The following is a 54670-nucleotide window of genomic DNA, read 5'->3' on the forward strand; positions in this document are numbered from 1 at the left end:
TATTTTCCCCGGGCGCGGGTCTATCATTTTCCGCTTCGCGGGCGGGGGGCCGGGGTTGGTTTGGTATTTTTACAGCGCCCCCCCCGCTACCGGGCGCGCGGGGGGCGGGGGCCCCCGCCCGCGGCCGCGCCTCACATGCTCGCGATCAACCGCTCCACCCGCTCGTCGTACGCCCGGAACGGGTCCTTGCACAGCACGGTCCGCTGCGCCTGGTCGTTCAGCTTCAGGTGCACCCAGTCGACCGTGAAGTCCCGCCGCTTCTCCTGCGCGTGCCGGATGAACTCGCCCCGCAGCCGCGCCCGGGTGGTCTGCGGCGGGGTCTCCTTCGCCTCGAAGATCTCCGGGTCGGTCGCCACCCGGTCCACCTCGCCGCGCCGCTCCAGCAGCCCGTACAGGCCCCGACCGCGCCGCAGGTCGTGGTACGCCAGATCCATCTGCGCCACCCGCGGATGCGACAGCGGCAGGTCGTGCTTGCGCTGGTACCGCTCGATCAGGCGCAGCTTCGTCACCCAGTCGATCTCCCGGGCCACCGGGTCCAGGTCACCGGTCTCCACCGACCGCAGCACCCGGGCCCACAGGTCCACCACTCGCTTCGCGGTCTGGTCCCCGCCCCGGCGCTCCACGAACTCCGTCGCCTTCGCCAGATATTCCTGCTGGATCTCCAGCGCGGAGATCTCCTTGCCGGAGGCCAGCCGCACCTTGCGCCGGCCGGTGATGTCGTGCGACACCTCGCGGATCGCCCGGATCGGGTTCTCCAGCGTCAGGTCCCGCATCACCACCCCGGCCTCGATCAGCCGCAGCACGATGTCGGCCGTACCGACCTTCAGCAGCGTGGTGACCTCGTTCATGTTCGAGTCGCCGACGATCACGTGCAGCCGGCGGTACCGCTCCGCGTCGGCATGCGGCTCGTCGCGGGTGTTGATGATCGGCCGGCTCCGGGTGGTCGCCGATGAGACGCCCTCCCAGATGTGCTCCGCCCGCTGGGACAGGCAGTAGACCGCGCCGCGCGGCGTCTGCAGCACCTTCCCGGCGCCGCAGATCAGCTGCCGGGTCACCAGGAACGGGATCAGCACGTCGGCGAGGCGGCCGAACTCCCCGTGCCGGGACACCAGGTAGTTCTCGTGGCAACCGTACGAGTTGCCGGCCGAGTCGGTGTTGTTCTTGAACAGGTAGATCTCGCCCGCGATGCCCTCGTCGTGCAGCCGCTTCTCCGCGTCGACGAGCAGCCCCTCCAGGATCCGCTCCCCGGCCCGGTCGTGCGCCACCAGGTCGGTCACCGAGTCACACTCGGGCGTCGCGTACTCCGGGTGCGAGCCCACATCCAGATAGAGGCGGGCCCCGTTGCGCAGAAACACATTGCTCGACCGGCCCCACGACACCACCCGCCGGAACAGGTACCGCGCGACCTCGTCGGGGGACAGCCGGCGCTGCCCGCGATAAGTGCAGGTGACGCCGTACTCGGTTTCGAGGCCGAAGATTCGCCGCTCCATGAAATGACATTAGCCGTCCGGGGCCCCAAATGGGCAGCGCTCAACCCAGCCATCTCCGTGGCGTCCGCGCACAGTCGTCCCGGCATCCCGCCGCGAGCAGATCCCGACCCCGGTACCTTCCGACCCGTGAGAATCCTGGTCACCGGCGGCGCCGGCTTCATCGGATCGGCGTACGTCCGGCGGCTGCTCTCCGGCGCCGAGCCGACCCTCGACGTGGACGCCGTCACCGTGCTCGACGCCTACACCTACGCCGCCACCGACGCCGCCCTCGACCCGGTACGCGCCGACCCCCGGCTACGGATCGTCCACGGCGACGTCCGCGACGCCGTCCTCGTCGGCGCCACCGTCCCCGGCCACGACATCGTCGTGCACCTCGCCGCAGAATCCCACGTCGACCGCTCCATCGCCGACGCCGCCGCCTTCGTCACCACCAACGTGGTCGGCACCCAGATCCTGCTCGACGCGGCGCTGCGGCACGGCGTACGGCGGTTCGTGCAGGTCTCCACCGACGAGGTCTACGGCTCCATCGCCACCGGTTCCTGGACCGAAGAGGCGCCACTGGACCCCAGTTCCCCGTACTCGGCCAGCAAGGCCGCCGCCGACCTGCTCGCCCTCGCCTACCACCGCACCCACGGCCTCGACGTCGTCGTCACCCGCGGCGCCAACACCTACGGCCCGTACCAGTACCCCGAGAAGATCGTGCCGCTGTTCGTCACCAACCTGCTCGACGGGCACGACGTACCCCTCTACGGCGACGGCGGCAACGTCCGGGATTGGCTGCACGTCGACGACCACTGCCACGGCATCGCGCTCGCCCAGACCCGCGGCCGGTCCGGCGACGTCTACCACCTGGGCGGCAACGCCGAACTGACCAACCGCGAGCTGACCGGCCGGCTGCTGGCCGCCTGCGCCGCCGGCTGGGACCGGGTCCGACCGGTCGCCGACCGCCAGGGCCACGACCGGCGGTACTCGCTGGACTGCACCACCAGCCGTCGCCAGCTGGGCTGGGTCCCCGCCGTCGACCTGGACCGGGGACTCACCGCCACCGTCGACTGGTACCGCGAGCACCGCGACTGGTGGCGGCCGCTCAAGCCGCACCGCTGACCCGGGCGTGGCCCGGCAAGCAACGGCAGCGACGACGGTAGGGCCGGCACCGGCCCCTACCGTCACTCCCCGGGCTGCTCCTCCTGCTGCTGACCCTCCAGATCCGCGGAGCCGGCCGACGAGATCGGCTTCTTCGCCTCCTCGGTGGGCACCGTCGGGGTCTGCGCCCGACCCGGCGCCGGCGCACTGCCCGCGCTCGCGTCCCCTTCCAGCAGCGCGGTCAACGCCGCCCCGGTCACCCGCCGGAACGTACGCCCGACCCGGCGCCGGTCCAGGATCGCCACCTCCAGCTGGTTGGCGGCGATGGTACGGGCCGCCCCGCCCTCCCCGCCGACACTGCTCAGCGCCTTGACCGCCGCTTGGACCGCCTCCGACAGCGACATGTCCGGCCGGTGCTCGTTCTTCAGCACCCCGGTGATCGACTCGGCCTGACCACCCATCGCCATCCGGCCCGGCTCGTCGTTGACCGAGCCGTCGTACGTCACCCGGAAGAGCGAGTCGTCCTCCGGCGTCGCCCCCACCTCCGCCACGCAGATCTCCACCTCGAACGGCTTCGACTGCTCGGTGAAGATGGCGCCCAGCGTCTGCGCGTACGCGTTGGCCAGGGCCAGGCCGGTCACGTCCCGCCGGTCGTAGCTCAGCCCGTTCAGGTCGGCCATCCGCACCCCGGCGCGGCGCAGGTTCTCGAACTCGTTGTAGCGGCCCACCGCGGCGAAGCCGATCCGGTCGTAGATCTCGCTGACCTTGTGCAGGGTGCTGGACAGGTTCTCCGCGACGAAGAGCACCCCGCCCTCGTAGCTCAGGACCAACGCGCTGCGGCCCCGGGCGATGCCCTTGCGGGCCAGCTCGGAGCGGTCGCGCATGATCTGCTCGGGCGAGGCGTAGAACTGCATGGCCACGGCGGCGGTTCTCCTTCGGGCGCTGTGCTGCGGGGACTGCTGACTCAGGTGGGGGTGAGGGCGGGATCAGCCGCCCGGGTTCTCCATCCGACCGGCCACGACGCTCTCCGCGATCGCCGCCGTCTCGGCGTCGGTGAGCCGGTGGGTGCCCTCCGCCGTCGCGGTCATCACCACCGGGTAGATCCGTCGGGTGAGATCCGGGCCACCGGTGGCGGTGTCGTCGTCGGCCGCGTCGTAGAGCGCCTCGACGGCGAGCCGCGCCGCGTCGTCGGTCGACAGGCCCACCCGGAACCGCTTCTTCAGCGCCGACTTGGCGAACAGCGAACCGGAACCGATCGCGTCGTAGCCGGTCTCCTCGTACGGGCCGCCGGTGACATCGAAGCTGAAGATCCGGCCGGCCCGAGCCGGGTCGCCGGCCGCCAGGTCGAAGCCGGCGAAGAGCGGGATCACCGCCAGCCCCTGCATGGCCGCGCCCAGGTTGCCCCGGATCATCGACGCCAGCCGGTTGGCCTTGCCGTCGAGCGAGAGCATGGCGCCCTCGATCTTCTCGTAGTGTTCGAGCTCCACCTGGAACAGTCGCATCAGCTCGATGCCGATGCCCGCCGTGCCCGCGATGCCGACCAGCGAGTACGCGTCGGCCGGGTGCACCTTCTCGATGTCCCGCTGGGCGATCAGGTTGCCCATCGTGGCGCGCCGATCGCCGGCCATCACCACGCCACCGACGGCCGAGATGGCCACGATGGTCGTCGCGTGCGGCGCCATGTCGGCGGCCATGCCGGGCGGCAGCGGCCGACGTCCGGGCAGCATCTCGGGGGCCACCTTGCTCAGGAACGCTGTGAAGGAGGACGTCCCCGCGTTGGTGAACACATCTGGTAGACGCCCGGATGGATCAAAACCCGCTGCCACGTGGTTCCTCTCAGGTACGTGATCGCCCCGGCCAGCCTCACCGGACTGTCCCGGAACTGACCAAGACCGCCATTGCAGTTGAAGCAGAGTATCCCGCGCACCCACCCGGTGCGATGATCGTGGTCCACATGTTCCGGATCGGGGTCGCCGCAGACCGCGCAGACACCGCCCTGCTCGGCGAGGAGCTCCTCGAACTCCTTCTCCCCCGATCCCGTACCGCCGGCGTGACGGGCAGCTGCCCGCTCACGTTGGGGGCGTCACTTGTCCGACCCGCTAGGCGAATCGGACATTTACGCCTACTCCCCCCCTTTCTGTACGTATCCTCGCACGAACTCTTCTGCGTTTTCTTCGAGGACGGAGTCGATCTCGTCGAGCAGGTCGTCGACGTCCTCGGTGATCTCGGCGTGCCGCTCGGCAACCTCGGGGTTGGCCTGCGCGGTGGCCTCCTCGACCTCCTCGTGCGACTTGCCGTGCTGGGTCTGGCCGCCTTCTTGGGTCGCCATCGTTGCCTCCTCCACGATCGCCTGCGATGAACTTACCTCGGGAGAGCGACGAAAAGCCCGCCGCGCGCCGGGTTCCGACGCGGTACGGGCTCTCCGACGGGTACGTTCTCAGCCCCCGGTCAGCGTCTCCAGCAGGTCCTTGGCGCTCTCACACCGGTCGAACAGCTCACCGACGTGCTTACGGGTGCCCCGCTCCGGTTCCATCATCGGCACCCGGACCAGCGACTCCCGGCCCACGTCGAAGATGACCGAGTCCCAGCTGGCGGCGACCACCTCGGAGGCGTACTGGGCCAGGCAGCGACCACGGAAGTAGGCCCGGGTGTCCTCCGGCGGCTCGGTCATCGCGGTCTGCGTCCGCTCGTCGTCCAGCAGGGTCTTCATCGCACCGCGGGAGACCAGCCGGTGGTAGAGGCCCTTCTCCGGCCGGACGTCGGAGTACTGCAGGTCGACCAGCTGGAGCTTGTGCGCGCCCCAACCGAGCTGCTCCCGCTCCCGGTAGCCCTCCAGCAGCCGCAGCTTGGCCACCCAGTCCAGCTCGTCGGCGCAGAGGAACGCGTCACGGCCGAGCCGGTCCAACACGTTCTCCCAGCGGTCGAGCACGTCGACGGTCTGCGCGTCGACGTCGTCGCCGTACCGGTCGTCCACGAAGGACCGGGCCCGTTCCAGGTACGCCCACTGCACGTCCAGGGCGGTCAGCCTCCGGCCGTCGCGCAGCCGCATCCGGTGCTTGAGCGACGGGTCGTGGCTGACCGCGCGCAGCTCGCTGACCGGGTCCGCGATGCCGAGGTCGGGGCCGAGCGCCTTCTCCTCGATCATGGTGAGGATCAGCGCGGTGGTGCCGAGCTTGAGGTACGTGGAGATCTCCGACAGGTTGGCGTCCCCGATGATGACGTGCAGCCGGCGGTACTTGTCGGCGTCCGCGTGCGGCTCGTCCCGGGTGTTGATGATGGGCCGCTTCAGGGTGGTCTCCAGCCCCACCTCGACCTCGAAGAAGTCCGCCCGCTGGGAGATCTGGAAGCCGTTCTGGCCGCCGTCCTGGCCGATGCCGACCCGGCCGGCGCCGCACACCACCTGGCGGGTGACGAAGAACGGCGTCAGGTACGCCACGATGTCGGCGAACGGGGTCTGGCGGCGCATCAGGTAGTTCTCGTGGGCGCCGTAGCTGGCACCCTTGTTGTCGGTGTTGTTCTTGTACAGGTGGATGGGATGGGTGCCCGGGATGGTGGCCGCGCGCCGGGCCGCCTCGGCCATCACCCGCTCGCCCGCCTTGTCCCAGCGCACCAGGTCGAGGGGGTTGGTCACCTCGGGGGTGGAGTACTCCGGGTGGGCGTGGTCGACATAGAGCCGGGCGCCGTTGGTGAGTATGACGTTGGCCAGCCCCAGGTCCTCGTCGGCGAGCGCCTCAGCCGGGTCGTACGCGGCCCCGGAGTAGGTGAAACCGCGGGCGTCGCGCAGCGGCGACTCCTCCTCGTAGTCCCAGCGGGCCCGGCCACCGCGGTTGAGCTCCGGGCGCGCTCCGTAGGCGTTGACCACCTGCGAGGAGGTGACCATCGGGTTGGCCCCGGCCTGGCCGGGCACGGAGATGCCGTACTCGACCTCGGTGCCCATGATCCGTCTGACGCTCATCGACCTGCCGCTCCGCTCGCCGTTCCGGTCCCCCGTCACGTCGAGCGTAGTCGCCGTCACACCGAAAAGGGCGTGGCCGCCCCGGGGCGTCCGGTGTGGCGGGGCCACGGCGGCCCGAAGCGGGGACGCGCGGAGGCCCGCGACGCGGTGCGTCGCGGGCCTCCGTCGTGCCGTCGGGTTTACAGGTACTGGCCGGTGTTGCTGGCCGTTTCTATCGACCTGCCGGCCTCCGCGCCCTTGCCGCCGGAGACGAGCGTGCGGATGTAGACAATCCGCTCGCCCTTCTTGCCGGAGATGCGCGCCCAGTCGTCGGGGTTGGTGGTGTTGGGCAGGTCCTCGTTCTCGCGGAACTCGTCGACGCAGGCGTCGAGGAGGTGCTGCAGCCGCAGCCCCTTGCGCCCGGAGGTGAGGAACTCCTTGATGGCCATCTTCTTGCCCCGGTCGACGATGTTCTGGATCATCGCGCCGGAGTTGAAGTCCTTGAAGTAGAGGACTTCCTTGTCGCCGTTGGCGTAGGTGACCTCGAGGAAGCGGTTCTCCTCGGTCTCCGAGTACATCCTTAGCACGACCGCGTCGATCATCGCCGCGACGGTGGCCTGCGGGTCGGCACCGTGCTCGGCGAGGTCGTCCGCGTGCAGCGGCAGGCCGGCGAGGATGTACTTGGAGAAGATGTCCTTGGCCGCCTCGGCGTCCGGCCGCTCGATCTTGATTTTGACGTCGAGCCGGCCGGGGCGCAGGATCGCCGGGTCGATCATGTCCTCCCGGTTGGAGGCGCCGATGACGATGACGTTCTCCAGGCCCTCGACGCCGTCGATCTCGCTGAGCAGCTGCGGGACGATGGTGTTCTCCACGTCCGAGGAGACGCCGGAACCGCGGGTACGGAAGACGGAGTCCATCTCGTCGAAGAACACGATCACCGGGGTGCCCTCGCCGGCCTTCTCCCGCGCCCGCTGGAAGATCAACCGGATGTGCCGCTCGGTCTCGCCGACGTACTTGTTGAGCAGCTCGGGGCCCTTGATGTTGAGGAAGAAGCTGGTGTGCTTCTCCTCGCCGCGCCGCTCGGCGATCTTCTTGGCCAGCGAGTTGGCCACCGCCTTGGCGATCAGCGTCTTGCCGCAGCCGGGCGGTCCGTAGAGCAAAATGCCCTTCGGCGGCCGGAGGTGGTGCTCGCGGAACAGGTCGGCGTGCAGGAACGGCAGTTCCACCGCGTCGCGGATCTGCTCGATCTGCGCCTGGAGGCCGCCGATGTCCTCGTAGCCGACGTCGGGCACCTCCTCCAGCACGAGCTCCTCGACCTCGCTCTTCGGGATCCGCTCGTACGCGTACGCCGAACGGGGTTCGATCATGAGCGAGTCGCCGGCCCTTATCGGGGCGCCGATCAGGGTCTCGGCGAGGTGCACGATCCGCTCCTCGTCCGAGTGCGAGACCACCAGCGCCCGGTCGCCCGGTGTGTCGCCGGGTCCGGCGAGCACCTCCTTGAGCATCACGACCTCGCCGACCCGCTCGTAGCCGAACGCGTCGACGATGTTGAGCGCGTCGTTGAGCAGCACCTCCTGGCCACGCCGCAGCTCGTCGACGTCGAGCGAGGGCGAGACGGCCACCCGGAGCTTGCGCCCGCCGGTGAACACGTCGACCGTGCCGTCGTCGTGCTTGGCGAGGAAGACGCCGTAGCCACTCGGCGGCTGGGCGAGGCGGTCGATCTCCTCCTTGAGCGTCACGATCTGCGCGCGAGCCTCCTTGAGGGTGCTCACGAGCCGTTCGTTGTTCTCGGTCAGCCGCGCCAACTGGGCCTGGGTGGCCGCCAGCCGCTCTTCGAGCTGCCGGACGTGTCGGGGGCTTTCGGTCAACTTGCGCCGCACCAGGGCGAGTTCCTCTTGCAGGAACGCGACCTGCGTGGAGAGATCGTGGGCCTCCTTCTCCCACCGTGCGGCGCGCGAGTCCGCGTCGTCGCTGCGTGCCACGTCCCACCTCCCCGGGGGGCTTGAACGTTCTGAGCTAACACTAGCCGCTGTGAGCTCGATTCGGTCCTACGCAACGCCCTCGTCACCGAAGCTTGATCGCCACGGGCTGGTCGTCGGGCGGGTACGGGCGTTCGGGTACCGTCGCGGGGTGGGACGGGAGAACATGGGGGGTGCACCGATGGCGGAGGTCGCGACGGACCAGCTTCAGGTCTGGGTGGATCAGGATCTCTGCACGGGCGACGGGCTGTGTGTCCAGTACGCGCCCGAGGTCTTCGAGTTCGACGTCGACGGCCTGGCGTACGTCAAGGGCCCGGACGGCGAGCTGCGGCTCGCCCCGGGTGCCCGGGTCGACGTGCCGGAGCACCTGCGGCTCGAGGTGATCGACTCGGCGAAGGAGTGCCCGGGCGAGTGCATCCACGTGGTGCGCGGCAGCGACGGCACCGAGGTGGCCGGGCCCGACGCCGAGGACTGACACCGACGGACGGACGGCGCGGGTCGGGGGACGGGCGTCCCCCGGCCCGCGCGGCGTCTCACAGCAGCGGACGGCCGACGACCGAGGCGACCAGCCGGGCGAACTCCTCCAGCCGGGCGATCTGCCCGGCGCCGCCGTCGTCGAGGGTCTTGCCGAAGCGCAGCGCGTCGTGCCGGGGCGCGCCGACCATCTCGTCGCTGGGCGGCGCCTCGTCCAGCGACGAGAGCAGCAGGTACACGTCGATGCTGTCGACCCGGATCTCGCCGGTCTCCGAGCGGGTGAGCCGCCGCCGGCAGCCGACCTCGGTGACCGTGGAGACCGGCACCACCCGCAGCGACGAGGTCATCGAGCCGGCCGGCCCCTCCCCCGGCGGGACGTCCTCGCCGTGCCAGAGGACCAGCCGGCTGCCGTCGCAGACGACGATCTCCTGCCAGACCCCGTTGACCTCGTTGACGAAGCGCTCCAGCGTGAAGCCGAGCACCGAGGCGCCGCGCAGCACCCCGCCGAGGGCGTCCAGGGCGATGTCCGGGTCGCGCAGGTACGCCCGGGCGGCCGACTCCAGGTCGGCGTAGGGCGACCAGTCCGGGAAGACGGCGGGCAGGTCGCCGTTGCCGTAGCCCGGGTTGCTCATGCCGCCGCCTCCCTCCGGTCGGCGACGACATGAGGCTCGACCGCGCTGAGCCCGATGGTTCCCTCGCTACGCTCGCTCACCCGCCGCCTCCCTCCGCGACCTGAAGCCGTCCCCCACTCATACCCGTCCGTGCCGCCGGGTCACGAATGGTCCGACTCCGGCCCGGTCGGGTCGGCGTCGGCTGCCGCCTGCCGGGCCGCCTCCGCCTCGCGCAGCGCCTGGCGGCGCTGGACGTACGCCTCGGTGCCCTTGCTGGGCTTGCGACGGCGCGGCGGGGCGGTGACCCCCGGGGCGAGCTTGCGCGCGGAGACCAGGAACGCGGTGTGCGCGATCATGCGGTGGTCGGGGCGCACCGCCAGTCCCTCGGCGTGCCAGTCCCGGACCAGCGACTCCCAGGCCCGCGGCTCGGTCCAGCCGCCCCGCTCGCGCAGCGCCTCGACCAGCTCGGACAGCTGCGGGGTGGTGGCCACGTACCCGATCAGGACGCCGCCGGGGACGAGCGCCCGCTCGACCATGTCGAGCATCTCCCAGGGGGTGAGCATGTCCAGGATGATCCGGTCGAATCCGGTCTCCCGGCAGTCGGCGACGTCGCCGACGTGCAGCCGCCAGGCCGGGTGCGGCGCGTTGAAGAACGCCTCGACGTTGCGCCTGGCGATCTGGGCGAAGTCCTCGCGCAGCTCGTACGAGTGCAGCTCGCCCTCGACGCCGACGGCGCGCAGCAGCGAGCAGGAGAGCGCGCCGGAGCCCGCGCCGGCCTCCAGGACCTTCGCACCCGGGAAGATGTCGCCCATGGCGACGATCTGCGCCGAGTCCTTCGGGTAGATCACCTGGGCGCCGCGCGGCATGGAGAGCACGTAGTCCGACAGCAGCGGCCGCAGGGCCAGGAACGCGGTGCCGCCGCCGGCGGTGGTGACCACACTGCCGTCGGGCAGGCCGATCAGTGTGTCGTGTTTGAGGATCCCCCGGTGGGTGTGGAACTCCTTGCCGGGCTCCAGCGTCACGGTGTGCATCCGGCCCTTCGGGTCGGTCAGCTGCACCCGGTCGCCGGGGCGGAACGGCCCCCTACGATGACTCAAGCTCAGCGCGTCTGACGCCGCGCCGTGACCTGGAGCCATCGGAACCGGAGGCAGCGCCGGGGCGGCGGGGTCGGCCGGGACGGCGGAGGAATGTGCGGTCACGTGTTCGTCTTCCGTTTGGGTTCCAGGAGCTGGGCCAGATCCGCGATGTGCAGAACGCCGACGACATCTTCGCCTGCGGTCACCACGTACTGTGCGGCCGGGTGGGTGCGGACGGCCTCCAGCACCCGTTCGCCGTCGGCGCCGACCGGCAGCGCGGGCAGGGTGTCCAGGTCGTGGGAGACCGCGTCCACCGCGAGCCACGGCCGTCGTTGCGGGGGTACGGCGTCGGCCCGGGCCGGGTCGACCAGGGCGACCGGCCGGCCGGCGGTGTCGACGACGGCGAGCGCGGCGGCGGGGACGGCGGCCTCGGCGCGGCGGCGCTGCGCCTCCGCGAGCGGGGTGCCGGTGGGTACGGGGAACACCGGGCGGGCGAGCCGGGCCAGGTCGACCAGCGGAAGGCGACGGCCGATCCGGGCCATCCGGATGGACTGGCCGGCACCCCGCCAGAGGGTGACGGCGACCAGCAGCACCAGCGGCAGAATCACCGGGGCGACCGCCTGGCGCACGGTGAGCAGGACGACCACGGCCAGGGTGCCGACGGCCACCGCCCGGCCCACCCAGCCGGCCACCTCGGTGCCGCGGTGCCGGTCCCGGGTGAGCGCCCAGACGGCGGCGCGCAGCGCCCGACCGCCGTCGAGCGGCAGCCCGGGCAGGCTGTTGAAGACAGCGACCACGATGTTGCTCACCGCGAGCTGAAAGGCGAACTGGTGGGCGAGGGTGCCGTCGGGCAGGGCCAGGGTGGCGGCGACGGCGGCGACGCCGAGCACCGCGGACACTGCCGGTCCGGCGAGGGAGACGAGCAGGTCGACGCGCGGGCTGGGGGCGTCCCGGTCCATCTCGGTGTAGCCGCCGAGCAGTTCCAGGGTGATGCCGCGCACACCGATGCCGTGGCGGCGGGCGGTCAGGGCGTGGCCCAGCTCGTGCAGCAGCACCGAGCCGAGCAGGGAGACCACGAAGCCGAGGCCGACCAGGTAGCCGCCGAGGTGGCCGAGGTCGAGCTGACGACGGGCGAGGGCGGCGTACAGGGCGGCGACGACCAGCGCGAGCAGCAGCATCGAGGCGTCGACGCGCAGCGGCACCCCGAACACCCGGCCGACGGTCAGTCCGGGCCGGCGCGGTGGTCGGGACCTCTGCTCCACCGGGTCGATGCTACGCGGCGCGGATCATGCCCCGGTGCGGCGGCGGCGGCCCTGTCGCACCGGTGCCCTAACCTTCCGGACATGACGGCGGAACCGGTGATCGACGGGCAGGACTCCCCCACGGCGGAGACGGCGCCGCCCACGGTGCGGGGGTCGCTGTCGCCGTCCCGGGCTGCGGATTTCAAGACCTGCCCGCTGCTCTACCGGTTCCGCAGCATCGACCGGCTGCCCGAACGCCCCACCGTGGAGCAGGCCCGGGGCACGCTGGTGCACGCGGTGCTGGAGCGGCTGTTCGACCTGCCGGCGGCGGCGCGTACCCTGCGGTCGGCCGGCGACCTGGTCGCCCCGCAGTGGGACCGGCTGGTCACCGAGCAGCCGGAGCTGGCGACGCTCTTCGCCGAGGACGACGCCACCGGGCCGGCCGAGTTCCTCCGCTCGGCCACCGCGCTGCTCGACGGCTATTTCGCGGTGGAGGACCCGCGCCGGCTGGAGCCGGCCGAGCGGGAGGCGTTGGTCTCGGCGGTGGTCGACGAGGAGCTGCTGATCCGGGGCTACCTGGACCGGCTCGACGTGGCCCCGGACGGCGCGCTGCGGGTGGTCGACTACAAGACCGGCGGCGCGCCCCGCGAGGCGTTCGAGGCCCGGGCGCTGTTCCAACTGAAGTTCTACGCGCTAGTGCTGTGGCGCACCCGCGGAGTGGTGCCGCGGGTGCTCCGCCTGCTCTACCTCAAGGACGCCGAGGTGTGCGACTACACCCCCGACGCGGAGGAACTGCTGCGCTTCGAGCGCACGGTGGTGGCACTCTGGCAGGCCATCGAGCAGGCCACCGAGCGACAGGATTTCCGCCCCCGGCCGAGCCGCCTCTGCGACTGGTGCGCCCATCAGGCACTCTGCCCGAGCTTCGGCGGCACCCCGCCCCCGTTCCCGGCGGCCGGCGCCGGTGATCCGCTGACCGACGCCCGGTCCCGGCCGGCCACCCCAGGGGCGGACGAGTAGCCCTCGTCCTCGGGGAGGAGATCGGGTTCGGCTTCGGCGACGAGGGGCCGGGACTGACGGCGGCTACCGTCGGGGCATGACCAACCGGGTGCGGGCCTGGGTACGCGGTCGGCCGCTGGCCGCCGACGCGTCCGTGGCGGCTGCCCTGGTCCTGCTGGACGCGGCGTTCCTGCTGCTCACCCCGCAGGAGTTGCGCCCCGCGCAGCTGTGGTCGGCGCTGGGCTGGGCTGGGCCGTGCTGTGCGCCGCCCCGGCGGCGGTGCGCCGGGTCGCGCCGTGGCCGGCGGTGGGGGCAGCGGTGGCCACCCTCGCCGTGCCGGTGCTGCTCGGGCAGGCGCCCACCTCGCAGGGGCTGACCTTCGTCGTGCTCACCTACACGATGGCGGCGCATCAGCGGCCGCGGCCCGCGGCGCTTGCCGCGTCGCTGATCTGGGTGCCGGTGGTGCTGGCCAACCTGGTCGTGCCGGCCGACGGTGTGCTCGACGTCGGTCCGGCGTACCTGGTGCTCAACAATCTGCTCGCCGCGTCCGGGGCGTACGCGGTGGGGCGGGCGGTACGGGCACGCCAGCAGTCCACGCGGATGCTGCGCGAGCGGGCCCGGGTCGCCGAGGCGACACAGCGCTCCCTCGCCGAACAGGCGGTCACCGACGAACGGCGCCGGATCGCCCGGGAACTGCACGACGTGGTCGCCCACCAGGTCAGCGTGATGGGAGTGCTGGCCACCGGGGCCCGCCGGGTGCTGCGTCGAGACCCCGACGCCGCCGACGCGGCGATGGCCACCGTCGAGGAGACCGGCCGGGCCACCCTGCGCGAGCTGCGCCGGCTGCTGGACGTGCTGCGTACCGACGCGGAGCCGGCCGCCGAGCTGGCCCCGCAGCCGGGGCTGACCGGCATCGAGGCCCTCGTCGAACAGGTCCGGGAGGCGGGGCTGCCGGTGACGCTGCGCGTCGACGGCAGGTTCGGGCCACTGGAGGAGGGCGTGGCACTCACCGTCTACCGGATCGTGCAGGAGGCGCTGACGAACGCCCTCAAACACGCCGGGGCGGCCACCGCGCTGGTGCGGCTCACCATCACCGACGACTTCCTGGCCGTGGAGGTGACCGACACCGGCCGCGGCCCGGCGCCGCTGCCCGACCGGATCGGGCACGGCCTGGTCGGCATGCGGGAGCGGGTCGCCCTCTACGGTGGGATCCTACGGACCGGTCCGCGCACCGGCGGCGGCTTCCGGGTGTACGCGCGGATCCCGCTCGAGTCCGCCGGGGCGGTCGCGGCGTGACAGTTCCCGGCCCGGCCAGCATGACGAGGGATGACGGATGACCGACAGCACGGCGGGTCCACGACCGGTGCGGATCCTGCTCGCGGACGACCAACCGCTGCTGCGTACCGGCTTCCGGATGGTGCTCGGCACCGAGGACGACCTGGACATCGTCGCCGAGGCGGGGGACGGCCTGGAGGCGGTGGAGCTGTCCCGGCGGCTGCTGCCGGACGTGGTGCTGATGGACATCCGGATGCCACGGATGGACGGGGTGGCGGCGACCCGGGCGATCGTGGACGCCCGACTGCCGGTGCGGGTGCTCATCCTCACCACCTTCGACCTGGACGAGTACGTGGTGGGCGCGCTGCGGGCGGGGGCGAGCGGCTTCCTGGCCAAGGATGTGCCGGCCGAGGACCTGGTCACCGCGATCCGTACGGTGGCCGCCGGAGAGGCGGTGGTGGCGCCGCGGATCCTGCGCCGGCTGCTGGACCGCTTCGCCGACATACTGCCCGATCCCGCGGCGACCCCGCCGAAGGCGCTGAGCGCGCTGACCGAGCGGGAGCGGGAGGTGCTGGTGCAGGTGGCGCGCGGTCTGTCCAACGCCGAGATCGCGCGGGCGCTGTCGGTCAGCGAGACCACCATCAAGACACACGTCGGGCACGTGCTGACCAAGCTGGGGCTGCGCGACCGGGTGCAGGCGGTCGTGCTGGCGTACGAGACGGGGCTGGTGCGCCCGGGAGCCTGACGGGGGTGGCAACGGTCACCTACCGTGACCATCGGTGGTGCGGCAGGGTTGACCATGACGCAACGTGACGTCCTAGCGTCGGCACCGCCGCACGGCGGCGGGTCAGGGGGGACCCTGAGCCGGCCTCGGGGTCGACCCCCACCGTGATTTCCGGCGGTGGCTCCGCCCGGGGTCGGACGGATCCCCGACCGACGGCACCGAGGATGGAAACTGCCGCACCGGCCAGCGGGGGCGGTGCGGATCAGGCAGGCAGACGGAAGAGGTAGATGACGTGACCGCGACGATAGGCCAGCAGGCGCAGGCCGCGGCCCGGGCGAACGACGTGTGGAAGGTGTACGGCAGCGGTGAGGCTCAGGTCACCGCGCTGCGGGGGGTGAGCGCCGAGTTCGAACGCGGCCGGTTCACCGCGATCATGGGCCCGTCCGGCTCGGGCAAGTCGACGCTGATGCACTGCCTGGCCGGCCTGGACACGGTGACCCGGGGCACCGTCATGATCGGCGACACCACGGTGACCGGGCTCGGCGACGCCGGGCTGACGAAGCTGCGCCGGGACAAGGTGGGCTTCATCTTCCAGCAGTTCAACCTGCTGCCCACGCTCACCGCCCAGGAGAACATCCTGCTGCCGATGTCGATCGCCGGCCGCAAACCGGATCCGGCCTGGTACGACACGGTGATCAACACGGTGGGCCTGCGGGACCGGCTGGGGCACCGGCCGGCGCAGCTCTCCGGTGGCCAGCAGCAGCGGGTGGCATGCGCGCGCGCCCTGGTCGCCCGTCCCGAGGTGATCTTCGCGGACGAGCCGACCGGCAACCTGGACTCCCGCTCCGGCGCGGAGGTGCTCAACTTCCTGCGCAACTCGGTCCGCGAGCACGGCCAGACCATCGTGATGGTGACCCACGACCCGACCGCCGCCGCGTACGCCGACCGGGTGGTCTTCCTCGCCGACGGGCAGATCGTCTCCGAGCTGATCGAGCCGACCGCCGACACGGTGCTGGACACCATGAAGAAGCTGGACACCCCGGCCGAGGTGGCGAACTGATGTTCCGGGCAACCCTGAAGAGCCTGCTGGCACGAAAGGTACGCCTCGTCCTGTCGGGTCTGGCGGTCGTGCTGGGCGTCATGTTCGTCTCCGGCGCGTTCGTGCTCACCGACACCCTCGGCCGCACCTTCGACGCGATCTTCGCCGACGCGTACCAGGGGGTGGACGTCAACGTCGCGGCCAAGCCGAAGATCGCCGTGTCGGAGATGGAGGGCGAACAGACGGCGCCGCCGGTCCCGGCGGCGACGGTGGACAAGGTCCGCGCGGTGCCCGGGGTGGCCTCGGCCACCGGCGTGGTCGCCGCCGACGGGGCCCGGCTGATCGGCAGCAACGGCAAGGCGGTCGCCTCGTTCGGCCCGCCGCAGCTCGGCGAGAACTGGACCGGCGAGTCCGATCAACTGCAGCTGCGCGACGGGCACGAGCCGCGGGCCGACGACGAGATCGTCATCAACCAGGGGCTCGCCACCGCCGGCAAAGTGAAGCTCGGCGACCGGGTCGGAGTCCTCTCGATCATGGAGCCGAAGCAGGAGTTCACCATCGTCGGGATCTTCAGCTACGACGGTGGCCGCGACTCGATCGGCGGCAGCAACGAGATCATGTTCACCACCCCGACGGCGCAGCGGCTGATGCTGGGCGAGCCGGACAGCTTCACCAATGTGAAGGTCGAGGCCGCCGGCGGCGTCACCGACGAGTCGCTGCGCGACGCGGTTGCCGACGCCTTGGGTGACGGATACGTGGTCAAGACCGGCGAGCAGCTCTCCACCGAGGCCGCGCAGGGCTTCAAGGAGGCGCTGTCCTTCTTCAACCGGATCCTGCTCGGCTTCGCGGCGGTGGCGCTGCTGGTCGGCACGTTCCTGATCCTCAACACCTTCTCGATCGTCGTCGCGCAGCGGACCCGAGAGCTGGCCCTGATGCGGGCCGTCGGCGCGAGCCGCCGGCAGATCATCGGCTCGGTGGTGCTGGAGGCCATCGCGGTGGGCCTGATCGCCTCGGTGTTCGGCCTGGCCGCCGGCATCGGCATCGGCGCGCTGCTGGCGTGGGCGTTCGGCAACCTCGCCGGTGGCCTCAGCCTGGCCGGGATCGGCGTACCGGCGGCGGCGGTGATCGGCGCGTTCGGGGTCGGCCTGGTGATCACCGTGGTGGCGGCGCTGCTGCCGGCGCTGCGCGCGTCCCGGATCCCGCCGATCGCGGCGATGCAGGACGTGGCCAACCCCGACCGGCCGCTGACCCGGATCACCGTGGCCGGCACGCTGGTCACCGCGGTCGGCGCCGCGCTGCTCTTCCTCGGGCTCAGCGGCAACGCCGGGGACAACACCCTGTCCACCATCCTGGGTGGCGTGCTGTTCGCCTTCATCGGCGTGGCGCTGCTGACCCCGTTGATCAGCCGCCCGGTGGTCTCCCTGCTGGGGGCGATCTTCGCCTGGTCGGTACCGGGCAAGCTGGGGCGGCTCAACTCCGGACGCAACCCCCGCCGTACGGCGATCACCGCCGCCGCGCTGATGGTCGGTATCGCCCTGGTCACCGGCGTGACGGTGATCCTGGACTCGGCGAAGGGGAGCATCACCGCGTTGGCGAAGGACACCATCAAGGCCGAGCTGGTGATCGCCGGATCGCAGAACGGCCCGCGTCCGCCGAGCTTCGACCCGGCGGTGTTGGAGAAGGCCGCCGCGTTGCCCGGCGTGCAGCTGGTCGACGGCGAGTACGGCGACATGGCCCTGGTCAACGGGGAACGGACCTGGGTGGCGGCGTCCAGCAACGTCGCCTCGCTGGAGCGGATCTTCGGAGCGAAGGCCAGCTCCGGTGACATCAGCCGGCTCACCCCGGAACAGATGCTGGTCAGCTCGGACACGGCGAAGTCACGGAACCTGTCCGTCGGCTCCCAGGTGACCGTGCAGCTGTCCCGCGGCGAGGCACACACCTACACGGTCAGCGGCATCTACCAGAGTTCGCAGCTGACCAACCCGATGATGCTGCCCCCGGAGGCGGCCCGCGACTTCGCCATCCCGCAGCCGATCCAGGGCTTCGTGCAGCTCACCCCGGGTGCCCGGGTGGCGGACGTCCAGCCGCAGGTGGAGCGGCTGCTCGCGGATTCCCCCGAGGTGTCGGTGGCCGACCGGGACGCGTTCATCAAGCAGCAGGCCGGCTCGCTCGACGGGCTGCTCACGATGATCCAGATCCTGCTGGCGCTGGCCATCGTGATCGCGGTGCTCGGCATCGTGAACACCCTGGCGCTGTCGGTGCTGGAACGCACCCGGGAACTGGGCCTGCTGCGGGCGATCGGGCTGCGCCGGGCGCAGACCATGCGCATGATCACCGTCGAGGCGGTGGTGATCTCGGTGTTCGGCGCGCTGCTCGGCGTCGCCGTCGGCAGCGGCCTCGGCGCCGCCGTGGTCCGGGCACTGAAGGACGACGGGATCAACGACCTGATCCTGCCCTGGGGCCAGATGGGGGTCATGCTCGGCCTGGCCGCGATCGTCGGGGTGGTCGCCGCGGTCCTGCCGGCGATCCGGGCCGCGCGGATCAACGTGCTGGGCGCCATCGCCCACGAGTGAGGTGAAAGGAAGGGCACCTTGTCAACATTCTTCTGTTGACAAGGTGCCCTTCCTTTTCAGACCGGCGGGTCGCCGAGCAGCGCCGCGAGCAGCTCCAGGTCCGCCCCGGTCAGGCTCTCCAACTGGTGTACGCCGTCGGTCGGCGGCAGCGGCACCTCGGCCGGTACGGCCAGCACGGCCGCCCCGGCCGCCAGGGCACTGGCCACCCCGGTCGGCGAGTCCTCAATCGCCACGCACCGCTCGATCGGCACGTCGAGCAGCCGGGCAGCGGTCAGGTACGGCTCCGGGTGCGGCTTGGCCGCGTCCACCTCGTCCCCGCACACCACCGCGTCGAAGCTGTCCCGACCGAGGGTGTCGAGGGCGACCTCGACCAGCGGCCGACCGCTCGAGGTGACCAGGGCGGTCGGAATGCCGGCCGCGCGGACCGCCCGCAGCAGGGTCAACGCGCCCGGCCGCCAACGCAGCCCGGTACGGAACAGCTCCAGGATCCGCGCACTGATCCACTCGGCGCTGGCCTGCGGATCCCGTTCCGGTTGGCCGAGATCGTCGTGCAGGATCCGCATCGAGGCGGCCATGCTGGTACCGATGACCGCCTTGCGGGCGGCCTCCGACAGGTCGCCGCCGTAGACCGCGGCCAGTTCCTGCAACGCCACGTCCCACAGCTTCTCGCTGTCGACCAGGGTGCCGTCCATGTCGAAGAGCACGGCGGCGGGATGCTTGCTGATCAGCGGGGCCTCCTTCACGCGCTGGGCGTACCCACCGATCCTTTCAGCCGGGCCGGGACCGGCGCCCGGCCCACCCGGCTCGGGTGACCTACGGCATCGGCCCAACCCGCAGGCGTCCAGCGGTCGGACCGGGCGCGGCCCCTCCCGGAACTCGTCCAGTCCACCATCGGCAGGCCGCCGAGCCGCCCCGGTCGCGAGGTCACCAGTTGCCGAGCTGGTCCCGGTGGACCGTGTGGTCCTGGGCGGCGTGCCGCTGCCCCTCGTACCGCTGGTGGCGCGCCTCGGCGTCGTGGGAAGCCGTCCGGTCCTCGTCCCCGACGGACCGCGACCGGTCCCGCCAGGACACGAACCCGAACGCCGCCACGGCCACGGCGACCCCCGCCACCACCACCAGAATCGTCGTCATGCCGCCCACGATAGGACCGTGGCGCACCCGCCGGCCGCGACCACGGCGCTCGGACCGCCGGCCTCCCTAGGCTGGTGTCCGGGGCGGCCGCCCGGCTCCGACGTCCCGGATGAGCGGCGCGACCGGCGCCGGCCGAGAGGAGAGACCGTGAAATATCTGATCATGCTCTACGGCAGCCAGCAGGACTACGACGCCATCGCCGGCCAGCCGGGCGGACGGCCACCGATGAGCCCCGAGCAGATCGCGGCGATGCACGCGCACATGGAATTGGTCCACCAGGAGCTGGCCGAGTCCGGTGAGCTGGTGGACGCGCAGGGCCTGGCCGCCCCGGTACACGCCCGCCGGGTCCGCCGGCGCGGCGGCGCGCCCGTGGTCACCGACGGTCCGTACGCCGAGACGCAGGAGGTGCTCGCCGGCTACACCATGATCGAGTGCGCCAGCTTCGACCGGGCCACCGAGATCGCCGCCCGGTTCGTCAACCCGGACAGCGAGGGCGAGTACGTCGACGTGCGCCCGGTCCTGGGCGGCTTCGAGGAACTCCAGGACTGACCGGTGGCCGACGGCGTCGAGGACCTGCTACGCGCTCTGGCGCCGCAGGTCCTCGGCGCGCTCGTGCGCCGGTACGGGCACTTCGACACCGCCGAGGACGCCACCCAGGAGGCGCTGCTCGCCGCCGCCCGCGGATGGCCCGACACCGGGCTACCCGACGATCCGAAGGCGTGGCTGATCACCGTGGCGTCGCGCCGGTTGACCGACCTGCTCCGTGCCGAACAGGCCCGGCGGCGCCGGGAGGACGCCGTCGCCCGCCAACTCCCGCCGGACCGGTGGCTGGCTCCGCCGGCCGACCACGGGCCGGACGACGCCGACGACACGCTCATCCTGCTGTTCCTCTGCTGCCACCCGTCGCTGCCCCCGGCCGGGCAGATCGCGCTCACCCTGCGCGCGATCGGCGGGCTGAGCACCGCCGAGGTGGCCCGGGCGTTCCTGGTGCCCGAGGCCACCATGACCCGGCGGATCACCCGGGCCAAGCAGCGCATCCGCGACAGCGGACTGCCGTTCGCCCTGCCCGCCGGCGCGGACCGGGCCGCCCGGATCGACGCCGTGCTGCACATCCTGTACCTGGTCTTCAACGAGGGGTACGCGAGCACGGCCGGCGAGCGACTGCACCGCACCGACCTGCGCGCCGAGGCGATCCGGCTGGCCCGGCTGCTGCACCGGCTCACCGACGACCCGGAGGCGACCGGGCTGCTGGCGTTGATGCTGCTCACCGACGCGCGTACCCCGGCCCGAACCGGACCGGACGGATCCCTGGTGCCAATGGCCGAACAGGACCGGCGTCGCTGGCGGGGTGAGCAGATCGCCGAGGGAATCCGGCTCGTCGACGCCGCCCTGGCCCGGGGCGCGGTGGGCCCGTACCAACTCCAGGCGGCCATCGCCGCCCTGCACGACGAGGCGCCCAGCGTCGAGGCCACCGACTGGCCGCAGATCGTCGCCCTGTACGAGATGCTGCTGGCCGACTCCGACAACCCGGTGGTACGCCTCAACCACGCGGTGGCGGTGGCCATGGCCCGCGGTCCCCGGGCTGGACTGCGACTGCTCGACGCGCTCGGCGCCGACCGCCGGGTCGCCGAGGACCCCCGCCGGTACGCCGCCCGCGCGCACCTGCTGGAACTCGCCGGCGAGGTCGAGGCGGCGCGGCAGGCGTACCTGGCGGCGGCCCGCCGGTCGAAGAACCTGGCCCAGCAGCGCTACCTGCACGCCCGCGCCGCCCGGCTGGGCTGACGGTGAGCGTGCGCCGGCCCGGAAGGCGGCTCTCCCTCAGCGGCACAACGATCGCCGCGAATACGCCTCCCCAGAGGGATGGCGGGATTCCCGCCAACCATGGGCGCGGCCCGAACTCAGTCGAGGCCGCGCATGATGTGCGGCTCCTCGTCGTCCTCGCCGAAACAGCGGTGCAGCACCTGTGCCTGGGCCCACAGGTCGAGGCTGCTCGGCGGTTCCTCGGGAGGGTCGGCCGGCACGCCGACGATCGTGGGCGTAGCCCGCCGCGCGTTGACTGGCGTGTCGTCGGCCATCGTCGTCCCCTTCCCTCATCACCTTAACCTCGCCGGCGCCTCTCGACGCCCGCATTCTCCGCGCTGTTCAGGTCGGCCCACACCCCGCAATTACCCCCGGCCGGCCGCCCGACACCAGGACAGCGGACCCGCCACGCACGCCACCGTGGGCGCTGGAGGCAACCGGAGGTGCGGTCGACGCGGAACCGCCCCCGACCCTGACGGCTACGGCCGCAGCGTCGCCGAACAGCTCTTTCCCGACCTGTTGCCCTACCGGACCGGCTCGCCGGCGAACTACCGCTTCGCCCTCCGCAATGGGCCGAACCTGGTCGACAACGTCCCCGAGGTCATGTTCTCCCTCGTGCTCAACACCGGGATCACACCCGAGGTCACCAAGAACGCCCGCGCCGACACCTTCCCGTACGTCGTACCGGCCTGACCGCCCTGGTGATGTGCGGGTCGTAGCCCACACCGCACGGTCATGGCGGACGTTACACCGCGACGGAAGCCGTCCCAGTTCGCGCCGTTCACGGCTTGCCCCCGCTTATTTGGCGTTGTATTTATCAAAGGCGAGGGCATAGTCGATCAACACGGACAAGATGCCGCCTGAGCTGCCAGTTCATTGGTGGTCGATGGTCAACGTTCGTTGCTCTTGGTCCACCTCTGACGGCCTGGATACGGCCTGATCTTGGGGCTTCCCTCGGTGGTACGCCAGGACGCCCGATCGTCACCCAGGGGTCTCCGCGGCGGCGGCTACCTGCTGGATACTGCCTTGATGCCCCAGAAGACAGAGTCCTTCCCCTCGCGGCATTTCTCGCAGAGCAATCCTGAAGGGCCGGGCCAGGACGACGTTCCGGCCCTACTGCGTCGGGTCGCCGACTCGATCGAGGCACTCGGACAGGTGTGGATCCAAGACCTGGTCCTGCACAACGAGGTCACGGCCGATGGGGACAGATACTCAGTCACGGTCTACTTCCGCGAGGAGTTCGAGTAGCGCAGCTTGCCCCACGACCCGGCTGCTCACCACGACCCCTCGCTTGTAAGTTTTGGGCGGGTCGTCGTCCAGCGTCGTCCGTCCTCGTTGGCGACCTCGGACGAGTGCCCGCAGCTGTCCTCTAGCGAGCGTCCTGTGCGTGCACGTTGTAGTCGGTCAGTCGGGCATCTCCGTCTTAAAAGGCGGGCGCTCGGAGCACACCAACCCGAGAACAACCCTTCCCGGCGCAGCAACGCACCCTTGGCACCCGGCTCCGTCGCCGCGTCGTACTCGGCCACCATCGCCAGCTTGTACTCATCGGTGAACGTGCGACGCTTCGGCTGGTTCGACCTCGGGCCCATCGACCCGTCATCGGTCACTCCGGCCCCGAGGTCAGCAACTGTCATCGTCAACGTGGATCTTCCTGCATCTCGCCCTACTCAGATCGGGTAGTAGATCAGGTGTCTCACCTCAGCCTGACAGAGAGGGACCGCGCGACTTGCGGCATGTGCGTGCGTAGAGCGCTAATCGATCCGGGTGGCACAGCTGCCAAGCTGTACCTCCTGCAACTTGGCTCCCGTGACTGAGACACGAACCCCGTCGTCGCGTTCACGGAGCTCGCAGTCGCAGCGCGCGGGTCGTGCGCGTGGTCGTCGCAGGAGCGCGTGGCACCGGCAGGCAGGACCCGTTTCCCAGGATCTCGGACATGGTGGCCTCTGCGGCTTGCCCGTGCGGGCCAGGTGGCCGATACGGTTGCCGCGATTGGATCTGCCGGCGTTGGCCTAGCGCCCCGGAACCCGGGCCACACGGGGCGCCACCTGACGGCCCCGGTCACGGCATGGCGGTTAGCTCCGAGAACACAGGGGGTTGCAACGTGTCTGCATCAGTGCTCGACATGTCCATGTCACTCGATGGGTTCATCGCCGATCCCGAGGACTTTCTCGGCGGCGTCGATGGCGAGCGGCTGCACAAGTGGGCCGACGCGAAGTCCGGTCCGGTGGAGCAATTCGGGGAGGAATGGAAGGCGGCCGGGGCGGTGCTCGCCGGACGGCGCACCGCTGAGCTCATGGATCACTGGGGCGGTTCGCACAACGGCTTGCCGATCTTCGTACCCAGCCACCGGCCACCCGGCCCGGCCGCTCGCTGGAACTATCCGCTGGTGACGTACGTGCTCGACGGGATCGAAAGCGCGATGGCGCAGGCGAAGGCCGCCGCAGGAGACGGGGACGTCCAGGTACGCGGTGGTTACGTTGCGCAGCGCGCACTGGAGGCCGGGGTGCTGGACGAGGTACAGATCCACCTGATCCCCGTGCTCCTCGGCCGCGGACGGCGGCTGTTCGACGTCCTGCCGTCGGAGATCGAGCTGGAGGTCGTCAGGGTGATCGACACGCCGGAAGCCACCCATATCCGCTACCGCGTCCGTCGCTGACGGGTCAACTATGCGGATCGCATCTTCATACGACACCTGATCCATCCGATCAAGCACGAGCGGAAGTCGGCACCCAGTGCCACCATCACCCTCGGTGACGAGCGCTTCGCGGCAGACCCGGATGCCCTCGATTCATTGACTGATCACCGATGGGAGGATCGGCGGCGTGATCGAACTTCCTGAGGGATCTTGGTGGGATTGGGACGTGCTGCACTTCGACGGCTCCCAGCTTCGGTTGGCCGCGGGGCACGACCTGACCTACCACCACGGTCTCGAGGTGGTATTCACCGACGTCGAATACCTGGCCTGCCCGACCCAGTTCCGGGATCCTCGGTTCCGGGAACCCACCATCGACGAGCGCGCACTGGTGCTGCGGCACGTCGGTGAAGAACCAGCAGTGACCGTTGCCTTCGACGTCGACGCACCGGCCGGGGGTGATCTTCTTCCCTGTCTCGTCGCAGCAGGGTCGGTTGAGGTGGTACCCGGCCTGGTCTACCGCTACTGGCGTGACAACCCCGCTGTTGGAGAACGACTGGCTCCGCACGTGCGGCCGCCAGAGCAATCGTAAGGTCTGCACCTCGCCAAAGCCGCGGCTACTACTGACGGCGACGCCCACCGCAGCGGAGAGCGCGCACGATCGGCGGCAGAAGCGGATGTTGTCTCTCGACAGGTTCAGGCCGCTACGCTGCGAGCCGTGACACGAAGGGTGTACCGGGTCTGGTTCCAGACGATCGTGCTAACCGCGGCGATGGCAGTTTTCCTGCTGATCTCCGTATCGATGTTCACGGTGGGCGACGAGTGGTCCAGGAGCGATCCCTTCAGCCTCGTCCTGTACTCGGTCATCGGCGTCGGCAGCCTGTTCGGCATCTGGCTTGCGCTTCGAATGGGGGTTGTCGTTGACGAGCGCGGAATCCGCATTCGCAACTTCGGCCGGGGCAGGTTCATCCGGTGGCAGGATGTGGCTGCCCTGTCTTGCGAGGTGTACGACGTCAGGCTCGGGTTCCCGCTGTACGCCCCGGTCGTGCGGATGGCCGTGCCATCTGAACCCTCCGACGCAGCGTCCGTACCGCTGGCGGCGTTGGGGTCCTACCGGTCGAGGGTTGCGCAGCGGCGCACCGGGGCGCTGGCGGCGCTCGTACCCCCGCAGCGAACCGCGCCTGTAGCTGAGGCGCAGAACCGTCACGCGGACGACAAATAAGGCCGGCCGCACTGACCGATTGCTGTAACCGGGGACCGCGTGTCCTTGATGCGCTCAATTCGGCATGAGCGGACGTGTCACAACACCGATCATGGCCAGTCCGTGCCGGCCCTTGGATCGGTCAGCCGAAGTGATCATGTAAAGCATCAGCGAGGCCATGGTGTCAACCATCATGCGAGACCAGGCATCGCAGGTAGCCGGCCGCTACTTGCGCTCAAAACCGGCCGAACTCGGCGTAACGTGGCTGTCCCTTTGCGAGGGCGTGGAGCGCGGACCCGACTCGACGTGCCATCGACGGACGCAGGTGCGGTACTGCTCGTAGGGAAGGAAGCGGAGACCGGTCAGTTCGTCGTCGGTTGGCTTGAGGGCCTCGGCCTGGTCGTCGTCGAGCTGTCCACCGTCGAAGATGAACATCAACCCGTCGGGCCAGGCGATCGAAGTTCAACCCTGGCGTCTGGAAGCCCGCGATCCGCGCCGCGGGCATCCCCGACGACCGGCGCAACGGGATGCACGTCCTGCGGCACACCTACGCCTCGGTCCTGCTGGACGCCGGGGAGAGCATCAAGGCGCTGTCGGCCTACCTCGGCCACGCAGACCCCGGATTCACCTTGCGGACCTACGCGCACCTCCTGCTTAACAGCGAGGACCGCACCCGCCGGGCCATCGACGAGGCGCTCGGCGGCATCCGGGTCGCCGATGACGGCCCGGATGCCGGTGACGGCCTGGAGACGGCATGATCATGGTTCGCGACCCTCAGAGGGGGTTGAAGTGCAGGTCAGAGCACTTGCCCGGGTTATTTGGCGTTGTAGTAGCTCGCCTCCGGGTGGTGCACCACGATCGCGTCCGTGGCCTGCTCCGGCATGAGCTGGAACTCCTCCGACAGCTGGACGCCGATCCGCTCCGCACCCAGCAGGTCCACGATCTTCGCCCGGTCCTCCAGGTCGGGGCAGGCCGGGTAGCCGAACGCGTACCGGCAGCCGCGGTAGTCGGTGCGCAGCAGGCCGGCCACGTCCGCCGGGTCGTCGTCGGCGACGGTACGCCCGCCGGGCAGGGTCAGCTCGGACCGGATCCGCCGGTGCCAGTACTCGGCGAGGGCCTCGGTGAGCTGCACGGACAGGCCGTGCACCTCCAGGTAGTCGCGGTACTCGTTGCCGGCGAACATCTTCGCCGTGTACTCGCTGATCGGCTGCCCGACGGTGACCAACTGCATCGCCACCACGTCAAGCTCGTCGCCCCGGGACCGGAAGAAGTCGGCCAGGCAGAGCCGCCGCTCCTGCCGCTGCCGCGGGAACGAGAACCGGGCCCGCTCGCTGTGCCCGTTCTCGTCCAGCACCACCAGGTCGTTGCCCTCGGCGTACGCCGGAAAGTAGCCATATACCACGGCCGCCTCAAGGACCTGGTCGGCGATGAGCCGGTCGAGCCAGTAGCGCAGCCGCGGCCGGCCCTCGGTCTCCACCAGTTCCTCGTACGACGGGCCCTTGCCGCCACGGGCGCCGCGCAGCCCCCACTGGCCGAGGAAGGTGGCCCGCTCGTCGAGCAGCGCCGCGTAGTCGGCCAGCGGCACCCCCTTGACCACCCGGGTGCCGAAGAACGGCGGGGCGGGCACGTCCACGTCGGTGGCCACGTCGGAGCGGACCGAGGCGTCGTCCAGCTCGGGCAACGCCTCGCGCACCAGGGCCCGCTGCCGCTCCCGCCGCTCGCGACGGGCCGCCAGGGCCGCCTCCCGCTCCGGGTCGACCACCGGTGCGCCGCCACGCTTGGCGGCCATCACCCGGTCCATCAGGGACAGCCCCTCGAAGGCGTCCCGGGCGTAGTGCACCTGCCCGGGGAACATCGACCGCAGGTCGTCCTCGACGTACGCCCGGGTGAGCGCCGCCCCGCCGAGCAGCACCGGCCAGCGCTCGGCAACCCCGCGCGCGGCCATCTCGGCGAGGTTCTCCTTCATGACGACCGTGCTCTTGACCAGCAGCCCGGACATGCCGATCGCGTCGGCCCGATGCTGCTCGGCCGCATCGAGGATCGCGTTGATCGGCTGCTTGATGCCGATGTTGACGACCTCGTAGCCGTTGTTGGACAGGATGATGTCGACCAGGTTCTTGCCGATGTCGTGCACGTCGCCCTTGACGGTAGCGAGTACGATGCGTCCCTTGCCGGCGTCGTCGTCGGCCTTCTCCATGTGCGGCTCCAGGTAGGCCACCGCGGTCTTCATCACCTCGGCGGACTGGAGCACGAACGGCAGCTGCATCTGGCCGGAGCCGAACAGCTCGCCGACCACCTTCATCCCGTCGAGCAGCAGGTCGTTGATGATGGACAGCGGCGAGCGGCCCTCGGCCATCGCGGTGTCCAGGTCGGCCTCCAGGCCGTTGCGCTCGCCGTCGACGATCCGCCGCTTGAGCCGCTCGTCCAGCGGAAGCGCGGCCAGTTCCTCGGCCCGGGTGGCGCGTGCCGACGCCGCGTCGACGCCCTCGAAGATCTCGATGAACCGTTGCACCGGGTCGTAGCCCTCGCGGCGACGGTCGTAGACCAGGTCGAGGGCGGCCTCGCGCTGCTCGTCGGGCATCCTCGACATCGGCAGGATCTTGCTGGCGTGCACGATCGCCGAGCTCAGCCCGGCCTGGGCGCACTCGTGCAGGAAGACCGAGTTGAGCACCTGCCGGGCGGCCGGATTCAGTCCGAAGGAGACGTTGGAGACGCCCAGGGTGAAGTTGACCCCCGGGTAGCGGGAGGCGATCTCCCGGATCGCCTCGATGGTCTCGATGCCGTCGCGGCGGGTCTCCTCCTGACCCGTGGCGATCGGGAAGGTCAGCGCGTCGATGAGGATGTCCTCCCGGCGCAGCCCCCACCGGCCCGTCAGGTCCTCGATCAGCCGGACCGCGACGCGTACCTTCCAGTCGCGGGTGCGAGCCTGGCCCTCCTCGTCGATGAGCAGGGCGACCACGGCGGCGCCGTGCTCCTTCACGACCGGCATGACGCGCGCGTAGCGGGAGTCCGGGCCGTCGCCGTCCTCGAAGTTCACCGAGTTGACCACGCAGCGCCCGCCGAGCATCTCCAACCCGGCCTCGATCACCGCCGGCTCGGTGGAGTCCAACATGATCGGCAGGGTGGACGCGGTGGCGAACCGGCCGGCCAGCTCCCGCATGTCCTGCGTGCCGTCCCGGCCGACGTAGTCGACGCAGAGGTCCAGCAGGTGCGAGCCGTCCCGGGCCTGGCCGCGGGCGATCTCCACACAGGCCTGCCAGTCACCGGCGAGCATCGCCTCCCGGAACGCCTTGGAACCGTTCGCGTTGGACCGCTCCCCCACCATCAGGACGCTGGCCTCCTGGGCGAACGGCACGTGATGGTAGATCGACGAGACGCCGGCCTCCATCCGCGGCTCCCGGGCCACCGGCCGCGCCCCGCGCAGCCGCTCGACCAGCACCCGGATGTGTTCCGGTGTGCTGCCGCAGCACCCACCCACCAGGGAGACGCCGTAGTCGGTGACGAACTGCTCCAGGGCGTCGGCCATCTCGACCGGCGTCAACGGGAAGTACGCCCCCTCGGCGGTCAGCACGGGCAGCCCGGCGTTGGGCATCACCGAGATCGGGATTCGCGAGTGCCGGGACAGGTAGCGCAGGTGCTCGCCCATCTCCGCCGGGCCGGTCGAGCAGTTGAGCCCGATCAGGTCCACCCCGAGCGGCTCGATCGCGGTCAGCGCCGCCCCGATCTCGCTGCCCAGCAGCATGGTGCCGGTGGTCTCGACGGCGACGTGGCAGATGATCGGCACCTGCCGCCCGAGTTCGGCCATCGCCCGCTTCGACCCGATCACCGCGGCCTTGACCTGGAGCAGGTCCTGGCAGGTCTCGACGATCAGCGCGTCCGAGCCGCCCTCGATCAGGCCGACGGCGTTCTGCTGGTACGCGTCGCGCAGCGTGGCGTACGCGGCGTGGCCGAGGGTGGGCAGCTTGGTGCCGGGACCGATCGAGCCGAGCACGTAGCGGGGCTGCTCCGGCGTCGCGTACGCGTCGGCGGCCTCCCGGGCCAGCCGCGCCCCCGCCTCGGACAGCTCCCGGATCCGCCCGGCGATGCCGTACTCGGCGAGGTTCGGCAGGTTGGCGCCGAAGGTGTTGGTCTCGACGCAGTCCGCGCCCGCCGCCAGGTACGCCTCGTGCACGCCGCGCACGACGTCCGGCCGGGTCAGGTTGAGGATCTCGTTGCAGCCCTCAAGGTTGTCGAAGTCGTCCAGCGTCAGGTCGGCCGCGTGGAGCATCGTGCCCATCGCCCCGTCGGCGATGAGGATCCGATCTGACAGCGCATCGAGCAACGAAGTCCGCACAGGGCCAGGTTAGTGCGGCGGCACGACGCCCGGATACCGCAACGACGCCTTCCCACATAGTGTGAGCGGGAGCACGCCCGTACCGGTTCGTCCGGTTCGGCCGGGTGGTCCGTCGCCCCGACCGGCGCGGCCGACGGGCCGCGTCCCACGCCGGCACGTAGGCTGACGGGCGTGAAGGACATCAGGGACGCGACCTGCACGGCGGGCGGATGTTCGGGCAGCGGCCCGGCGGCGCTCCCGACGAACGGGGCGGGGGTGACGGCGTGACCGAGTTCGACGGACTGCCGGTGCTGCGCTCCCCGGTCGCCATCGCGGCCTTCGAGGGTTGGAACGACGCCGCGGACGCCTCCACCGCGGCGGTGGAGCACCTGGAGCAGGTCTGGGAGGCCCGGCAGGTGGCCGAGCTGGACCCGGAGGACTTCTACGACTTCCAGGTGAGCCGGCCGACGATCACCATGGCCGACGGCGAGACCCGCCGGGTGGAGTGGCCGACCACCCGTTTCATGGTGGCCAGCCCGGCGGGCACCGAGCGGGACGTCGTACTGATCCGCGGCATCGAACCGAGCATGCGCTGGCGCACCTTCTGCGAGCAGGTGCTGGAGATCTGCCACAGCCTGGAGGTCGAGCGGGTGGTGCTGCTCGGCGCGCTGCTGGCCGACGTGCCGTACACCCGGCCGCTGCCGATCAGCGGCAGCGCCTCGGACGTGGACGCCGCCAAGCGCTATCAGCTCACCCCCACCCGCTATGACGGGCCGACCGGCATTGTCGGGGTGCTGCACGACGCCTGCACCCGGGCCGAGGTCGACGCGGTGTCGTTCTGGGTGCACGTGCCGCACTACGCCAACAACCCGCCCTGCCCCAAGGCCACCCTGGCGCTGCTGCACCGGGTCGAGGAGGTGCTCGACCTGCCGGTGCCGATGGCCGACCTGGCCGAGGAGGCCGCCGAGTGGGAGCGGCGGGTGCGCAGCGCCGCCGAGCAGGACGCCGAGCTGGGCGAGTACGTCCGCGAGCTGGAGGAACGGGTCGGCGACGCCGGCATCACCCCGCTGACCGGGGACGAGATCGCCCAAGAGTTCGAGAAGTACCTGCGCCGCCGCGGCGGTTCCGCCGGTCCGACCGCCGGCTCCTGGTAGACCGCCGGGGAAACCGGGCTCCGTTCGGGCCCGGTTTCTTCGTGTCCGGGGTGGCGGGGTCACCGCCGCTACGGCATCCTAGGAACCTAGCTGTTGTGAACGGAGGCGGGCATGCAGATCAATCCGGGGGCGGCGGAGTTCCCGCATCGGCAGATCGCCGCGCAGCTCAAGGCCCAGGTCCGCCGCGGCGACTGGGGACCGGGCGAACGACTCCCGTCCATCCCGGCCATCGCCGAGATGTTCGGCGTCGCGAAGCAGACCGTGCAACGCGCCGTCGACCAGCTGCGGGTCGAGGGCATCCTGATCACCAAGCCCGGCTCCGGTACGTACGTCCGGGGCACCCGGCGCCGGCTCAACCGGCTCTCCCGCGGCCGGTACGGCGGCTTCCGCGGCTACCACACCGACCTGGCCGCCCGGTACCGGCAGCAGCTCGTCTCCGTCGGCCGCGCCCCCGCCCCGCCCGAGGTGGCCGACGCGTTCGGCGTACCCGACGGCACCGACCTGCTCTGCCGGCGACACCTGGTCCGCACCGACGAATCACCGGTCGAGGTGGGCGTCTCCTGGTTCCTGCCCGGCGACACGGCCGGCACCTCGCTGGAGCGGGCCGAGGCGTTCGGCCGGCCGCTCTACCAGGAGGCCGAGGAGGCCACCGGCCGCCGGTACGTCACCGCGACCGACACGATCAGCGCGCGCCAGCCCAGCCGGGAGGAGGCCGAGATCCTCCAGATCCGGCCGGACACCCCGGTACTGCACCTGCTGCACGTCGCGTACGACGAGCGGCGCAAGCCGATCGAGGTCGCCCAGGCCACCTGGCCCGGCCCGATGACCACCCTCACCGAGGAGTACAAGATCCCGGCCCCGACCCCCGATCCGGACCCGGACCCCGGCCTCGTCCTCGGCTGACCGCGACCGCCGGGCGCACGCTCGAACCTGGCAATGGCGCCCTCATCGCCTCGGCGATGCCACCACCGCCCTGATCGAGCGCGATCAGGCGGCGGGACGGCGCGATCCCGCATCGGGGCGGCGTGACCCGGAACGGATCGAGCGTGATCTCGCGGCGGGACGGCGCAATCCGGTGTCGGACGGACAGGCGTCAGAGGCGGATGCCCAGGAGGGCGTCGACGGTGGCCGCGAAGAGGCTCGGAGCGTCCGCATCGTCGGCGACACCGCTCAGGGCCTGCTCGGCCCAGGCATCCGCCACCGCCAGGGCACCCGGGGTGTCGAGGTCGTCGGCGAGGCGGGCGCGTACCCCGGCCAGCAGTTCGGCCCCGGACGGCCCGGACGGCGCGGCGGCGGCCTGCCGCCAGCGCGCCAGCCGCTGCTGCGCCGCAGTAAGCAGCTCGTCGGTCCAGGAGCGGTCGGTGCGGTAGTGCCCGCTCATCAGGGCCAGCCGGACCGCCATCGGATCCACCCGGTCGGCGCGCAGCCGGGAGACGAAGACCAGGTTGCCCTTGGACTTCGACATCTTCTCGCCGTCCAGCCCGATCATGCCGGCGTGTACGTAGTGGTCGGCGAAGGGCGCCACGCCGGTCAGCCGCTCGGCGTGCGCCGCCGAGCACTCGTGGTGCGGAAAGAGCAGGTCGTTGCCGCCGCCCTGCACGCCGATCCGGTCGCCGAGCAGGTTCAGGGCGATCACGGTGCACTCGATGTGCCAGCCGGGCCGGCCGGCGCCCAGGTCACCGCCCGGCCACGACGGCTCGCCCGGCCGGGCGCCCCGCCACAGCAGCGGGTCGAGCGGATCGCGCTTGCCGGCCCGGTCCGGGTCACCACCGCGCTCCGGGAAGATCTCCAGCATCTGCTGGCGGGACAGGTTGGACTCGTAGCCGAACTGCGGCGCTGCGGTGATGTCGAAGTAGACGTCGCCGGTGCCGTCGTCGAGCCGGTACGCCGCGCCGTCCTTGAGCAGCACGAGGACCTTCTCGGCGATGTCCGGGATCGACTCGATCGCGCCGACGTAGTGCGCCGGCGGGATCATCCGCAGCGCCTCCATGTCCTCGCGGAACAGGGCGGTCTCCCGCATGGCCAGGACCTTCCAGTCCTCGCCGTCACGCTCGGCCCGCTCCAACAGCGGGTCGTCGATGTCGGTGACGTTCTGCACGTACCGCACGGTCAGGCCGGCGTCCCGCCACATCCGCTGCACCAGATCAAAGGTGATCATGGTGGCAGCGTGCCCGAGGTGGGTCGCGTCGTACGGGGTGATGCCGCAGACGTACATCGAGGCGATGCCGTCGGGCTGGCTGGGGTGGGCACCTTGCCGCGCCGAGTCGTACAACCTCAGTGGCTGGCCGCTGCCCGGCAGCCGTGGCACCTCGTGTCCCGCCCAAGACTCCATGACCGCCAGCCTAACGATCCGTCACGGGCCCGGGTGCCGGGCCTGGAGTGATCAACGCGACAGCGGCTCACATGGGCGGCCAGGGCATCGCCGGCCAGTCCTGCGGGGGCAGCGGGAACCGGCCGGTCTCCCGCAGCCGGTCCACCCGAGCCGCCAGCTCGGCGACCTCACCGACGGTGAGCTGCTCGGACAGCTCGTCGCCGAGCCGGCCGGTGAGCTGCCCGGCCAGCCCGTCCAGGATGTCCACCGCGTCCGGCGGGAGCTGCCGCCCGGCCCAGCCCCACAGCACCGTCCGCAGCTTGTCCTCGACGTGGAAGCAGACGCCGTGGTCCACCCCGTAGATCCGGTCGTCCGGTCCCACGATCACGTGGCCGCCCTTGCGGTCGGCGTTGTTGATCACCGCGTCGAGGACGGCCAGCCGGGCCAGGCGCGGGTCGTCGGCATGGGCGAGGGCATACGCGGCACCGTCGTCGTCGCGGGCCGCGGCCACCGGGACCCAGCGCGGCGGCACCGCCGCGGCCGGCACGAACCCGACCAGCGGCTCGACATCCTCCGGCTCGTCGATCCAGAGCTGGCAGGAACCGGACCCGAACGGCCCGTCCCGCAGCACGGTCGGCGGCACCAGGTCCCACCCGGTGGCCCGGGACACGAGGTAGGCCGCGACCTCCCGGCCGGCGAGCGTGCCGTCCGGAAAGTCCCAGAGCGGACGCTCGCCCCGGACCGGCTTGTAGACGCAGCGGGCGGTCAGCCCGTCGAGGGTGAGGATCCCGCGCAGGGTGGTGTTGGAGGCGTCGACCAGCCGCCCCTCCAGGGCGAGCTCACCGTCGGTGAGCAGCCGCAGCGTGGCGGCACCGTCCTGTCGGGGCTGCAGTTCGGACGAGGTCACCGGTGATAACCGTTGTGCCGTGGGCAGAGATGGCCGGCCGGGTCCAGCGGCTGGCCGCAGAGTGGGCACGGCGGGCGTCCGGCGTTGACCACGCGGCGGGCCCGCTCGATGAACGCGCGGGTCGCTTCGGGAGTCAACCGCACCCGGAGCCGGTCCAGGTCGTCGTCCGGCTCGTCCGGGTCCTCGTCCTCGTCGTCGTCCGCCTCGCCCAGCGCGACCGCGACCTCCGTCTCACCGACGGCGATCGCCTCGATCACCACCGTCGCGGAGTCCACGTCGAAGGCCAGGCCCAGCGTGCCGACCCGGAACTCCTCGTCGACCGGGGTGTCCAGCGGGTCGTTGTCGCCGGTGGTGGTGGCGGCGGGCGCCTCGGGCAGCTGAACGCCGAACCGGCGCTGCGCCTCGGCGAGCAGCTCCTCCAGCTTCTCGGCGAGCAGGGACACCTGGACCTTCTCCAGCGCGACGCTGACCAGCCGGCCACCGCCGCGCGCCTGGAGGAAGAACGTGCGCTCCCCCGGCGGACCGACGGTTCCGGCGACGAACCGCTCCGGCGGCTCGAAGGCGTGCACCTGGTGGGTCATACCCACGACCCTATCCGGACGCCGGAAGCGCCGCGCAGCGCACCGACGTGAATCCGCCCAGGGCGAAACGCCGGGCCCCACATGGGCCTTCCCGGGCGTGGCGGGCAGCCACACCCCAGTTCGCGACTTCGGGGACCGACCGGCCCGCCCCCACGCTCACCCGGCCGCCCCCGCGCCGCCGCCCACGGCCGCGTCCGAGTCCGTCGTACGCGCGGCCCGCCGGCGCCGCTTGCGCGGCGGCACCAGACCCGCGAGGTCACCGCCGGTATCGTTGAGCCGGACCAGGAACGGCCGCAACGGCGTGTAACGGATCGCCGTCACCGACGCCGGGTCCGCGACGATCCGCTGGAAAAGATCCAGGTGTACGCCGAGCGCGTCCGCCACGATCGCCTTGATCACATCGCCGTGACTGCACGCCAGCCAGACCGCCTCCGGTCCGTCCTCGGCGGTGACCCGGGCGTCCCAGGAGCGCACCGCCGCGACCGCCCGCGCCGACATCGCCGCCATCGCCTCCCCTTCCGGGAAGACGGCCGCGCTGGGATGCTGCTGCACGACCGGCCAGAGCGGCTCCTTGGCCAGCTTCTTCAGCGGCTGCCCCTCCCAGCTGCCGTACCCGCACTCGATCAGCCCCTCCTCCACCGCCGGCTCGACCCCGGGCAGGGCCAGCTGGAGCGTCTGCCGACAGCGGATCAGCGGGCTGGTGACCACCGCTGCCAGGGGCAACCCCGTCAGCCGTGCGCCGACGGCCGTGGCCTGGGCGCGGCCGGTCTCGTCCAACTCGACCGGCTGCCGCCCGGCCAGGCCGCCGTCGGCGTTCGCGGTGGTCCGGCCGTGTCGCAGAAGCAGAAGGGTCGCCACCCTGCCCACCCTAGGGCCGTACGACGCCGGGTGTGTCACGCCGTGCCCGTAGGCGGGTTTCCTCGGTGCGCCGGTGGCGGCGACCGGGTAGGCGGTGATCGACTCCGTGTGCGGGATGCGGCGGTCTCGGGCGGGTTGTTGTCGGATGCCGCAACCTCCGAGTCGGTCCGCCCGGACCGGACCCCGATCGACTCCATGGGCGGGATGTGGTGGTCACGGGCGGGTTGTTGTCGGATGCCGCAACCTCCGAGTCGGTCCGCCCGGACCGGACCCTGATCGACTCCATGGACGGGATGTGGTGGTCACGGCGGGCGGTCGTAACCGCCGTTTGCGGGACATGGAGTGGATCACGGGCGTTTCGCACCGTCCGTCCCGGACTTTTGGGGCGGATGTCCGGTTCGCAGGGAGTGGCGGGCATCCTGGGGCCGGAATGGTGGGCGGCCGGGGCTCGTTGAACACGGGTGCACGTCCGAGGAAGGCCCAACCCCGGGGGCCGCCCGCTTCGGCGGGCGCTGTACCCCGGGAATGATGGCGGGCCGCCGGTCGTTGAACACGGGTGCACGGCCGAGGAAGGCCCAACCGCGGGGGCCGCCCGCTTCGGCGGGCGCTGTACCCCGGGAATGATGGCGGGTCGTCGGTGGTTGTGCATGGTCCCGGCGCCGCGAAGAGGCGATCCTCCTTGCCCCGCGAGCCAGCCGGTCGGAAGTCTTTCCCCCTTTGTTTTGGGCGCCTGACGGTGCTTGCGCACGCGTTTGCCGACCCCCCGGTCGGTGTGTGCGCCAACCCCCGAATGGAGCTTTGCCATGAACAAGATGCTGCGTAAGAGCGTTCTGGGTATTGCTGGTCTGGCCTTCACCGGTGGTGTGTTCGCCGGTCCGATCGCCGCGCACGCCGCCGCCCCGGTGCACACCACCCCGGTCGCGGCCGTGCAGGCCGACAAGCCGGCCGTGGACATGGCCAAGCTGATCCCGCACGGTGTGCAGGGCGCCCAGTCGAAGATCGACCTGAACGACGAGCAGACCGGCAACGCGAAGGCGATCATCGCCGCGACGAAGAAGGCCGGCATGCCGGAGCGGGCCGCGGTCATCTCGATCGGCACCAGCCTGCAGGAGTCGAAGCTGGAGAACCTGGGTCACCTCGGCGACGCCAACGACCACGACTCGCTGGGCCTGTTCCAGCAGCGCCCGACCAGTGGTTGGGGCAGCCCGGAGCAGATCACCGACCCCGAGTACTCCACCACCGCGTTCCTGAAGGGCCTCAAGCAGGTCGACGGCTGGCAGGACATGCCGCTGACCAAGGCCGCCCAGACGGTGCAGGTGTCGGCGTACCCGGATGCCTACGCCCAGTGGGAGCAGCAGGCCGCTGATCTGGTCGCCCAGTACTGGAACAGCTGACAACCGAACAAGCACAACGCCGCTGGCCGGCACCCCGAACACAGGGGTGCCGGCCAGTCGCGTCTCCAGATCTTGGACAGTTACCGTCCACCACGACCGGTAACTGTCCAAGATCCGCAAGCCACACCCGCTCGTGCCGGGAGAACACGGTGACGGGCGGGCGGTGAGGGCGCACGACGGGGCTGGGGGCGAGGGTGACCGGCGCAGGGATCAAGCCTGACCGCCCGGAGCCGGGCACCTTCGCCCCCAGCCCCCGACAGCAACAAACCACCCCGAGCCCCCCGAGCAACCAACCCCCGAGCGCAACCAGCCCAGCCAGAGCAACCAGCCCCGACAGCGACCACCACCCCAGAGCGGCCAACCCCCGAGAGCAACCAGCCCCCGGCAGCAACCAGCCACCAAGAGCAACCACCCACCCAGGGCAGCCCAACAGATCAGGTGGCGCTGATCGTTCCCGTGAGGAGCAGGCAGAGGACCAGCGAGCCGAGCGCCACCCGGTACAGGACGAAGACGTACAGGGTGTGGTGGGCGACGTAGCGCAGCAGCCAGGCGATGGCCGCGTAGCCGATGGCGAAGGCGATCACCGTCGCGACGACCATCTGGGCCACGCTCGGTGCCGCGGTCCCCGGTGCGGAGGGCTCGAAGACGTCCGGGAGGCTGAACACCCCGGAGATCACCACCGCCGGGATCGCCAGCAGGAACGAGTACCGGGCCGCCGTCTCCCGGGTCAGGTTGAGCAGCAGGCCGAAGGTGAGCGTGCCGCCGGAGCGGGACACGCCGGGGATGAGTGCCAGCGCCTGGGCGAAGCCCATGACGACGCCGTCGCGCATCCGGAAGTTCTCCAGCGTGCGGGTCTGCCGCCCCCAGTACTCGGCGAAAGCCAGTACCAGCGCGAAGAAGATCAGCGTGAAGGAGATCAGGTACAGGTTCCGGCCGGCGGTACGGATCTGGTCCTTGAACAGCAGCCCGAAGATGCCGATCGGGATGGTGCCGACGATGACGTACCAGCCCATCCGGTAGTCGAGGCTGGACCGGACCGAGCGGTCGGTCAGGCCGACGAACCAGGTCCGGACGATCCGGAAAATGTCCTTGAAGAAGTAGATGAGCACCGCCGCCTCGGTGCCGAGCTGGGTCACCGCGGTGAAAGACGCGCCCGCGTCCCGGTTGAAGAAGAGCGCCGAGGTGATCCGCAGGTGCCCGGAGGAGGAGACGGGCAGGAATTCCGTGAGCCCCTGGACGATGCCCAGGACGATGGCTTCAACCCAGGTCACTCGCCGACTCCCGCCAGTTCCAGGGCCTCGGCGACGGTGCGCAGGGTCTGCACGCCGCTCTCCCGATCCGCGACGAACAGGGTCACCGACAGGGTGGTCACGCCGGCGGCGGCGTACTCCCGCATCCGGTCGGCGATGCGCTCCTTCGGGCCGAGCAGCGAGGTGCGGTCGATGAACTCCATCGGCACCGCGGCGGCGGCGTCGCGCTGCCGCTTGGCCAGGTAGAGGTCCTGCACCTCGCGGGCGGCGTCGCCGTAGCCCATCCGGGTGGCGAGCTGGTTGTAGAAGTTCTGCTGCCGGCTGCCCATGCCGCCGACGTAGAGGGCGGCGTACCAGCGGACCAGCTCGGCGCAGGAGGCGACGTCGTCACCGACCACCACCGGGACCGACGGCACCACGTCGAAGCCGGCCAGCTCCTTGCCGGCCTTGGCGCGGCCGGTGCGGATGGCGGCGAGCTGCTCCTCGGCGAACTCGGGCGCGTAGAAGACGGCGAGCCAGCCGTCGGCGATCTCGCCGGCCAGTTCGAGGTTCTTCGGGCCGACGGCGGCCAGATAGATCGGGATGTGCGCGCGTGGTGGATGGAAGCCCAGCCGCAGGGCCTTTCCTGGGCCGTCGGGCAGCGGCAGCGTGTAGTGCTCGCCGTCGTACGCGAGCTCCTTGCGGGCGACCGCCAGCTTGACGATGTCGACGTACTCGCGGGTGCGGGCCAACGGCTTGGCGAAGCGGACGCCGTGCCAGCCCTCGGAGACCTGCGGGCCGGAGACGCCCAGGCCGAGCCGGAACCGGCCGCCGGAGAGCGCGTCGATGGTGGCCGCGGTCATCGCGGTCATCGCCGGCGTACGGGCCGGGATCTGCATCACCGCGCTGCCCACGTCGATCCGCTCGGTCTGCCCGGCGATCCACGACAGCATGCTCGGGGAGTCGGAGCCGTACGCTTCCGCCGCCCACACCACCGAGTAGCCGAGCCGGTCCGCCTCCTGGGCCAGGGCCAGATGATCGGCCGGCGTGCTCCACGCCGTCTGGTATCCGAGGCTGAGCCCGAGTCGCACTGGTCCTCCCACCGTCCGCACCACAGGTCGCCTCAGGTTACGCAATGCGGGTGGCCGAACCGATCACCGGCTCACCCCCGAACGCGTCACCACCGCCGCCGGTCGGTGGAGCAGGAACTTGACTCCGGGCGAGGATATCCGTGACGCGAGGTTCGAAATAAGGTTCACCCATGCAACAGCGACCGCTCGGCCGAAGCGGGCTGGCGGTTTCGCGGCTCGCGCTCGGCACCATGACCTGGGGACGTGACACCGACGCCGACGACGCGGCCGCCCAGCTGAAAAGCTACCTGGACGCGGGCGGCAACCTTGTCGACACCGCCGACGTGTACGCCGACGGCGACGCCGAGTCGGTGATCGGCTCGCTGCTGGGCACCCTGGTCCCCCGGGACGATCTGCTCATCGCGACCAAGGCGGGGCTGCGGCCGGGCAGCGGTCGCCGCCGGGACGGCTCGCGGGGGCACCTGCTGCGGACCCTCGAGGCGTCGCTGCGCCGGCTCGGCACCGACCACGTCGACCTCTGGCAGGTGCACGGATACGACCCGGACACCCCGCTCGACGAGACCCTGACCGCACTGGACCACGCGGTGGCCAGCGGCAAGGCCCGGTATGTCGGGGTGTCCAACTTCTCGGGCTGGCAGACCGCCCGGGCCGCCGCCTGGCAGGCCGCCTGGCCGGGGCGCGCCCCGATCGTCGCCGCCCAGGTGGAGTACTCGCTGCTGGAGCGGGGCGTGGAGCGCGAGGTGCTGCCCGCCTGCGAGGCGATGGGGCTGGGCGTCCTGCCCTGGTCTCCGCTGGGCCGGGGCGTCCTCACCGGCAAGTACCGCAACGGCCGCCCGGCCGACTCCCGGGCCGCGTCGCCGCACTTCGAGCGCTTCGTCACGCCCTACCTGGAGCCCCGCTGCTCCAGCATCGTGGAGGCGGTCGCCACCGCCGCCGGCGGCCTCGGCGTGTCACCGCTGGAGGTGGCACTGGCGTGGATCCGGGACCGGCCCGGGGTGACCGCGCCGATCCTCGGCGCCCGTACCGTGGGGCAGCTCCTCGGGGCGCTCCAGGTGGAGCGGATGACCCTGCCCGAGGAGATCGTCACCGCCCTGGACGACGTCTCGGCGGTGCCGATCGGCTACCCCGAACGGGACGGCTGAGCCCGACCCGCCGGCGCCGGGCGGCCGACACGCGAGCCGGGTCACCCGCAGAGGGTGGCGGCCGGCCACCGGGCTGGGCAGCATAGAGGTCATGGACTACGAATACGCGCCGCTGCGGTTGCCCCCAAACGTCGATCGGTTGACCGCCGCGGCGCAGCTCGCGATCCAGGCGGAGTTCTCCGGCTGGGAGTTGGCCCGGGTACGGCTGTACCGGGACGGCACGCGGCAGGTGATGCTGCGCCGCCGCCTGGTCAACCAGCCACAGCCGGGCCTGTCTTACTAGTACGGCGTCCTGGCCGGGCGGGCGGGTCAGCGGCCCGGCATGCGGGCCAGGATCCGCTCGCGCGCGTGCGGGCACTCGTCGAACGGCAGTGGGCACCATCGGGTTGTCCGTGCCGAGCAGCGCTTGGTGGTCGAGCCGTTCTGGATGCCGGGCCGGCGCGGTATGGAGTGAACCGGCGGCCACGTCGGGCCCCGGGACGCGGACCGGTGGGTCGCGTCCCGGGGCTGGTGTCGAAGCCCCTGGCCGGCCCGGACGACGCCCGGCTGGACTCCGCCTCGGCTCGACCGAGGGGCTTGACACAGGCCCTAGTGGGCGTGGTCGTGCTCCTCGTCGAGTTCGAGGAACGGGTGCTCGTCGAGCCGGCCGACGAGGCGGTCGTCGGGGGCCGGCTGGAACGGACCCAGCGGGTCGTCGTCGTCGAACGACTCGAGGTCGACCGGGGTGCCGACCTCGCTGACCATGACCAGGCCGTCGAGCGGCTCCAGCTCGGGCACGTCCAACGCGCTGAGCGAGCCGTCGCCGCTCTGCAGCAGCTCCAGCACGGCCTCGCCGACACCCTCTACCGGGGCCGGCTCGTCCTCCTCCGGGGTGCCCTCGCGGCGGGCCGCCTCGGCCACCCGGATCAGGGCGGAGACGCTCGGTACGCGGTAGTCGCGGCGCTGCCGCACCGAGATGACCCGCGGGTGCGGGTCGGTGGCCTCGATGCCCTCGACAGCGCCGAAGCGCTCGTCGGCCTCGTCCGGGTCGATCGACTCGACGTCCCACGGGGTCACCTCGCCGAACCCGTCGAGCAGCAGCTCGTCGTACGCGAACGAGGCGTTGTTCAAGTTGACGTACGCCTGCCAGACGGCGTCGTCGTCGATCCGGCCCTGGGCGGCACGGACGGCGGCCAGGTGGGCGCGGGCCGCGTCGATCACCCGCTCGAGGGCGGCGTCCAGCTCACCGTGCTGGTCGGTCATGTGAGGCAGTCCCTTTCACGATGGGGGAAAAATCCGCGCCGACGGTGACGCGACGGACACGGTTAGCAGCTGCGGAGGAACCGGTCGAGAACCCGCACGCCGAACTGTAGTCCGTCCAGTGGAACCCGCTCGTCGATGCCATGGAACAGGCCGGAGAAATTGAGGTCGGCGGGCAGCCGCAGCGGCGCGAAACCGAAGCAGCGGATGCCGAGTTGGGCGAACGCCTTGGCGTCGGTGCCGCCGGAGAGCATGTACGGCACCGGGCGGGCGCCCGGGTCTTCGGCGCGCAGCGCGGCGGACATGGCGTCGACCAGGTCGCCGTCGAAGGTGGTCTCCAGTGCGGGCTGGCGCTGGATGTACTCGATGGCGATGTCCGGGCCGACCAGCTCACGCAGCTGCCGCTCCAGCAGCTCCGACTGCCCGGGCAGGCTGCGGCAGTCGATGGTGGCGGTGGCCCGGCCCGGGATGACGTTGTCCTTGTAGCCGGCGTCGAGTCGCGTCGGGTTGGCGGTGTTGCGGATGGTGGCGCCGATGATGTTGGCGATCGGGCCGAGCTTGGCGATCGCGGTCTCCGGGTCGTCCGGGTCGATCTCGATGCCGAGGACCTCGGAGACCTCCGCCAGGAACGCGCGCACGGTGTCGGTGACGACCACCGGGAAACGGTGCCGGCCGATCCGTGCGACCGCCTCGGCGAGCGCGACGACCGCGTTGTCGTCGTGCACCATCGAGCCGTGGCCGGGGCGGCCCTTGGCGTGCAGGCGCAGCCAGTCGAGGCCCTTCTCGGCAGTCTCGATCAGATAGAGCCGCTGCTGCTCGCTCACGGAGTACGAGAAGCCGCCGACCTCACCGATCGCCTCGGTGCAGCCGTCGAATACGCCGCGGTGCTCGCGGGTGAGGTAGTGCGCGCCGTAGTCGCCGCCGGCCTCCTCGTCGGCGGTGAAGGCGAGCACGATGTCCCGCGACGGGCGTACCCCGGCGCGTTGCCAGCCGCGTACCACGGCGAGCACCATCGCGTCGAAGTCCTTCATGTCGATCGCGCCGCGGCCCCACAGGTAGCCGTCGCGGATCTCCCCGGAGAACGGGTGCACCGACCACTCGTCCGGGTCGGCGGGCACCACATCGAGGTGGCCGTGCACCAGCAGCGCGTCCCGCCCCGGGTCGGTGCCGGCGATCCTGGCGAGCACGTTGGCCCGGCCCGGCGCGGACTCGTGGATCTCCGCGTCGACCCCGGCCTCGGCGAGCTTCGCCGCGACGTACTCCGCGGCGCGCCGCTCCCCGACGCTGGTGTCGTTGTCCCCGGTGTTGGTGGTGTCGATACGCAGCAAATCGCGGCAGAGGTCCACGACCTCGTCGGTGGGGTCCGGTCGGGCGGGGGCGGCGTCGCTCGTCATCGCTTCTTCATACCAGCCGGCAGTGTCGGTCGGCCCGCCCCCGTCCCCACGTGGTTTCGCGGATCGTGTGTCCGGGTACCGCCGCTGACACGTCCCCGCACCGCCCGGCGGGACGCCAGACCCCGCGACCCCCCGCCGGCCTCAGTCGAGGAGGTCATCTTGAGCGTCCCCCTGCTGCCGCTGCCGCCCGGCGGCGACGAGGCGTACCGGCCGGGCGGTCGGAACCTGGCCGAGATCGTGGCCGGGGAGCACCGCGCGCTGCTCGGCCTGGCCGGGTGGCTCACCGGGCCGGACCTGCCGGCCGGCCGCCGCCGGGAGGTGCTCGACGTGCTCACCGCCGCGCTGTCCCGGCATCTCTCCGCCGAGGAGCAGTACCTCTTCCCCGCCGTGCGGGCCGCCGCGCCGGAGAGCGCGGAGCTGGTGGACCGGGAGATCGCGGCAGACGCCGCGCTGCTCACCGCCCTGAAGGGACTGTCCGGGCCGGAGGACCCGGCGGTGGCGGACCTGACCGATCGGGTGGGCGGGCACGTCGACCGGGTCGCCGCGCTGGTCACGCGGCTGCGTGCGGTGGCCACCGAGGTCGAGCTGATCCGGCTCGGCAACCGGTGGGAGATCGCCGAGGAGGCGGCACCGACCCGGCCACACCCGGACACCCCGGCCACCCCGCCGTGGAACAAGGTCGTCGAGCCGGCGCTGGGCGTGCTGGACAAGGTCCGCGACGTGGTGACGGGGCGGCGTACCCGCCTGTCGGACCCGGCGCGGCGCCGGGCGCGCTGAGCCAGGCCCGAACCACCGCGGACCGGGCGCCGACCGATCCAGGTACGCCGATGCCGTGCGGGCTCTTCCGCATACCGGGCCACGGTCCTACCGTCACCGTATGAATCTGGAGCTGCGACACCTGCGGGTGGTCCGCGCGATCGCGGAGACGGGGAGCGTCACCAAGGCGGCCTCGACGCTCGGCCTGGCCCAGCCGGCACTGACCGCCCAGCTCCAGCGCATCGAGCGGGTCCTCGGCGGCCCGCTGTTCGAGCGGGACCGTCGCGGTGCCCGCCCCACCGCGCTCGGCGAACTGGTGCTGGACCGGGCCCGGGTGCTGCTCCCGGCGATGAAGGGCCTGCAGGACGAGGCGGCCCGGCTGGCCGGTGCGGGGGACTTGCTGAGCCGGTACCGGTTCGGCGGGGTGAACAGCCCGATCCTCGGCCGGCTGGTGCACCGGCTCGCCGCCGAACGGCCGGACGTGGGGATCACCACGTACGCGTCCTGGTGGGTGGACGAGCTGGCCCAGCAGGTGGCCGGCGGCCGGCTCGACTTCGCGTTGACCGGGGTCTGCGGGGACGCCAGCCCGTCGGCGGCGTTCGGGCTGACCTGGCGGGAGGTGGCCGTCGACCCGGTGTTCGTGCTCCTGCCGCAGCACCACCCGCTGGCCGACCGCGACGAGGTGCGCCTGGCGGACCTGCGGCGCGAGCAGTGGGTGGCCGCGCCGGGGGACGGATGCTTCGGTGACTGCTTCGCCGCCGCCTGCGCCCGCGCCGGGTTCACCCCGCGCAAGGTCTACGAGACGGACGTACGCGGCTGCGTGGACCTGGTCGACGCGGGCGAGGGGGTGGCGCTCTGCCAGGCCACCTTCCGGCCGCCCGCCGGACTGGTCACCCGCCGGCTGGCCGGGGCACCGCTGCGCTGGCGGCTGCTGCTGGGCTGGCACCCGGACGCGCCGGCCGCCCGGGTGGCCGAGACGGTGCTGGAGACGGCGGTGGCCGCGTACACCGACGCGCTGGCGAACCATCCGGACTACCTGGCCTGGCTGCTGCGGCATCCCGACTTCGGCGCGCAGGCGACGGTGGCCGGTGGAGTGCGAAGCGCCTGATCGCGGGTATCAGGGCGGCATGACTGATCTGTACCCCGCCGCGGAGCAGCGCGAGCTGCTGCGCCAGGCGGCCGCCGTGCACACCGCCGCCGCCGAGGACGTGGAGGCCTTCCTGCGCCGGCTGCCGGAGGTGCCCGAGCCCGCCGACATCACCGAGTACGCCAACCTGCTCAGTCGGGAGGAGCGGGCCCGCGCCGACCGGCAGGCCGCCGCCGACGCGGCCGGTCTGCAACTGCCCAGCATGGAATCGGAGTGACCGATCCACGGCACCCGGGACGCGTCCCGGGTGCCGTGGGTGACCGGCTCAGCGTTCGATCAGCACGTCGTGGCCGAGGTCGAGCAGGGAGTGCCGCCACTCGTCGTCGGCGTTGCCCCGGCTCGGCCGCTCCGCCGTCAACGCGCGGATCCGGTCGATGGCGTCCCGCATCACCTCGATGTCCTCCGGAGTCAGATCCACCTTGCGCTTGGTCAGCACGGCGAGGATCTGCCGGCCCGGCTCGGGCAGGTCCAGGTCCGGGTTCGGCCCGAACGCGTCCTCCCCGGAGCCACGGGTGAGCAGCCACTGCCGCAGCTTCTCGGAGGGGACGTTCACCTCGGCGTGGAAGTCGTCCCAGATCACCTCGACCTCGGGGTCGAGTCGCTGCTCGCGTACCATCAGGCCTCCTCTCCCGACGGCGGCCCGGACGGCGTCGGGTCGCCCTCACCCTGGTCGGTGTGCTGCTTGAGGCCCTCCGGCGGCACCTTCACCCGGGACGGGTTGGCCGTCGGGGGCGCGACGATCGGCTCGCTGCGCTCGGTGTCCTCCCGGGCCTCCTCGGGTTCCGTCATGCCCGCCCTCCGGTCCGTCGGGGATGGAACCTGGCCGCGCTTCGCGGACGGCACGGCACCACGCCGCTCATCGTGGATGGGACGTCGCGGCGGCGGTGTAGCCGCGCTCGCCCGCGGCCACCTCGATGGAGAGCTGACCGTCCTGCGCGTCGACGGTGACCCGCTGCCCGGGAGAGACCCGGTCCTCCAGCAGCATCCGGGAGAGCCGGTTGTCGACCTCCCGCTGGATCACCCGGCGCAGCGGGCGGGCGCCGAACTCCGGCTGGTAGCCGTGCTCGGCGAGCCAGTCCACCCCGGCGGTGGTGAAGTCGACCTGGATGTCCTGGGCGTGCAGCCGGCGGCGGGTCTCCTCCAGCAGCAGCTCGGTGATCTGGCGCAGCTGCTGCGCCTCCAGGCGCTGGAAGATGATGATCTCGTCGATCCGGTTGAGGAACTCGGGCCGGAAGTTCTCCTGGAGCCGACGCATCAGCCGCTCCCGCAGCTCGGTGGCCTCCTGCTGGCCGGGGGCTCCGGTGGCGAAGCCGACCGTACGCTGGGTGCCGGTGATCATCTCCGAGCCCAGGTTGCTCGTCATGATCAGTACGGTGTTCTTGAAGTTCACCGTCCGGCCCTGGCTGTCGGTGAGCCGGCCATCGTCGAGCACCTGGAGCAGGATGTTGAACACGTCCGGGTGCGCCTTCTCGATCTCGTCGAGCAGCACCACCGCGTACGGGCGGCGGCGGACCGCCTCGGTGAGCTGGCCGGCCTCCTCGTAGCCAACGTATCCGGGCGGGGCGCCGACCAGCCGGCTGACCGTGTGCCGCTCCTGGAACTCGCTCATGTCCACCCGGACCATCCGGTCCGCCTCGCCGAAGAGCGCCTCGGCCAGGGCCCGGGCCAGCTCGGTCTTGCCGACCCCGGTGGGGCCGAGGAAGAGGAAGCTGCCCATCGGCCGGTTCGGGTCGGCCAGGCCGGTACGCGAGCGCCGGACCGCCTCGGCGACCACCTGGACCGCGTCGTCCTGGCCGATGACCTTCTCGTGCAGCTGTCCCTCCAGGCGCAGCAGCCGGTCCCGTTCCTCCTCGGTGAGCTGGTTGACCGGGATGCCGGTGGCCCGGGAGACCACCTCGGCGATCTCCGTCGGGCCGACCGTCGGCACGTTCTCCGGCTCGCCCTCCCCCTTCGCGCGGCCGATCTGATCCTCCAGTTCGGACACCCGGTCGCGCAGTTGGGAGGCCCGCTCGTACTGCTCGTCGGCGACCGACTGGTCCTTGTTGCGGCGTACCTCGTCGAGCTGCCGCTCCAGCTCCCGCACGTCCTCGGCGGGGGTCCGGGTACGCAGCCGGACCCGGGCGCCGGCCTGGTCGATCAGGTCGATCGCCTTGTCCGGCAGGTAGCGGTCGGTGACGTACCGGTCGGCGAGCTCGGCGGCGGCGACGAGTGCCTCGTCGGTGAACCGGACCTGGTGGTGCGCCTCGTACCGGTCCCGCAGGCCGCGCAGGATGGTGACGGTGTCCTCGACGCTCGGCTCGGGCACGAAGACCGGCTGGAACCGGCGGGCCAGCGCGGCGTCCTTCTCGATGCTGCGCCGGTACTCGTCCAGCGTCGTCGCGCCGATCACCCGCAGCTCGCCCCGGGCGAGGGCGGGCTTGAGCATGTTGGACGCGTCCATGCCGCCCTCGCTGCCGGCGCCGCCCGCGCCGACCAGGGTGTGGATCTCATCCAGGAAGATGATCAGCTCGTCGCGGTGCGCCCGGATCTCGTCGATCACCTTCTTCAGCCGTTCCTCGAAGTCGCCCCGGTAGCGGGTGCCGGCGACCAGGCCGGGCAGATCGAGCTGGATCACCCGCTTGCCGATCAGGGTCTGCGGCACGTCCCCGTCGCAGATCCGCTCGGCCAGCCCCTCCACGATGGCGGTCTTGCCGACGCCGGCCTCGCCGATGAGCACCGGGTTGTTCTTGGTCCGCCGGGACAGGATCTCCACCGCCTGCTCGATCTCGTCCGCCCGGCCGATCACCGGGTCGATCTGGTCCATGCGGGCCAGTTCGGTGAGGTCCTGGCCGTACTGGTCGAGGGTGGGGGTGCCCCGGTCCGGCCGCGGGTTGCCCCCACGTTCCGCACTGGCCGCCTGCAACGACTCGGGCTGGATCCGACCGGCGGCGAGCATCCGCCCGGCCGGCGACTCCGGGTTCAGCGGCAGCGCCATCAGGATGTGCTCGGGGCCGATGTAGTTGGCACCCATCGCCCGCGACAACTGGTGGGCGTCGAGCAGCGCCCGCTTGGCCGCCGGGGTGAGCGACAGGTTCGGCGGCACCTCGCCCCGGGGCGCCCCGTCGCCGCGCCCGCCGAGGGCGTTGACCAGGGCGTCCGGGTCGGCGCCGGCACGGCGGACCAGGTCGCGCAGCGGCTCGCGTTGCAGCGCCGCCCACAGCAGATGATCGGTGTCCAGGTCGTTGCTGTGCTTCTGGGCGGCCCGCCGGGCCGCGTCGGCGAGCATCTCCCGCGCGTCGGCGGTCATCAGCCGGGTGATGTCGACCCGGTGCGCCGGCCGGCGTCCCCCCTCGCCCCGGCCGAAGTACCGGGCCAGGAACTCGTCCCACGGGTCGGAGCCGAAGTCACCGGGTCCCATCATCTCTGTCCTCCGCTGCTCGGGCGGGCACGATCACCGAGACGACCTGGCGCGGCACGGCCGCCGGGGCGACTGGCGCGGCACGGTCGGCCGTGGCTACCCGGCGGTCGGCGCGACAAACGCGGGCGGGTCGGGCGCGGGATGGCGGCCGGCCCGGTGGCAGGCTGTGGGACATGGACACCAGGGCGCTGCTGATCGTCGACGGGGCGAACGTGGTGGGCTCGCGACCGGACGGCTGGTGGCGGGACCGGGCCGGGGCGGCGACCCGGCTGCGTGACGCGTTGGTGCCGCTGGCCGAGGGAGGCGTAGCGCCGGAGCTGCCACCGCCGGTGGAGGTGGTGCTGGTGGTGGAGGGGGCCGCGCGGGGCGTACCGGCGGTGCTGGGGGTGGGGGTGGTCGCCGCACCCGGTTCCGGCGACGACACCATGGTCGAGCTGGTCGCGGCGGCGGCCGACCGCCGCCGCGTCGTCGTCACCGCCGACCGCGAGCTGCGGGCCCGGGTGGGCGCGTTGGGCGCCGAGGTGCACGGCCCGCGTTGGCTGCCCTGGGACCGCTGAGCGCCGCCGGCCGACCCGAGGTACGCGACGTGGGGCGGCCCGTGAACAGGACCGGGTGACTCGCGAGCGGGACCCCGCGCGGCCGGGCCGGAGGGCCTCCGCGCACGTCAGCCCCGTAATCGGGCAGCCGGGCAGAAATACCGCGAGGGCGGATGTTCGTCCACCCGTCCGGATGGGATGTAATGGAGATCTCCCCGCCCCCAGGAGGTCCCCGTGGCGAGCGTCGCCGAGCTGAAGGCAGCCATCGATGTCGCCCTCCAGCAGATAGGTGACGGGCAGTCAGCCGTGCAGGCGGCCGGCGAGAAGCTGGCCGAGGCGCAGCAGACCCTGGCCGGCGCGCTGGAGGGCAGCGGGCACGAGACGGTCGAGGCGGCCCAGGCGTCGCTGACCCAGGCCAGCCAGGAGCTCGAGGAGTGCCTCGCCGCCACACTTGTCGCGGTCGAGCAGGCGCAGCTCTACGTCTCCACCCTCTAGGGGCCGGCCGTGTCCATCGTCGAGGACATCGGCGCGCAGGTCCGCGCCGCCGCCGACGAGCTGCCGCTCGCCCAGCTCGCCCTGGCGCTCGAGAAGTTCGGCCAGGCCACCGAGCGGCTGCGCTGGGTTCGGCAGGAGTCGGCCGACCCGATGGGCGTGCCGGAGCTGTCCGCCGCGACCGAGCACGCGGAGACCGCCGGGTACGCGCTGCGGGTGGCCCAGGAGCAGCTGTCCGGGTACCTGGCCGCGATCGGGCTCGCCGCCGACGGGGCGCCCGCCCCGCAGGCCGACGGCCGGCGGCCGAAGCACGACGCGCCTCGGGGTGACGCGCCGCCGACCCCGGGCGGCGTACCGGAGCAGGGCGAACAGCCGACGGCGCGGCGCTGGTGGTCGGTACGGGTGGCGGAGCTGACCGGCGGCCGGGAGGGCCCGCCGGACGAGCCGGACGAGCGGGTCGACGACTCCCGGGAGCTGCTGCGCCGGGTGGTGACCGGGATCCGCTCGGGTGACCGGGACCGGCTGCACCGCGAGCTGCGCCGGGCGCACGCCGACGTGGGGCTGGGGTTGGCGGCCGTCGCCCCGCCGCTGCTGCGCGACCTGGCCGGGGAGTTGCTCGGGCACCCGCCCCGCGCCGACGACCTGGGCCGGCTGCGCCGCGAGCTGGACGGACGGGTCCGTGACCTGCTGCCGGGACTACCGCCGCCGGTGCTGGACACCCTGCTCACCCGGGTCTGCCGGATGCCCCCGCCCCGCCGCGCCGAGGACCAGGAGCACCCGCACGCCGCGGATCCGGCGGTCACCGCCGGGGTGGTCGCCGGGGTGCTGCTGGACCGGCTCGGGCGTGACCTGCCGAAGGACGCGGAGGAACGGGAACCGTCCCGGGGTACGCATGGCTGACGTCCGTACCCAACTGGTGTCGCGGGTCCGGGGCCTGCTCTCCGAGGCCCTCGGCGCGGCCCGGAACCGGCTGGCCGACGCCGACGCCGACCTGGCCGCCGGCCGGGAACGGCTGGCCCGGGTGCGGCGGGCCGCGGCGGCCGTACCCGAGCGGGTGGGCGAGGCCCGCGACGGCCGGCTGGCCGAGATCGATGCCCGACACAGCGCCCGGATCGCGGGGCTGGTCCGGCGGGCCGCCGCGGCGGCGGAGCGGGAGGCGCCCGGCGCGGCGTCCGCGGCGTGGGACCGGTGGCGGGTCACCCCCGCCGACCGGGCCGAGCTGCCCGGCGTGGTCCGCGTCGGGTCGGTACGCATCCCCGACGCCGAACCGGTGCCGGCGCTGGTGCCGCTGCTGGACGCCGGTCACGTGCACCTGGCCGGCAGTGACCGGGAGGGCATCGCCGCGCTGGTGCCGGCCCTGCTGCTGCGCTCGCTGGGACGCGCCGAGCCGGGCACCGTCCGGCTGTTCGGATACGACCCGGAGCACCTCGGCGGCGGCCTGGCCGGGTTCGCCCCGCTCGGCACCGCCGGGCTGCTCACCTTCGTCGGCCCGGGCGGGCTGGGCCGGCTGCTGGACGACCTGGTGGAGCAGATCCGCCGGATCAACGAGACCGTGCTCGCCGGCGAGTACGCGTCGCTGCGCGAACTGGCCGCCGCGACCGGCCGCCGGCCGGAGCCGTGGCGGGTGGCGGTGCTGCTCGGCGGCGACGAGCTGTCCCGGCATGAGCGGGGCCAGTTGGACCGGGTGGTACGCACCGGGGCGGCCTGCGGCGTGCACCTGGTGGTACGCGGCATGGCGGTGCCGGAGGACCCGACGGTGACCCGGATCGCGGTGGAGCCGGGCGACGCCCGGATCGCCGGGCTGCCGGTCGTGCTCGACGAGCCGCCCCCGGCCGGGCTGGTCACCGAGACCTGCCGGGAGGTGGCCTCCCGGGTCAACGCCGGTCCCCCGCCGGCGCCCTTCACCGACCTGCTCCCGCCGCCCGAGGAGTACTGGCGGGAGGACTCGGCGCACGCGCTGAACGCGCCGATCGGCGAGGGCCGACACGGCCGGCCGGTGCTGCTGACCCTCGGCGACTATCCGCCGCACGCACTGATCGGTGGCCCGTCCGGCACCGGCAAGACCAACCTGATCTTCGCCTGGATCGGCGCGCTCGCCGCCCGCTACTCCCCCGCCGAGCTGGAGTTCTATCTGCTGGACTTCAAGGAGGGGGTGTCCTTCGCCCGGTTCGCCCAGGGCCGGCGGGACCCGAGCTGGCTGCCGCACATGCGGCTGGTCGGGATCAACGTCAACACCGACCGGGAGTTCGGCCTGGCCCTGCTGCGCTTCCTCGCCGAGGAGCTGCGCCGCCGGGCGGACGCGGCCAAGAAGCACGAGGTCACCAAGCTCGCCGAACTGCGGGAGGTGGACCCGACCGGGCGCTGGCCGCGGATCGTGGCCGTGGTGGACGAGTTCCAGGCGCTGCTCGCCGGCCGGGACGTGGTCGCCCGGGAGGCCGCCGACCTGCTGGAGGACCTGGCCCGGCGGGGCCGCTCGCAGGGCATCCACCTGGTGCTCGCCTCGCAGGACGTTCGCGGCATCGAGGCACTGTGGGGGCGCCCGGCGCTGGTCGCCCAGTTCACCCTGCGGATCGCGCTGCCGAAGGCGCTGCGCATCCTGGCCGAACGCAACGACGCGGCGCAGTCGCTGCCCCGGCACCACGCGGTGGTCAACGCCGAGTCGGGGCTGGTCGAGGGGAACCAGGTGGCGCGGATCCCGTCGGCCGGCGACTGGGAGACGTGGAGCGAGTTGCAGCACCGGTTGTGGCGGATGCGCCCGCAGGACGCCTCCCCGGCCCGCCTCTTCGACGGCGACGCGATCCCGCGGCTCGGCGACGCGCCGGACTTCCGCGCGCTGGCCGTCCCGGAGCAGGGGGTGCCGCGCAGTCCGGTGGCCCTGCTCGGGGAGATCATCGACGTGCAGGCCCGCTCGGCGGCGCTGCGCCTGCCCCGGGCGCCCGGCCGGAACCTCGCCGTGCTCGGCACCCGGGTGGACGAGGCGTGCGCCGTGCTGGACGCGGCCGCCCGCTCCCTGGCCCGGCAGCACCGGCCGGGCACCGCCCGGTTCTCGATCGCCTGTCTCGACCCGGACGCCGACCCGCCCGCCCGCGCCCTCTACGAGGACCTGGCCGACGACGCCGCCTGGTACGACGAGGAGACCGTGCCCGAGCTGATGGCCGAGGTGGGCGACGGGCTCGGCGCGCCGGGCACCCCGCAGAGCCCGCACTACCTGCTGCTGTACGCGGTCGACGCGGCGGCCGGACAACTCGCCGGGAAGGCGGGGCGGCGGACCGGGCTGGAGCAGTTGCGCCGGATCCTGCACGACGGGCCGGAACGGCGGACCCACGTGCTGGCCTGGTGGCGGGGGGTGGCCCGGATGCGGGCGGACCTGGGCGGCCCGGCGGCGCGTACCGACCAGATCGGGGCGTGGGTGGCGCTCGACGTGCAGGGCGCGGAGCTGGGTTCCTCGCTCTACCCGGGCAGCGGCGGGCCGGACTGGTATCCGCGCCCGTGGCGGGGCCTCTACTTCGACCGGGCGGTGCACCGCACCGGGCAGGTGATCATCCCATATGGTCCGTCCTCATGAACGAACCGGTGACCAGTGAGACGTACGCGGCACAGCTCCGTCGGCTCGCCGAGCTGACCACCCGGGTGGCCGCCCAGCGCACCGAGGCGCACACCTGGTACGCGCAGCAGTGCGCCGCCGCGGACCGGGCCGTGGCCGAGGCCACCGAGCAGGTCCGCCGGGCCGAGGCGGAGGCGGCCGAGGCTCGGGAGCTGGTGGACCGGGTGGACGCCGAGGCCGGCCATCTGTGGGGGGAGCTACGGTCCCGGGTGCGTTCCGGCGGGCGGCTCGGCGACCCGCCCGGACCGGCCCGGGACGCCACCGGCGACCCGGTGCCCCGGCTGCACGGGGTGCGGGACCTGCTGGACCGGATCCGCCAGCGGGGCGAGCTGCCCGGCTCGGCGAACCCGCTGCTGGTGGGCTGCGGGGTCGGCGGGTCGATCGTCGCGTACGCCCTGGGGGCGGCCGCGCGGGCGCTGGGCACCGGTTCCGGCGGGGACCTGGCGGTCGGGATGCCGGTGTTGGCGCTGGTGGTGACGCTGCTCGGCCCGCTGGTCGGGCTGGCACCGGCCCGCCTGCTGGCCGACCGCCGCCACGCCGTGCTGGCCCCCCGCCCGATCACCGTGGTGATCGCCGCCGGCCTGCTGACCACCGTCCTCCTCCTAACCCTCACCCGCTGACCCGCCCCGCCCGTCCCCACCCCGGGGGCGGGGTGTCAGGCGGGGGTTAGGACGGCTTCTCTGAGTAGGCGGCGGGTCAGGACCAGGCGGTCGGCGTCGTCGTCGAGGCCGGGTAGGTCGCCGACTCGGGTCACCTCGCCGGTGAGCACGGCGCGCAGGGCCGGCTCGCAGGTGCCGGGCAGGGTGATGGTGCGGTCGAAGAGGCGTAGCGCCACCCGGCCGGCGTCTCCGGTCGGGGTGAGCTGCCAGCGTAGGCCCTGCCGGGGGCCGACCCGGCTGTCGGCGGTCAGCGCGGCCAGCGCGGCGGCGTGGGCCAGCGGCCGGATGGGTGCCGGGCGGCTGGCCGGCCAGGCCCGGTCCCGCAGCCGGGCGGCCACCGCGGCCGGGTCGGCCCGCAACAGCCAGTCGCGCAGCGCCTCCACCGTCTCGGTCAGCTCCGGCTCGATGGCGTCCGGGTCGGCCAGGTCGACACCGAGGGGCAGCCCGGACCGTAGCCGGGGTTCCTCGGCGGCGAGGGCCAGCAGCTCCTCGACCATGGCGTACCGGGTGAGCGCCCGGACGCCCACGGTCAGGTGCAGGGAGCTGGACTCCTGTGCCTGGGCGCTGTGCAGCCAGCCGCGGGGCAGGTAGAGCGCGTCGCCCGGGGCGAGCACCACGTCCAGTGCGGGCCGGCCCTCGGCGGTGGCCGACACCTCGTCGGCCAGCCCGCCCCAGGGCTGCCGTTCCAGCGGGTCGGGCAGCACGGGCGGGTGGATCCGCCAGTGCTTGCGGCCGTCGACCTGGAGCACGAAGACGTCGTGCGTGTCGTAGTGGGTGGCGAAGCCCTGGCTGCCGGCCGGGGTCAGATAGGCGTTGATCTGGGTGGGCTGGGCCAGCGCGGCGGTCAGGTCGCGAGCCAGGTCGACCAGGGCCGGCCAGGTCCGGTGCAGGCCCTGCAACACCAGGGTCGCGCCGTCGGCGTACAGCTGGAGGACCATCTCGTCGAGGACCTGGTCGCCGATCTCGGCGCCGGCGCCCCCGCCGCCGGTGTAGCGCGCCGCCGGCACCAGCTCGCCGTCCTTGGCCACCCGCAGGAACGGGGTACGCAGGCCGCGCCGGCTGAGCAGTTCGTCAGCGTCGGCGGGGCTGAACAGGTCGGTGAAGCCGTTCCGGTTGGGCAGCTCGGCCGCCCGGGACAGCAGCGGGCTGCGCCCCCAGTGGTCGGCGGCGAACTTGGCGGGGTCGACGGCCGCACAACGGGCCAGGGC

54 protein-coding genes and 2 pseudogenes (1 of these 56 cut by a window edge) are annotated in these 54670 nt (G+C 72.2%); 29 read left to right on the top strand and 27 right to left on the bottom strand.

All coding sequences use genetic code 11. The features are described 5' to 3' along the window. Window positions 1-131: 131 nt before the first annotated feature. The gene (pafA, locus tag ACIRG9_RS06400; RefSeq protein WP_402851060.1) at window positions 132-1490 is read right to left on the bottom strand and encodes a Pup--protein ligase; all 1359 of its coding nucleotides are present in this window, start codon (window positions 1488-1490) and stop codon (window positions 132-134) included. Between the two features lie 126 nt (window positions 1491-1616). Here pafA and rfbB point away from each other — a divergent pair, with 126 nt between their 5' ends. Beyond that, a complete protein-coding gene (rfbB, locus tag ACIRG9_RS06405) occupies window positions 1617-2594 on the top strand; it encodes a dTDP-glucose 4,6-dehydratase (RefSeq protein ID WP_402851063.1) in 978 nt (325 codons plus the stop codon). Between the two features lie 62 nt (window positions 2595-2656). On the opposite strand, the gene prcA is transcribed toward rfbB, so the two are convergent. From prcA to arc, 6 genes and pseudogenes are all read right to left on the bottom strand, one after another. Beyond that, window positions 2657-3493, bottom strand: coding sequence for a proteasome subunit alpha (prcA, locus tag ACIRG9_RS06410; protein ID WP_402851066.1), 837 nt, complete (start codon window positions 3491-3493; stop codon window positions 2657-2659). A 66-nt stretch (window positions 3494-3559) separates the two neighbouring features. Continuing rightward, complete coding sequence (prcB, locus tag ACIRG9_RS06415; RefSeq protein ID WP_402851069.1) at window positions 3560-4399, bottom strand: proteasome subunit beta; 840 nt, start codon at window positions 4397-4399, stop codon at window positions 3560-3562. Further along, window positions 4318-4551, bottom strand: a pseudogene (locus ACIRG9_RS06420) (endonuclease VII domain-containing protein); the annotation flags it as partial. The pseudogene ACIRG9_RS06420 and the gene prcB, both read right to left, overlap by 82 nt. Before the next feature lie 144 nt (window positions 4552-4695). Further along, complete coding sequence (locus ACIRG9_RS06425) at window positions 4696-4902, bottom strand: ubiquitin-like protein Pup (RefSeq protein WP_091202105.1); 207 nt, start codon at window positions 4900-4902, stop codon at window positions 4696-4698. 108 nt (window positions 4903-5010) lie between these two features. After that, entirely contained in the window at window positions 5011-6528 is a 1518-nt protein-coding gene (dop, locus tag ACIRG9_RS06430; protein ID WP_402851074.1) for a depupylase/deamidase Dop, read from the bottom strand. A 179-nt stretch (window positions 6529-6707) separates the two neighbouring features. Further along, on the bottom strand, window positions 6708-8489 hold the full coding sequence (gene arc / locus ACIRG9_RS06435; RefSeq protein WP_402851077.1) for a proteasome ATPase: 1782 nt from the start codon (window positions 8487-8489) through the stop codon (window positions 6708-6710). A 178-nt stretch (window positions 8490-8667) separates the two neighbouring features. On the opposite strand from arc, the gene ACIRG9_RS06440 reads away from it, so the two are divergent. Next, the gene (locus tag ACIRG9_RS06440) at window positions 8668-8961 is read left to right on the top strand and encodes a ferredoxin (protein ID WP_402851080.1); all 294 of its coding nucleotides are present in this window, start codon (window positions 8668-8670) and stop codon (window positions 8959-8961) included. A 58-nt stretch (window positions 8962-9019) separates the two neighbouring features. Here the strand turns inward: ACIRG9_RS06440 and ACIRG9_RS06445 are convergent, their stop codons facing one another. The 3 genes from ACIRG9_RS06445 to ACIRG9_RS06455 all read right to left on the bottom strand — a co-directional run bounded on the left by ACIRG9_RS06445 (window position 9020) and on the right by ACIRG9_RS06455 (window position 11858). Continuing rightward, window positions 9020-9592: a hypothetical protein gene (locus ACIRG9_RS06445; RefSeq protein WP_402851082.1), complete on the bottom strand. Its 573-nt coding sequence runs from the start codon at window positions 9590-9592 to the stop codon at window positions 9020-9022. Window positions 9593-9732: 140 nt separating this feature from the next. After that, window positions 9733-10770 (bottom strand): tRNA (adenine-N1)-methyltransferase, encoded by a 1038-nt coding sequence (locus ACIRG9_RS06450; protein ID WP_402851085.1) that lies wholly within the window; start codon window positions 10768-10770, stop codon window positions 9733-9735. Further along, window positions 10767-11858: a M50 family metallopeptidase gene (locus ACIRG9_RS06455; RefSeq protein ID WP_402851883.1), complete on the bottom strand. Its 1092-nt coding sequence runs from the start codon at window positions 11856-11858 to the stop codon at window positions 10767-10769. Before ACIRG9_RS06455 ends, ACIRG9_RS06450 begins: the two co-directional genes overlap by 4 nt. Before the next feature lie 132 nt (window positions 11859-11990). Here ACIRG9_RS06455 and ACIRG9_RS06460 point away from each other — a divergent pair, with 132 nt between their 5' ends. From ACIRG9_RS06460 to ACIRG9_RS06485, 6 genes are all read left to right on the top strand, one after another. After that, window positions 11991-12905 (top strand): RecB family exonuclease, encoded by a 915-nt coding sequence (locus ACIRG9_RS06460; RefSeq protein WP_402851087.1) that lies wholly within the window; start codon window positions 11991-11993, stop codon window positions 12903-12905. Between the two features lie 76 nt (window positions 12906-12981). Further along, a complete protein-coding gene (locus tag ACIRG9_RS06465; RefSeq protein ID WP_402851090.1) occupies window positions 12982-13260 on the top strand; it encodes a hypothetical protein in 279 nt (92 codons plus the stop codon). Next, window positions 13203-14180, top strand: a complete 978-nt coding sequence (locus ACIRG9_RS06470; RefSeq protein ID WP_402851092.1) for a sensor histidine kinase — start codon at window positions 13203-13205, stop codon at window positions 14178-14180. The genes ACIRG9_RS06465 and ACIRG9_RS06470 overlap by 58 nt, the downstream gene beginning before the upstream one ends. Window positions 14181-14217: 37 nt before the next feature. Continuing rightward, entirely contained in the window at window positions 14218-14904 is a 687-nt protein-coding gene (locus tag ACIRG9_RS06475) for a response regulator (protein WP_402851095.1), read from the top strand. Between the two features lie 271 nt (window positions 14905-15175). Beyond that, window positions 15176-15943 (top strand): ABC transporter ATP-binding protein, encoded by a 768-nt coding sequence (locus tag ACIRG9_RS06480; protein WP_402851098.1) that lies wholly within the window; start codon window positions 15176-15178, stop codon window positions 15941-15943. Continuing rightward, a complete protein-coding gene (locus tag ACIRG9_RS06485; protein ID WP_402851101.1) occupies window positions 15943-18495 on the top strand; it encodes an ABC transporter permease in 2553 nt (850 codons plus the stop codon). Before ACIRG9_RS06480 ends, ACIRG9_RS06485 begins: the two co-directional genes overlap by 1 nt. Before the next feature lie 56 nt (window positions 18496-18551). Here ACIRG9_RS06485 and ACIRG9_RS06490 read toward each other — a convergent pair whose 3' ends face one another. Further along, window positions 18552-19199 carry an HAD family hydrolase gene (locus tag ACIRG9_RS06490; protein WP_402851886.1) on the bottom strand — a complete coding sequence of 216 codons (648 nt, stop codon included), beginning with the start codon at window positions 19197-19199 and terminating at the stop codon, window positions 18552-18554. Between the two features lie 220 nt (window positions 19200-19419). Beyond that, window positions 19420-19626 (bottom strand): hypothetical protein, encoded by a 207-nt coding sequence (locus tag ACIRG9_RS06495; RefSeq protein WP_402851104.1) that lies wholly within the window; start codon window positions 19624-19626, stop codon window positions 19420-19422. 147 nt (window positions 19627-19773) lie between these two features. Here ACIRG9_RS06495 and ACIRG9_RS06500 point away from each other — a divergent pair, with 147 nt between their 5' ends. Then, entirely contained in the window at window positions 19774-20175 is a 402-nt protein-coding gene (locus ACIRG9_RS06500; RefSeq protein WP_402851106.1) for a YciI family protein, read from the top strand. 3 nt (window positions 20176-20178) lie between these two features. Then, window positions 20179-21408 (top strand): RNA polymerase sigma factor, encoded by a 1230-nt coding sequence (locus tag ACIRG9_RS06505; protein ID WP_402851109.1) that lies wholly within the window; start codon window positions 20179-20181, stop codon window positions 21406-21408. A 116-nt stretch (window positions 21409-21524) separates the two neighbouring features. On the opposite strand, the gene ACIRG9_RS06510 is transcribed toward ACIRG9_RS06505, so the two are convergent. Beyond that, window positions 21525-21701, bottom strand: a complete 177-nt coding sequence (locus ACIRG9_RS06510; RefSeq protein WP_402851112.1) for a hypothetical protein — start codon at window positions 21699-21701, stop codon at window positions 21525-21527. 145 nt (window positions 21702-21846) lie between these two features. On the opposite strand from ACIRG9_RS06510, the gene ACIRG9_RS06515 reads away from it, so the two are divergent. From ACIRG9_RS06515 to ACIRG9_RS06535, 5 genes are all read left to right on the top strand, one after another. Then, window positions 21847-22119 carry a hypothetical protein gene (locus ACIRG9_RS06515; RefSeq protein ID WP_402851115.1) on the top strand — a complete coding sequence of 91 codons (273 nt, stop codon included), beginning with the start codon at window positions 21847-21849 and terminating at the stop codon, window positions 22117-22119. 336 nt (window positions 22120-22455) lie between these two features. Then, window positions 22456-22674, top strand: coding sequence for a hypothetical protein (locus tag ACIRG9_RS06520; protein WP_402851118.1), 219 nt, complete (start codon window positions 22456-22458; stop codon window positions 22672-22674). Between the two features lie 874 nt (window positions 22675-23548). Continuing rightward, the gene (locus tag ACIRG9_RS06525) at window positions 23549-24082 is read left to right on the top strand and encodes a dihydrofolate reductase family protein (protein ID WP_402851889.1); all 534 of its coding nucleotides are present in this window, start codon (window positions 23549-23551) and stop codon (window positions 24080-24082) included. 166 nt (window positions 24083-24248) lie between these two features. Further along, window positions 24249-24650: a hypothetical protein gene (locus ACIRG9_RS06530; protein WP_402851121.1), complete on the top strand. Its 402-nt coding sequence runs from the start codon at window positions 24249-24251 to the stop codon at window positions 24648-24650. Between the two features lie 126 nt (window positions 24651-24776). Next, window positions 24777-25280 carry a PH domain-containing protein gene (locus ACIRG9_RS06535; RefSeq protein WP_402851124.1) on the top strand — a complete coding sequence of 168 codons (504 nt, stop codon included), beginning with the start codon at window positions 24777-24779 and terminating at the stop codon, window positions 25278-25280. 204 nt (window positions 25281-25484) lie between these two features. Here ACIRG9_RS06535 and ACIRG9_RS06540 read toward each other — a convergent pair whose 3' ends face one another. Beyond that, window positions 25485-25694: a hypothetical protein gene (locus ACIRG9_RS06540; protein ID WP_402851126.1), complete on the bottom strand. Its 210-nt coding sequence runs from the start codon at window positions 25692-25694 to the stop codon at window positions 25485-25487. A 50-nt stretch (window positions 25695-25744) separates the two neighbouring features. Here ACIRG9_RS06540 and ACIRG9_RS06545 point away from each other — a divergent pair. Next, window positions 25745-26017 (top strand): annotated as a pseudogene (locus ACIRG9_RS06545) (tyrosine-type recombinase/integrase); the annotation flags it as partial. A gap of 56 nt (window positions 26018-26073) precedes the next feature. Here ACIRG9_RS06545 and metH read toward each other — a convergent pair. Further along, the gene (gene metH / locus ACIRG9_RS06550) at window positions 26074-29592 is read right to left on the bottom strand and encodes a methionine synthase (RefSeq protein WP_402851129.1); all 3519 of its coding nucleotides are present in this window, start codon (window positions 29590-29592) and stop codon (window positions 26074-26076) included. 263 nt (window positions 29593-29855) lie between these two features. Between metH and ACIRG9_RS06555 the strand changes: the two genes are divergently transcribed. Further along, window positions 29856-30725: a PAC2 family protein gene (locus ACIRG9_RS06555; RefSeq protein ID WP_091118053.1), complete on the top strand. Its 870-nt coding sequence runs from the start codon at window positions 29856-29858 to the stop codon at window positions 30723-30725. Window positions 30726-30836: 111 nt separating this feature from the next. Next, a complete protein-coding gene (locus ACIRG9_RS06560; RefSeq protein ID WP_402851133.1) occupies window positions 30837-31628 on the top strand; it encodes a GntR family transcriptional regulator in 792 nt (263 codons plus the stop codon). A gap of 190 nt (window positions 31629-31818) precedes the next feature. Here the strand turns inward: ACIRG9_RS06560 and mshC are convergent, their stop codons facing one another. The 4 genes from mshC to ACIRG9_RS06580 form a co-directional block, all read right to left on the bottom strand. Beyond that, the gene (gene mshC, locus ACIRG9_RS06565; protein WP_402851136.1) at window positions 31819-33057 is read right to left on the bottom strand and encodes a cysteine--1-D-myo-inosityl 2-amino-2-deoxy-alpha-D-glucopyranoside ligase; all 1239 of its coding nucleotides are present in this window, start codon (window positions 33055-33057) and stop codon (window positions 31819-31821) included. 67 nt (window positions 33058-33124) lie between these two features. Continuing rightward, on the bottom strand, window positions 33125-33943 hold the full coding sequence (locus ACIRG9_RS06570; protein WP_402851138.1) for an SCO1664 family protein: 819 nt from the start codon (window positions 33941-33943) through the stop codon (window positions 33125-33127). Beyond that, a complete protein-coding gene (locus tag ACIRG9_RS06575) occupies window positions 33940-34524 on the bottom strand; it encodes a DUF3090 domain-containing protein (RefSeq protein ID WP_402851140.1) in 585 nt (194 codons plus the stop codon). Before ACIRG9_RS06575 ends, ACIRG9_RS06570 begins: the two co-directional genes overlap by 4 nt. A gap of 156 nt (window positions 34525-34680) precedes the next feature. Beyond that, window positions 34681-35391 (bottom strand): histidine phosphatase family protein, encoded by a 711-nt coding sequence (locus ACIRG9_RS06580; protein WP_402851143.1) that lies wholly within the window; start codon window positions 35389-35391, stop codon window positions 34681-34683. 794 nt (window positions 35392-36185) lie between these two features. On the opposite strand from ACIRG9_RS06580, the gene ACIRG9_RS06585 reads away from it, so the two are divergent. Then, on the top strand, window positions 36186-36776 hold the full coding sequence (locus ACIRG9_RS06585) for a hypothetical protein (protein WP_402851146.1): 591 nt from the start codon (window positions 36186-36188) through the stop codon (window positions 36774-36776). Window positions 36777-37210: 434 nt separating this feature from the next. Here ACIRG9_RS06585 and ACIRG9_RS06590 read toward each other — a convergent pair whose 3' ends face one another. Together ACIRG9_RS06590 and ACIRG9_RS06595 are read right to left on the bottom strand one after the other, a co-directional pair. After that, window positions 37211-38047, bottom strand: a complete 837-nt coding sequence (locus ACIRG9_RS06590) for an undecaprenyl-diphosphate phosphatase (RefSeq protein ID WP_402851149.1) — start codon at window positions 38045-38047, stop codon at window positions 37211-37213. Continuing rightward, a complete protein-coding gene (locus tag ACIRG9_RS06595) occupies window positions 38044-39096 on the bottom strand; it encodes an LLM class F420-dependent oxidoreductase (RefSeq protein ID WP_402851152.1) in 1053 nt (350 codons plus the stop codon). The genes ACIRG9_RS06590 and ACIRG9_RS06595 overlap by 4 nt, the downstream gene beginning before the upstream one ends. A 170-nt stretch (window positions 39097-39266) precedes the next feature. On the opposite strand from ACIRG9_RS06595, the gene ACIRG9_RS06600 reads away from it, so the two are divergent. Beyond that, window positions 39267-40238, top strand: a complete 972-nt coding sequence (locus tag ACIRG9_RS06600) for an aldo/keto reductase (RefSeq protein WP_402851155.1) — start codon at window positions 39267-39269, stop codon at window positions 40236-40238. Between the two features lie 91 nt (window positions 40239-40329). Next, window positions 40330-40521, top strand: coding sequence for a DUF5703 family protein (locus ACIRG9_RS06605; protein ID WP_402851157.1), 192 nt, complete (start codon window positions 40330-40332; stop codon window positions 40519-40521). A 305-nt stretch (window positions 40522-40826) separates the two neighbouring features. Here the strand turns inward: ACIRG9_RS06605 and ACIRG9_RS06610 are convergent, their stop codons facing one another. Both ACIRG9_RS06610 and ACIRG9_RS06615 read right to left on the bottom strand, forming a co-directional pair. Beyond that, entirely contained in the window at window positions 40827-41480 is a 654-nt protein-coding gene (locus ACIRG9_RS06610) for a hypothetical protein (protein WP_402851160.1), read from the bottom strand. Window positions 41481-41542: 62 nt separating this feature from the next. After that, a complete protein-coding gene (locus ACIRG9_RS06615) occupies window positions 41543-42871 on the bottom strand; it encodes a M20/M25/M40 family metallo-hydrolase (protein WP_402851163.1) in 1329 nt (442 codons plus the stop codon). A 159-nt stretch (window positions 42872-43030) separates the two neighbouring features. Here ACIRG9_RS06615 and ACIRG9_RS06620 point away from each other — a divergent pair, with 159 nt between their 5' ends. The 3 genes from ACIRG9_RS06620 to ACIRG9_RS06630 all read left to right on the top strand — a co-directional run bounded on the left by ACIRG9_RS06620 (window position 43031) and on the right by ACIRG9_RS06630 (window position 44991). Continuing rightward, window positions 43031-43648, top strand: coding sequence for a hemerythrin domain-containing protein (locus ACIRG9_RS06620; RefSeq protein WP_402851165.1), 618 nt, complete (start codon window positions 43031-43033; stop codon window positions 43646-43648). A 100-nt stretch (window positions 43649-43748) separates the two neighbouring features. After that, complete coding sequence (locus tag ACIRG9_RS06625; RefSeq protein ID WP_402851168.1) at window positions 43749-44735, top strand: LysR family transcriptional regulator; 987 nt, start codon at window positions 43749-43751, stop codon at window positions 44733-44735. Between the two features lie 19 nt (window positions 44736-44754). Beyond that, window positions 44755-44991 carry a hypothetical protein gene (locus ACIRG9_RS06630; RefSeq protein ID WP_402851171.1) on the top strand — a complete coding sequence of 79 codons (237 nt, stop codon included), beginning with the start codon at window positions 44755-44757 and terminating at the stop codon, window positions 44989-44991. A 48-nt stretch (window positions 44992-45039) separates the two neighbouring features. Here the strand turns inward: ACIRG9_RS06630 and ACIRG9_RS06635 are convergent, their stop codons facing one another. The 3 genes from ACIRG9_RS06635 to ACIRG9_RS06645 form a co-directional block, all read right to left on the bottom strand. Next, window positions 45040-45390 (bottom strand): DUF3140 domain-containing protein, encoded by a 351-nt coding sequence (locus tag ACIRG9_RS06635; protein WP_402851173.1) that lies wholly within the window; start codon window positions 45388-45390, stop codon window positions 45040-45042. Then, window positions 45390-45563, bottom strand: coding sequence for a hypothetical protein (locus tag ACIRG9_RS06640; protein ID WP_402851176.1), 174 nt, complete (start codon window positions 45561-45563; stop codon window positions 45390-45392). The genes ACIRG9_RS06635 and ACIRG9_RS06640 overlap by 1 nt, the downstream gene beginning before the upstream one ends. A 67-nt stretch (window positions 45564-45630) precedes the next feature. Then, window positions 45631-48174 (bottom strand): ATP-dependent Clp protease ATP-binding subunit, encoded by a 2544-nt coding sequence (locus tag ACIRG9_RS06645; RefSeq protein ID WP_402851179.1) that lies wholly within the window; start codon window positions 48172-48174, stop codon window positions 45631-45633. Window positions 48175-48344: 170 nt separating this feature from the next. On the opposite strand from ACIRG9_RS06645, the gene ACIRG9_RS06650 reads away from it, so the two are divergent. The 5 genes from ACIRG9_RS06650 to ACIRG9_RS06670 all read left to right on the top strand — a co-directional run bounded on the left by ACIRG9_RS06650 (window position 48345) and on the right by ACIRG9_RS06670 (window position 53423). Beyond that, window positions 48345-48728, top strand: coding sequence for a hypothetical protein (locus tag ACIRG9_RS06650; RefSeq protein WP_402851182.1), 384 nt, complete (start codon window positions 48345-48347; stop codon window positions 48726-48728). Window positions 48729-48941: 213 nt separating this feature from the next. After that, window positions 48942-49202 (top strand): hypothetical protein, encoded by a 261-nt coding sequence (locus tag ACIRG9_RS06655; protein ID WP_074473389.1) that lies wholly within the window; start codon window positions 48942-48944, stop codon window positions 49200-49202. A gap of 9 nt (window positions 49203-49211) precedes the next feature. After that, complete coding sequence (locus ACIRG9_RS06660) at window positions 49212-50099, top strand: hypothetical protein (protein ID WP_402851186.1); 888 nt, start codon at window positions 49212-49214, stop codon at window positions 50097-50099. Beyond that, complete coding sequence (locus tag ACIRG9_RS06665; protein WP_402851188.1) at window positions 50092-52764, top strand: FtsK/SpoIIIE domain-containing protein; 2673 nt, start codon at window positions 50092-50094, stop codon at window positions 52762-52764. The genes ACIRG9_RS06660 and ACIRG9_RS06665 overlap by 8 nt, the downstream gene beginning before the upstream one ends. Further along, window positions 52761-53423: a hypothetical protein gene (locus ACIRG9_RS06670; protein WP_402851191.1), complete on the top strand. Its 663-nt coding sequence runs from the start codon at window positions 52761-52763 to the stop codon at window positions 53421-53423. The genes ACIRG9_RS06665 and ACIRG9_RS06670 overlap by 4 nt, the downstream gene beginning before the upstream one ends. A 35-nt stretch (window positions 53424-53458) precedes the next feature. Here ACIRG9_RS06670 and ACIRG9_RS06675 read toward each other — a convergent pair whose 3' ends face one another. Then, on the bottom strand, window positions 53459-54670 hold the 3' portion of the coding sequence (locus ACIRG9_RS06675; protein WP_402851194.1) for a cupin domain-containing protein. It continues 129 nt past the right edge of the window; 1212 of the gene's 1341 nt are visible here — the last part of the coding sequence; its start codon lies off the right edge, out of view — the gene reads right to left on this strand; its stop codon occupies window positions 53459-53461.

The organism is Micromonospora sp. NPDC093277 (assembly GCF_044765245.1).
Taxonomy (GTDB): Bacteria; Actinomycetota; Actinomycetes; order Mycobacteriales; family Micromonosporaceae; genus Micromonospora.

What these genes read in the sequence shown, in the direction of transcription:
- pafA (WP_402851060.1), bottom strand. Translation starts at nt 1,490, where the DNA reads ATGGAGCGGCGAATCTTCGGCCTCGAAACCGAGTACGGCGTCACCTGC.
- ACIRG9_RS06425 (WP_091202105.1), bottom strand. Translation starts at nt 4,902, where the DNA reads ATGGCGACCCAAGAAGGCGGCCAGACCCAGCACGGCAAGTCGCACGAG.
- dop (WP_402851074.1), bottom strand. Translation starts at nt 6,528, where the DNA reads ATGAGCGTCAGACGGATCATGGGCACCGAGGTCGAGTACGGCATCTCC.
- ACIRG9_RS06440 (WP_402851080.1), top strand. Translation starts at nt 8,668, where the DNA reads ATGGCGGAGGTCGCGACGGACCAGCTTCAGGTCTGGGTGGATCAGGAT.
- ACIRG9_RS06445 (WP_402851082.1), bottom strand. Translation starts at nt 9,592, where the DNA reads ATGAGCAACCCGGGCTACGGCAACGGCGACCTGCCCGCCGTCTTCCCG.
- ACIRG9_RS06460 (WP_402851087.1), top strand. Translation starts at nt 11,991, where the DNA reads ATGACGGCGGAACCGGTGATCGACGGGCAGGACTCCCCCACGGCGGAG.
- ACIRG9_RS06465 (WP_402851090.1), top strand. Translation starts at nt 12,982, where the DNA reads ATGACCAACCGGGTGCGGGCCTGGGTACGCGGTCGGCCGCTGGCCGCC.
- ACIRG9_RS06475 (WP_402851095.1), top strand. Translation starts at nt 14,218, where the DNA reads ATGACCGACAGCACGGCGGGTCCACGACCGGTGCGGATCCTGCTCGCG.
- ACIRG9_RS06485 (WP_402851101.1), top strand. Translation starts at nt 15,943, where the DNA reads ATGTTCCGGGCAACCCTGAAGAGCCTGCTGGCACGAAAGGTACGCCTC.
- ACIRG9_RS06495 (WP_402851104.1), bottom strand. Translation starts at nt 19,626, where the DNA reads ATGACGACGATTCTGGTGGTGGTGGCGGGGGTCGCCGTGGCCGTGGCG.
- ACIRG9_RS06510 (WP_402851112.1), bottom strand. Translation starts at nt 21,701, where the DNA reads ATGGCCGACGACACGCCAGTCAACGCGCGGCGGGCTACGCCCACGATC.
- ACIRG9_RS06520 (WP_402851118.1), top strand. Translation starts at nt 22,456, where the DNA reads ATGCCCCAGAAGACAGAGTCCTTCCCCTCGCGGCATTTCTCGCAGAGC.
- ACIRG9_RS06525 (WP_402851889.1), top strand. Translation starts at nt 23,549, where the DNA reads ATGTCCATGTCACTCGATGGGTTCATCGCCGATCCCGAGGACTTTCTC.
- ACIRG9_RS06540 (WP_402851126.1), bottom strand. Translation starts at nt 25,694, where the DNA reads ATGTTCATCTTCGACGGTGGACAGCTCGACGACGACCAGGCCGAGGCC.
- ACIRG9_RS06560 (WP_402851133.1), top strand. Translation starts at nt 30,837, where the DNA reads ATGCAGATCAATCCGGGGGCGGCGGAGTTCCCGCATCGGCAGATCGCC.
- mshC (WP_402851136.1), bottom strand. Translation starts at nt 33,057, where the DNA reads ATGGAGTCTTGGGCGGGACACGAGGTGCCACGGCTGCCGGGCAGCGGC.
- ACIRG9_RS06575 (WP_402851140.1), bottom strand. Translation starts at nt 34,524, where the DNA reads ATGACCCACCAGGTGCACGCCTTCGAGCCGCCGGAGCGGTTCGTCGCC.
- ACIRG9_RS06585 (WP_402851146.1), top strand. Translation starts at nt 36,186, where the DNA reads ATGAACAAGATGCTGCGTAAGAGCGTTCTGGGTATTGCTGGTCTGGCC.
- ACIRG9_RS06600 (WP_402851155.1), top strand. Translation starts at nt 39,267, where the DNA reads ATGCAACAGCGACCGCTCGGCCGAAGCGGGCTGGCGGTTTCGCGGCTC.
- ACIRG9_RS06605 (WP_402851157.1), top strand. Translation starts at nt 40,330, where the DNA reads ATGGACTACGAATACGCGCCGCTGCGGTTGCCCCCAAACGTCGATCGG.
- ACIRG9_RS06610 (WP_402851160.1), bottom strand. Translation starts at nt 41,480, where the DNA reads ATGACCGACCAGCACGGTGAGCTGGACGCCGCCCTCGAGCGGGTGATC.
- ACIRG9_RS06615 (WP_402851163.1), bottom strand. Translation starts at nt 42,871, where the DNA reads ATGACGAGCGACGCCGCCCCCGCCCGACCGGACCCCACCGACGAGGTC.
- ACIRG9_RS06625 (WP_402851168.1), top strand. Translation starts at nt 43,749, where the DNA reads ATGAATCTGGAGCTGCGACACCTGCGGGTGGTCCGCGCGATCGCGGAG.
- ACIRG9_RS06630 (WP_402851171.1), top strand. Translation starts at nt 44,755, where the DNA reads ATGACTGATCTGTACCCCGCCGCGGAGCAGCGCGAGCTGCTGCGCCAG.
- ACIRG9_RS06635 (WP_402851173.1), bottom strand. Translation starts at nt 45,390, where the DNA reads ATGGTACGCGAGCAGCGACTCGACCCCGAGGTCGAGGTGATCTGGGAC.
- ACIRG9_RS06640 (WP_402851176.1), bottom strand. Translation starts at nt 45,563, where the DNA reads ATGACGGAACCCGAGGAGGCCCGGGAGGACACCGAGCGCAGCGAGCCG.
- ACIRG9_RS06645 (WP_402851179.1), bottom strand. Translation starts at nt 48,174, where the DNA reads ATGATGGGACCCGGTGACTTCGGCTCCGACCCGTGGGACGAGTTCCTG.
- ACIRG9_RS06650 (WP_402851182.1), top strand. Translation starts at nt 48,345, where the DNA reads ATGGACACCAGGGCGCTGCTGATCGTCGACGGGGCGAACGTGGTGGGC.
- ACIRG9_RS06665 (WP_402851188.1), top strand. Translation starts at nt 50,092, where the DNA reads ATGGCTGACGTCCGTACCCAACTGGTGTCGCGGGTCCGGGGCCTGCTC.
- ACIRG9_RS06670 (WP_402851191.1), top strand. Translation starts at nt 52,761, where the DNA reads ATGAACGAACCGGTGACCAGTGAGACGTACGCGGCACAGCTCCGTCGG.